Origin of the sequence: Myxococcus guangdongensis (assembly GCF_024198255.1) — a bacterium.
Lineage (GTDB): Bacteria > Myxococcota > Myxococcia > Myxococcales > Myxococcaceae > Myxococcus > Myxococcus guangdongensis.
On the sequence record NZ_JAJVKW010000003.1, the window covers coordinates 917,970 to 973,682 of the forward strand.

Consider the following 55,713-nt stretch of genomic DNA (forward strand, 5'->3'; position numbering starts at 1 on the left):
GTAGCCGTCCGTCTCGTAGACGCCCGAGCCGGAGTTGCCCTCGAAGGTGTCCGTGGTGGCGACGAAGTAGTCCAGCGTGCTGGCGCGCGCCGTGCGCACCTTGCCGCCCGAATCAATCTTGAAGGGGATGCCGCTGCCCGAGCCGATGACGGCCACGCCGGCGCCGACCGCCAGGGCGGTGTTGCCTGCGCGCACGGGCGCGGGGGTGAAGCGCGGCGCGGCGGAGCGGTCCAGTCGGACGATGGCGTAGTCGAGCATGGGGCTGCCGCTGTCGTCCAGCCGCTGCGTGACGATGGACTTGCAGGAGAAGATGTCCGCCGTCGTCACCTTCTGCAGCGTGTCGGGGCCCGTGTTGTAGAAGTTGAAGACGAAGCGCGTGTCCGCGCAGTCCGCCGCGGTCTCGATGCAGTGGCCCGCCGTCAGCACCAGGTCGTCGTCGATGAGCGTGCCGGAGCACCACGCCGCCGCCGGGTCGTTCCGGAAGCGCTGGTTGGTGCACAGGTTCTCGTACTCGCCCAGCGTATAGGCGAAGAAGCCGACGTCGTCCGGGTCGGTGGTGTCGAGCATGTCCGGGGACATCAGCGCCACGGTGGACTGCTCGGCGCGCTGGCGCAGCGTGGCGTTCGAGTGCGCGTACACGTCGAAGCGGTCATCCGTGCCGTACACCACGGGGCTCTCGCCGGAGCCCGTCTCCTCCGGAACCTCCGGCTCACCCGTTTGGGACGCGGGGCCCGGCTGACAGGCGGTGACGGCGACAGAACACAGGAGCGCGCCCAAGAGCTGCCGGGCGGCGCCATTCCGGATGTGGTGCATGAAGAGACGACTCCTGAAGTGGAACGGGCCCGCCCGGAAGGACGGGCGGGGCTCACACTCTACCGGAGACGTCGGTGCCGCGCAGGGCGGGAACGGCTCATTCCGCCTCGGGGTTGCGCAGCCACTCCAGGGCTTCCGGCTTCGTCTCGAACGTGCGGGTGGGGATGGTGAGCATGGCCCGCTTCGTCATCCGCCACGCCTGGAGGCCGGAGGGGGCGTCACTGACGACCCGCGCCGAGCGCTTCATCCCGTGCAGCTGCGCGTACGCGTTGAGCGCCGCCATGGAGGCCACCACGTCGGTGGGCATCACCCGCAGCTGGGACTGGTCCACCAGCGCGGACCACTCCCCCGCGAAGCCGACAATCGCCTTCTTCACCTCCGTGAGGTACTCGGTGAGGTCCGCCGAGGTGACCTGCGGGGGATAGACGACCTCGAGGATTCGGTCCTGCGCGTGAACGGTGATCTGGAATGGCATGGGCGGTGACGGCTCCGAAGGCGCGCCATCCTAGCCTCAGCCGGTGACACTCCGATACCCGACGCTTCACCTGCCCTCGAAGACGGGTGGCCCAAGCCACCCTGTCCAGAAGCGCCGGGAATGTCAGACCCCCCGGCTAGTGACGTCCCTGCCGCCGAACCGGTACTGGCCTGCGTCGTAGGGCGTGGCTGGCGGTTCGAGCCGGCAAGGGGGTTACATGAACAGGAAGCTGTATGTCCTGGGCGCGGTGCTGGGCACCGTGCCGGGGCTGCTGCCGGGAGCCTGTCCGCCGCGGGGGATGCCCGCCGGAGAGGCACGACGGGAAGCCCAGGCGCCGGTGTCGGCGCATGGCAAGGGCAGGACGGAGCGCCGGGCCGTGGTGGCTCCGCCCGAGGCTCCCAAGGCCGTCCGGAGCGAGGACGCACGAGCGATAGGCGCGCGGGAGACGGAGGCACCTCGTCACCCGTGCGAGCTGATGACGGTGGTGAAGGTCCCCTGCGATGAGCGCCTGGAGACCTGCGAGTACACGTACTGGGAGTGCCCGGCGGCGGTGAACCCGCTCCAGGCCTGAAGAAAGTCGAAGAGCGAGGCCCCTCATGATGCGCACCGACCGACAGGCAAGCCCGAGCATCCCCACGGCCTGGGGCGCGGACCCGCTCGTCGGGCAGGTGTTGCAGGGCCGTTACCAACTGGTGGCGCCGCTGGAGGGGCCGGGCACGCAGCGGGTGTACCGGGCCCTCCAGCTCCCGCTGGAGCGGACCGTGGCCGTGCGCGTGCTGGCCGCGCCCTTCGAGGACCTGGAGGCGCCGCGCCGCTTCTTCCAGGAGGCCCGTGCCGCGGCCAGGCTCGCCCATCCCCACACCGTCACCGTGCTGGACGCGGGGCGGCTGGAGGATGGGACGCTGTTCGTGGCCACGGAGTGGCTGGAGGGGCGCACGCTGCAGGACGTGCTCGCCTCGGGGCCGCTGCCGTGGCCGCGGGCGGTGGCGTGGGCCCGGGCGCTGGGGCGCTCCCTGCGTCAGGCGCACCAGCGAGGCGTGGTGCACGGAGACGTGTCCCCGGGCAACGTCGTGCTGGTGGAGGAGGCGGGGGCGCACGTGAAGCTGCGCGGCTTCGGGCGCACGCGCCCCGTGATGTCGGAGTCGGCGCGGCTGTCGGTGCGGGAGCTGACCGAAGGGGACGCGGGGCTCGGCTCGCCCGCGTACATGGCGCCGGAGCGGGCGCGCCACGTGGCCGACGCGCGCGGGGACATCTACTCGCTGGGCGTGGTGCTCTTCCACATGCTGATGGGGCGGGTGCCGTTCGAGTCGGAGGACCTGCTCGAGCTGGTCTTCGCCCATCACAAGGAGCCGCCTCCGCGCTTCTCGGAGCTGCGGCCGGAGCTGGCCGTGCCGGAAGCGGTGGAGGCGGTGGTGCGGCGGTGTCTGGAGAAGCGCCCCGAGCAGCGCTTCGCGTCCATGGAGGCCCTGTTGGAGGCGCTCGGGGACGTGGCGTCACGTCAGGTGGTGCCCGAGGAGGATGCGCCGGTGCGCGCGGCTTCGGACGCGCACCGGACGCGAGGGCCTAGTTGGTGGGGCCGCTGGCGGGCTTCTTGAGGTACTGGTCGAGGAACGCGCGGGTGCGGGAGTAGGCCTCCTCCTCGTTCTTCTTCTTGGTGAAGCCGTGGCCCTCGTCGGGGAAGAGGACGTACTCGACGGGGACCTTGCTCTTGCGCACCGCCTGGACGATTTCGTCCGACTCCGCCTGCAGCACGCGCGGGTCGTTGGCGCCCTGGATGACGAGCAGCGGCTGGCGAATCTTCTCCGCGTGGAACAGGGGGGAGATTTCGCGCAGCATCGCCTCCTGCGTCTCCGGGTTGCCCACCTCCTGGTAGAGCGCCTGGCGCCGTGACTCCCAGTGGGCGGGCATGCTCTTGAGGGTGCGCAGCCAGTTGGACACGCCGAAGATGTCCACGCCCACGTTGAAGACGCCCGGGTGGTACGTCAGCGCGGCCAGCGTCATGTAGCCGCCGTAGCTGCCGCCGATGATGCCCACGCGCTCGCCGTCCACGTACGGGAGGCTGGCCAGGTACTTCTTCGCCTCCACGCAGTCGAGCAGCGGCTCCTTGCCGTGCTTCTGGTCATCCGCCGTGTAGAACGTCTTGCCGTAGCCGGAGCTGCCCCGGTTGTTGATGGCCAGCACCACGTAGCCGTGGTTGACCAGGTACTGAATCATCGGGTTGTAGCCCTTGCGGGACTGGCCACCGGGGCCGCCGTGCACCCAGATGAGCGCGGGCGCCCGCGTCTGGGCGGTGGCCTGATGCGGCTTGAAGAGGACGTTGGGAATCACCATCCCGTCGAAGGACTTGAAGCGCACCACCTCCGCGTCGACCAGGTCCTTGGCGTCGATTTCGGTGGTGAGGTTGTCCGTCAGGCGGGTGGCCTTCTTCGTCGCGAGGTCGAAGACGTAGAGGTTGTTGGGCGAGCGGTCCCCGCGGTGGTGGAAGGCCAGGCGCTTCTCACCGCGGCCGATGGACACGCTGGTGATGTCGCCCTCGGGCAGCCTGGGCAGCTCCAGCTGCTTGCCCGTCTTCGTGTCCTGCACGCGGATGACGGTGCTGGCGTCCGCGTTGATGCCGGTGACGCGCAGCGCGCCGTTGCGGGAGAAGTACGTGTACATCACGTCCCAGTCCGTCTTCTCCACCTCCTCCATCTTCCCGGTGGCGAGCACGTAGCGCACCACGCGGGTGAACTCGGAGCCCTCGTCGGTGAGCAGGTAGAGCGCGGTGGAGGTGGTGTCGAACTCGGCGGGGCTCCAGGTGGCGGTGCCCTGGTGCTGGCTGATGTGCTTGCGCTCCTTCGTGGCGAGGTTCAGCAGGTACACGTCGCTGTCGGCCGTGGTGTGGGTCTTCTCCACGGCGATCCACTGCTCGTCCGCGGACACGGCGCCCACGTCCAGGCCGTCCTCGTTCTGGTACAGCCGCGTGCGCTCGAACGTCTTCGCGTCGTAGCGGTACAGGTCCATGAAGCGCTCGTCGCGCTCGTTGGTGAGGACGTAGAAGCCCGCCTCGTCCTGGCTCCAGCCGAAGAAGACGGCGCGGTGCTTGTCGCCCGGGGTGATGTCCTTCTCCTTCCCGTCCGGGGTGCGCACGTAGAGGTGGTGCTGCTCGTTGCCGCCCTGGTCGCGCGTGAAGAGGATGCGCTCGTCCTTCGGGAAGTAGCTCACCGCGAAGGTGCTGTCCGTGGTGGAGCGGGTGAGCTGGGTGGGCTTGCCGCCCTTCACCGGCGCGGAGAAGACGTTGTAGATGCCCGTCTGGTTCGACGAGTACAGCACCCGCTGCTCGTCGGAGGAGAAGGACGCGCCCCGAATCAGCGTCGTCTTCATGAACTGCTGGATGGTGTAGTGCTTCGAGGGGCGCGTGGACGCGCGCTCGACCTCGGCCTTGCCGGACGCGGCGGCCTTCGGCGCGGCGGGGTTGGCCAGCGCGAGGGTGGGGACGAGGGTCGCGAGGGCCATGGCCCGCGACACGGTGAACCAGGACGGCATGGTGGACTCCAATGGGGGTGTGGAACCCGGAAGCGGCGCCGCCGTCCGGTGTCCCACCTTGTACACGAATGACGTCGGGCGGGATTGCATGCGCTCGCGAGCCCGCCTCGGGGAGCGAGCGGGCGAGGGTCTTTCACGGGAAGAGGAGCCGGGGCCCTCCGGGGTTGTGTTGGACGATGCAAGACCCCCAGAGGACACCGGTCCGACGCGCGCCCGCCCCTGCCAGTCACCGCGAGCGCAATCAACTCGTCCTGCCCGTCCCGGAGCGACCCGTGGAGGAGGCGCTCGTGGAGGCGCGCGTGTGGCTCGACGGCATGCACGCGCGGATGCTGGAGGCCGACGACGACGTGCTGCACCAGGACATGCACTCGCTGCACCTGGGCCTGCTCTCGCTGCGACGGCGTTGGAGCCAGGAGGACTGGAAGGCCTTCTGTCAGGACACCGCGCGCAAGCACCCGCTGCGCTCGTTCCTGCACCAGTGTCCCTTCACCCGACGCGCCTTCGAGCGGCCCCGGGGTTACGCGGGCGACGCGGCGCTCATCGACTACCTGTACCTGGACCGCGCTGCGGACGAGCTCCACGCGGGCCGGGAAATCTATCGGTACATGCACCAGCAGCCCAGCGCGGTGAGCGTGCGCGAGCGCCGGGATTTGCTCGCGCGGCAGCTCGACGCCACGGCCGAGCGGGTGCCGGGCGAGGCGCGAGTCCTCTCCGTGGCGTGTGGCCATCTGCGCGAGGCGGAGGCCTCGGCGGCCGTGCGGGAGCGGCGCGTGCGGGAGCTCATCGCGTTCGACCAGGATGCGCTGAGCCTGGCGGAAATCTCCCACCACCAGCCGCTGGACGTGGTGAAGCCGCACTGCGGCTCGGTGCGCGCGCTGCTCGCTGGCAAGGAGTCCTTCGCGGACCTGGACTTCGTCTACTCCGCGGGCCTGTATGACTACCTGTCCGACTCCGTCGCCACGCGGCTGACGGGGCTGCTCTTCAACATGCTGCGCGCACAGGGGCGGCTCCTGGTGGCCAACTTCGCGCGCTTCCCTCCGGAGACCGGCTACATGGAGGCCTTCATGGACTGGTGGCTCCTGTACCGCGAGGAGGATGAGCTGCGCGGCTTCCTCGGCGAGGTGCCGCTGGACCGGCTCGACTCCGTGCGGCTGTTCCGCGACGGCCAGGACAACGTCATCTACCTGGAGCTCGTGCGGCGCTGACGCTTCAGTGCACCGGTGGGCCCGGGGACTCCTGCTGCGAGGAGGGCCCGGAGCAGGGCAGGGTGACGGTGAAGGTGGAGCCCTCGCCCGGCGTGCTCTCCACGTCGATGGCGCCGCCCAGCGCCTGGACGATTTCGCGGACAATCCACAGGCCCAGCCCGAAGCCGCCGTAGTGGCGCACGGACACCGCGCGCTCGAAGCGGCCGAAGATGCGCGCGCGGTCCTCGTCGGCGATGCCGATGCCGAAGTCGCGCACCCGCAGCAGCGCGAGCCCGTTCTTCTCCTCGCGCAGGGTGATTTCAATCGGCTGGCCCGCGCCGTACTTCATCGCGTTGGAGAGGAGGTTGCCCACCACCTGCTCCAGTCGCATCGCGTCCCAGGAGCCGGTGAGCCGGGGGGCGTGTGCGTCGAGCCGCACCGGGCACTCCGCGCGCACGAGCGCCTCGCGGCTGCGCTCGAGCTGGCCCTGGACGAGCGCCACCAGGTCCACCTCCGAGAGCTTGATGTGCAGCTGCCCCTGGGCGAGCCGGGAGATGTCCAGCAAGTCACTCACCAGTCGCCCCAAGCGCTGCGTCTGCGCGGAGGCGGACTCCAGCTTGGTGGAGAGCTTGCGCGGGGACAGGCCCGCGTCACCGCTGGCGCGCGCCTGGGCCTGGAGGCCCTGGATGTGGAGCTGCAGCGAGGTGAGCGGCGTCTTCAACTCGTGGGCGGCGATGGAGAGGAAGTCGTCGCGGCGGCGCACCGCCTCCTGCTCGGCCTCGAAGTTCTCCGCGTTCTCCAGGGCGGTGCCCGCGAGCACGGTGACGAACTCCGTCAGGTGCTCCTCCACCTCGCCGAACAGGGCGCCCACCTGACGGTGCGTGGCCAGGACGCAGGCCACCGTCTTGCCCCGGACCTGGAGCGGCGCGCACAACAGCGAGCGGACCCCGAGCAGCTCCATGCTCTCGCTCGCCCCGCCCGGAAGTCCCTGGCCCATCACGGTGATGCGGCCCGTCTCCATCGCGCGGGAGAGGGCGGTGCGGCTGGGGCCCTCGGTGTCCTCGTCCTCGGACAGCTCGCGCGGGTCCACGATGGCGCAGTGCTCGGCGCGCAACAGCTCCAGCATGGACTGGCGCACCGCCTCGAACACCGCCTCGCGGGACAGCGCCGACGCGAGCCGTCTCCCCGCCTCCAGCACGCGCGGGAAGCGGTCCACCAGCGAGAGCGCGCGGGTGCCCCCCGGCTCCACGACTTCGGGCGAGAGGCCCTCCTCCATCTCCGCCAGCTCACGCGTGGCCAGCGACAGGTCGGCCTCCGCGCCGGGCCAGCCGAGCGCGCGGCCCAGCTCTCCTCGCGCCTTCAGGCTCCGGGCGTGCTCGTGGCGCATCTTCAAGTCGCGCGCCGACTGGAGGGACTGCTCGAGCCAGCTTCGGGCCTGGCGCTCCTGGCCTCGCAGCGCGGCGACGAGGGCCCGCTCGCGCAGGGCATGAGGGAGGTTGTTGCGGTAGGTGCGCGCGAGGGCATGCGCGTCCTTCGCCGTCTTCTCGGCGCGCTCGAGCAGGGCGCGGCGTCGCGCGGCTGCAAGGGGCGAGGTGGTCTCCGCGAGCTGGCGCAGCGCGGTGGCGAGCAGCGGGGTGATGGGGGCCACGTACTCCTGACGCAGGTGGGCCTCGTCGACGAGCCGCGCGGCCCGCTCCAGCACCGCCACCGCGCCCGCCGCGTCGCCCTGACGCATCCGATGGAGGGCGTCCGCCTGGAGCACGCCCGCGAAGCTCTGCGGGTCCGGCTGGTCCGGGTTGTTCAGCTCGCCTTCGAGAAGCGTGCCCGGCAGCCTCCCGTCGGACGCCTTGGCCCAGGCCTCCAGGCCCAGCCGCACCGAGTAGCGGTCTCCCAGCGCCAGCGCGGCCGCGTGCAGTCGCTGGCTGGTCTCCAGCGACTCGCGCAGCCGGCCCAGGCGGTAGAGGGCCATGGCCACCTGGAACGTGGCGTTGTTCACCTCCCACGGGTCTCCGGTGCGCTCGAGCAGGCGGATGGCCTGGGTGCACTTCTCGATGCAGTCGTCGAAGCGCGAGGAGGCGTAGCAGGCGAGCCCATAGAAGTGCAGCGTCTGGCCCTGGCCCCAGATGTCATTCTGCTCCTGGCGCAGGGACAGCGACTTCTCCGCGTACGCATAGGCCCGCTCGAACCAGGGCAGGGTGGTCAGCGCGGGCGAGTGCTCCGAGTACGCCTGCGCCAGCTCGGGCGTGGGCGGATAGCGCTCTGCGAGGTTCAAGTCCCTGAGGTGCGCCCACAACACCGCCGCGCGGCCCCGTCGGTACCAGTAGCCATACGCGAGCCGGCTGTAGAGCCGCACGGCCTGGAGGTCCTCGGTGCCTCCCTCGATGGGACGACGCGCGAGGAACCACCTCGGCGCCACCGTGTGCGCGGCCTGCGCGAGGATTTCCCACGCGGCGCTCGCGCCGGTGAGCACGCCTCGGGGCGGCACCCAGCGTCCCATCAGCTTCAGGCCCTGCTCCAGCGCGAGCGTCGCCTCGCCGAAGTCGCCGCGCTTGAAGGCGAGCTCGCCCAACTGGCCGAGGATGCGCGCCTGCTCCTGCTTCTCCCTCGCAAGCGACTGCGCGCGCTCCAGTTGCTGACGGGACTCCTCGTAGCGGCCGCGCAGCATGAGGACGTTGCCCAGGCCCGCCGCGACGCGGAAGCGGATGCTCGCGTCCGCGTCCGCCGCGCCGCGCTCGGCGATGCGGTAGTTGAGCTCCGCGGACTCCAGCGCGAACCTCCCGCGCGCCAGCTCCGCCGCGATGAGCGCGTGGGGCAGCGCCTGCGTGTCCTCACCCGCGGCGTCGAAGTGGTAGGCCAGCTCGAACGAGTCCTTCGTCGGCTGGGCCGCCGCCGAGCGCGCCGCCTGTCGGTGCAGCTCCCGCCGTCTCTGCGGCGTCAGCATGTCCAGCAGCACCTCGCGCAGCTTGTCGTGCACGAAGGTGTAGCGCGCGCCCTCCTCCCACAGCATGTGACGGCGACGCGGCTCCTCCAGCGCGGCGCTCAAGTGCTCGCGCGACACGCCCGAAAGGGCCTCCAGGCGTGACAGCTCGAAGGACTTGCCCAGCACCGCGCCCACCGAGAGCAATCGCCGCGAGGCCAGGGGCAACAGGCGCAGCCGCCGCACGAGGAAGCTCGCGGCCTGCCGGGACGAGCGCGCGTGCGCCATCGCCGTCGGCTCCACGCTCCAACCGGAGGCCCCCGGCACCAGCACGCCGTCCTCCACCAGCCCGTGCAGCACCGCGCTCGCCATGAAGGGGTTGCCCTCCGACAGCCGCGTCACCAGCTCCGTGGCCTCGCGCGGCAGCGCGCCCGCCATGGACTCCGTCAGGCGCGTCACCTCCGAAGCCCCCAGCGCGGACAGCCGTAAGTGCGCGTTGGGCGCCAGCCTGCGCAGCACGTGCGTGGGGCCGATGTCCTCACCGCGGAAGGCGACGACGACGAGCACCCGTCCCTGTCCCTGGCGCCTCGCCTGTGACCAACCCTCCAGGGCCCGCAGCGTCAGCTCATCCGCCCACTGGCAGTCGTCGAGCACCACGACGGCGGGCTCGTCCCGCGTGCCCAGCGCGCCGAGCAGCGCGGTGAGTGCCTGGATGCCGCGGCTCTCACCGAGAGACTCGGGCCCCAGTCCCCGCGGGGAGGCGTGCGGCGCGGGGCACAGCAGCGGCTCCAACTGCGGCAGCACCATGCACAGCCCCGCCTCCTGTCCAGCGAGCCGCTCACGCAGCGCCTGGGCCAGCGCGGGCCTCGACGCGAGCGCCTGGGTGATGGCCGAGGCCACGCCCGTGAAGAGCTGGAAGGGCCTCCGCGCGGCCTGGTCCTGCCCCTGTCCCTGCAGCACCCACGCGTGGTGTCGCGGAGCGCGGGCGGAGAGCTCCTCGAGCAGCCGGCTCTTGCCGCCGCCAGACTCGGCCTCCACCACCACCAGTCGCCCCGGGTCCGTCACCGTGTGCTCGAGCTCGCGCTCCAGCGTGGCGACCTCCTCGTGGCGGCCGACGAAGGAGGGCTCGGTGAGGCTGCGTCGGGAGTCCCTCGCGCCGGTGATGAGCTCCGGCTCCGCCTGGCCCCGGGCCAGCGCGTCCTCCAGCTCCAGCAGGTCCGCCAGCGCGGAGGCCGCCGACTGGTAGCGATCCGACGGGTCCGTCTGCAACAGGCGCGAGACGAGCTCCTCCAATGCGCGCGGCGCGTCCACGCCCACCGCGCGCAGCCGGGGCCGCGCGGACAGGTGCTGACGAAGGACCTCGCCCACCGAGTCGCCCGTGAAGAGGGGGACCCCAGCCAGCGACTCGAAGAGGACGACGCCCGTGGAGTACAGGTCCGACGTGGCCTCCACGGGGCGGTGCAGGAGGCCCGCCTGCTCCGGGGACAGGTAGCGCGCGGTGCCCACCGGCAGGTCCCTGAGGGACGCGTCGAGGCGCTCGCTGCGGGCGAGCCCGAAATCAATCAGCGTGGCGCGTGACAGCGGCTCGCCGGAGACGATGAGGTTGGCGGGCTTCACGTCGCGGTGCAGCACGCCGTGGTGGTGGGCCTCGGCCAGCGCGGACAGCAGGCCCCGGCCCAGCGCGAGCGCTTCGGGGACGCTCAGCACGCCGCGCTCCAGGCGCGCCTCCAGGGACTCTCCCGTCAGCCAGGGGGTGACCAGGTACAGCCAGTCCTCCGAGGTGCCGATGTGGCGCACGGCGACGACGAAGGGGCTGTCGAGCCGCGCGAGCGTGGCGGCCTCGTGCTCCATGCGGTGGCGCGTGGCGGGGACGAGCGCCGTGGTGGAGGTCACCTTGATGGCCACGCGCTCCCCGGTGCTCAGGTCCACACCCGCCCACGTGGAGATTCCCCGGCCGACCTTCAACCGCTGGACGAGCTCGAACTGGTGGCCCAGTCGGCGGCCGGGCCGCGGCTCTCCTGGAACGGCGCTGGCGGATGGGATGCCTTCAGCCATTCAGTGCCCTCGCGCTCCACCCCGCGACGCGAAGGCGCCGTGGTTGGCCGCGCGTCCCGTCCCTCCCGGCAACGTTGGGTGTCGGACGGGCGCCGCCAAGGGAGTGGTCGACGCACGTCTCCCGTGCGCCGACTCAGCCTTCAACAGCCGCACCCGCTCCGCTTCCCTCCTGCTTCTCGGGCATGCGGGCAGACTGCTCGGGCACCGAGGGGGCGGGCACGAATGACTCGGGTGTGCCCGCACGTCGTCCGGCGGGCGACGGGGCAGGGGGCCGACCTTCCGGCAGGTGGGTGGCACATGCTACGCCGGTGCGCGAAGTCGCCGTCCCTTCCCTCCCCCTGAGGACCTGCTCCATGACGAAGTTCTCGCAGACGTTGCTGGCCGCGCTCGCGCTGTCCCTGCTGCTCCCCGTCGCCTCCGCGCGCGCTTCCGACTATCCGCCCGACTACCCCATCTGCAGCGTCTATGACTCCGTGACGACGGGGCCCTTCGAGGTCATCCGCCACACGCGCCGGCTCCCCGGGAGGCTCGCCACGCTCACCGTCAGCTACCGGGGGTTCTTGCGCAACCTGTACCCGGACAATCAGATCTCCATCTATGTCAGCCTCAACGGCCGTCAGCAGACGCTGGCCGCGAGCGCGGGCGCGAACAGCGACGCCTATGTCCTCCTGAACGCGGGCCCGCGCGGGTGCACCAAGTGCATGCGGTACATCAACACGCCGCTGTGCAACGCGCACTTCGCGGCGGGCGGCCAGGAGGGTGTCTGGGTGTGCGAGCAGCCCTCGGCGGTGGAGAACGACTTGTTCTTCTATGCCTTCGACTGGAACGGCTACCAGAACGCGTGGGACATCCACGTGGCCGCGACGGCCGGCGGCCAGTGGGACAGCAATCTGGGCAACAACTACTTCGCGCGACTGCCGGCACGGTCGAGCTGCTGGTAGTTTTCCGCCGAGAGCGTTCGCGGGCTGCACCCGAAGCTTGACTCCCCGAGAGCCCCGGCGGAAAAGCCGGGCTCATGAGGCGGCCCCCGCTGTTTCCACCGGGCCGCGGGGAGCCCGGGATTGAAGCTCGCGACGCTCAAGGATGGAACCCGTGACGGGCGGCTCATCGTCGTCAAGCGGGACAACTCGGCCTATGCGCTGGCCACCAACGTGGCGTTGACGCTGCAAGCGGCGCTGGATGACTGGGACACGAAGGAGCCGCAGCTGCGCGCGCTCGCCCAGCAGCTGGAGACGGACAGCGTGCAGAGCCGCCCGCTGGACGTGAAGGCGCTGCATGCGCCGCTGCCGCGCGCGTACGAGTGGATCGACGGCAGCGCGTACATCAACCACGTCATCCTGGTGCGCAAGGCGCGCAACGCCGAGCCGCCGGCCACGCTGAAGACGGACCCGCTGGTGTACCAGGGGGGCTCCGGAGACTTCCTGGCGCCCACCGGGGACATCCCGCTGGCGGACGAGGCGTGGGGCATGGACTTCGAGAGCGAGGTCTGCGTCATCCTCGGTGACACGCCGCAGGGGACGAAGGCGGAGGATGCGGGCAAGCACGTCAAGCTGCTGATGCTGGCCAATGACGTGTCGTTGCGGAACCTCATCCCGGAGGAGCTGGCGAAGGGCTTCGGCTTCTTCCAGAGCAAGCCGGCGACGGCGTTCAGTCCGTTCGCGGTGACGCCGGACGAGCTGGGCTCGGCGTGGCGCGAGGGCAGGGTGCATCTGCGCATGCGCTCGGTGCTCAACGGCGTGCAGGTGGGCGACACGGACGCGGGTCCGGAGATGCACTTCTCCTTCTTCGACCTCATCCAGCACCTGTGCAAGACGCGCAGCTACACGGCGGGCACCATCCTGGGCAGCGGCACCGTGTCCAACGCGGACCGCGCGCGGGGCATCTCGTGCCTGGCCGAGCAGCGGATGATCGAGACGATTGAGGAGGGCAAGCCGAAGACGCCCTTCATGAAGCCCGGGGACACCATCGACATCGAGATGTCGGGTGAGGATGGGCAGAGCGTGTTCGGGCGCATCTCGCAGAAGGTGGTGAAGGTCCCATGAAGGGCCTTCGGTTGCACAACTACTGGCGCAGCTCCGCGTCGTGGCGGGTGCGCCTGACGTTGCACCTCAAGGGCCAGCCCTTCGAGTACGTGGCGGTGCACCTGCTCAAGGATGGTGGGCAGCAGAACTCGGAGGCGTATCGGAGCGTCAATCCGATGCGCACGGTGCCCACGCTGGAGTGGACGGAGACGGATGGGACGGAGCGGCGGTTGTCGCAGTCGCTCGCCATCGTGGAGTTGCTTCAGGAGCGCTTCCCGACGCCGTCGCTGTTCCCGGAGGACAGCTACCTGCGGGCTCGGACGCGGATGCTGGCGGAGTACGTGAACTCCGGCATGCAGCCGCTGCAGAACCTGGCGGTGTTGCAGCGCATCAAGAGTGAGCTGAAGGGCGACGACAAGGCGTGGGGCGCGTACTGGAATGCCCGGGGCCTGGAGGCGCTGGAGACGATGGTGCAGCCCACGGCGGGACGCTTCTGCGTGGGAGACACCGTGTCTCTGGCGGACGTGTGCCTGGTGCCGCAGCTGTATGGCGCGCGCCGGTTCGCGTTGGATTTGTCGCCGTACCCGACGCTGCTGCGCATCGAGGCCGCGTGCGCGGAGCATCCCGCCTTCCAGGCGGCGCACCCGGACCGTCAGCCGGACGCGGCGCCGGCCTGAGGAGTGGTCGAGGAGCGCCCCGTCACGAATGGGGCGCTCCGGTCCTCCGCAGTATCGGCAGGCATGCTTCTGCGCTCGCTACCGGTGGAGCGTGCGGATATCCGCCGGGTTTGTTCTTCTCCGCGGAGTTCGAGATTCAGGCCGTCGGCGCGAAGGTCGTGTCGATGCGCAACGCGCGTGACAGTGTGAGTGTCACGGGCGTCTTCGCGGCGATTTCGAGCAGGCGCGCCTTCTGCTCCTCGGTGACGGCGGGGCCGACCGAGAGCACGCGCTCCACGCGCTCCACGTCGTTCTCGCGCAGCAGCTTGAGCTTCACGGTGAAGGGGTTCAGCTCCCATCCCTTGCGCGCCGCGTACATCTTCAACGTGATGGCGGTGCACGCACCCAGTGAGCCGACGAGCAACTGGTAGGGCGCGGGGCCCTGGTCCGCGCCGCCCAGCGCCTCGGGCTCGTCCGCCTGGAAGTGATGCTTGCCGGTGCGAATCGACTGCGTGTAGCCGGCCTGGCTCTCGACGACGGCCGCCGCGAGCAGCTTGGAGTCATGGGTGGTCATGACGGACATGAATCCAGGGTGCGGCCCGGGTGACAAGTGTCCACCCGTCACGCCGTGTCCGACACGTGTCGAGCCACACGGATGTTTCGAGCCACCCTCCCTCTTCCGAGGGTAGCGTCCTTCTCGGATGTCGCCCCTGGAGTCCCCACACATCGCCTCGCCGGACCGCGCCGCAGTGCTGCGCGAGCTCGCGCTCTTGTTCCTTCGCCTGGGCACCACGGCCTTTGGTGGCCCCGCCGCGCACATCGCCCTGATGGAGGACGAAGTCGTGCGCCGTCGGCGCTGGCTCACGCGCGAGGAGTTCGTGGACCTGCTCGGCGCGGCCAACCTCATCCCTGGCCCCAACTCCACCGAGCTGGCCATCCACATCGGCCACCGTCGCGCGGGCTGGCTCGGCCTGTGGGTCGCGGGCACGTGCTTCATCCTCCCCGCGTTCCTCATCGTCCTCGGCGTCGCCTGGGGCTACGCGCGCTTCGGCTCGCTGCCCGACGTGAGCGCGCTGCTCTACGGCGTCAAGGCCGTCATCATCGCCGTGGTGGCCCAGGCCCTGTGGGGACTCACGCGCACCGTGGTGAAGGGCCCGCTCGCGGCTGTCATCGGAATCGCCGCCGCCACTTTGGCCTTCCTCGGCGTCGACGAGCTGCTGCTGTTGTTGCTGTCGGGGCTCGCCGTGTTCGGCTGGCGCGCGGCGACGCGTCGCGGAGGCGCCTCGGGGCCTTCGGCTGGAATGCTCGTCGCGCCGTGGAGCGCGGTGCTCCCGTTGGGCGCCGCGTCGGCGGCGGTGCCCTTCTCGCAACAGGGCCTGTTCCTCTTCTTCCTGAAGGTGGGCTCGGTGCTCTACGGCAGCGGCTATGTGCTGCTGGCGTTCCTGCGCTCGGACCTGGTGCAGCGGCTGGGCTGGTTGACCGAGGCACAGTTGCTCGACGCGGTGGCGGTGGGCCAGGTGACGCCCGGTCCCGTGTTCACCACGGCCACGTTCATCGGCTACGTGCTCGGCGGGCCCGTGGGCGCCACCGTGGCCACGGTGGGCATCTTCCTGCCCGCCTTCGTCTTCGTCGCGCTCAGCGGCCCGCTGGTGCCTCGGCTGCGCGCGTCCTGGGTCGCGGGGGCCTTCCTGGATGGCGTCAACGTGGCCTCGCTCGCGCTGATGGCCGTGGTGACGTGGCAGCTCGGCCGAGCGGCCCTGGTCGACATGTGGACCGTGGGGCTCGCCGTCGTGTCGGCCGTGCTGCTCATCCGCTTCCGCGTCAACTCCGCCTGGCTGGTGCTGGGCGGAGGCGCGGTGGGGTGGCTCGTCCGAAGTGCTAGCGGGGCGTGAGCTTCGCCTCGCAGCGGGAGACCTCGACACCGGACAGGTCCGAGCGCCGGTCGATGCACGTCAGCCGCAGGTGGTCTCCCTCGCTCGTCGCCTCGCAGTGACGGTTGCCGTCCACCGTCGTCCCACCCGCGTCGGGTCGCGCCACGCCGCCATCGGCGTCCAGGTAGAGGGTGTGTCCCCGGTCATGCAAAGACCAGTCGCCACGCTTCAGGTTCACCTTGGCGCTGGCGCCCCCGTACTCGGGGAAGCCCAGGGGCGCGTGACCCACGGCGGTCAGGTCGCAAGAATCCTCGGGGACCCTCAGGACGAAGGAGCCGTTGCCACCGCAGGTGTTCTCGGTGACGTCGAAGGTGACTTCCTGCGCGTCCTTCTCGCAGTCGGGCGCGGAGTCCGCGATGAGCAGCACACCGGTGATGGCGAGCACGGCGACGGAGGCGAGGTTCCTCAGCAACGGCATCATGATGGAGCTCCTGGGGGTGTGAGGGGCACGGCCGGCGCCCGGGACAGCAGCGTGGCGCGGCCGTACAACACGGCGAGGACGACGAAGGGCAGGGTGAGCAGGTCCGAGACATCCGCCACCGCGCGGAAGCCGCTGAACCCCAACGGCGCGCCGATGGGACGCAGCCACTCACAGAAGCGGTCCGCGAAGGGCTGGGACACCTTGAGCGCGGTGAACAGCCCCGTCGTCACCAGGGCGCCCACGCCCAGCCTCACGCGCAGGCTCCAGCGCGTGACGAGCGCCAGCAGCGCGGAGACATAGAGCGGCAGGAAGAAGCAGATGGCCACATCCGACAGCTTCCCCGTGAGCGTGTTGTGGAAGGTCGGCTTGAGGACGCGGTCATTCACCGCCATCAGCACGACGGCGGCCAGCGGCACGGGCGCGAGGAACTCCGACATCGACGGCAACGGCTTCATCCCCCACGCGCGCCCGCTCACCGCAGCGCCTCCGAGCCCATCAGGGCCTTGAGTAGGATGGCGTCGGTCAACATCTCCACCGGCGCCCGGTCATCGGTGAGCGGCTGCGCCGAGGCCACCGGCTGCAGCTCCCCCACCACGCGCGTCGCCAGGTGCTGCAGCGACAGGGGCAGCGAGGACGTCCGCGCGCTCAGCCGCTCCCCCATGCCCTCCGGCCCCGCGAACAGCAGCGTGTTGCTGTGGTTGCGCGCATCCGCCGCGAGCACCTGCGGGAACACCGTGGCCAGCGTCCCACCCACCGCGCGCACCACCGCGCGCTCGTCGCGGAAGCGGCCCACGTTGAAGCACGCCACGCCGCCCGGCTCCAGGTGCGCCGCCACCTCTTGCGCGAACTCGCGCGTCGTCAGGTGGAAGGGCACGTAGGGGAAGCGGAACGCGTCCACGATGATGGCGTCGTAGCGCCGCGTGTCCCGGCGCAGGAACGTGCGCGCGTCCGCGATGTGCACCTCCACCTCCGTCCCCAGGCCGAAGTGCTGGCGCGCCAGCTTCACCACCATCGCGTCCAGCTCCACGCCCACGACGTACGCCCCCGGGTACGTCTCCCGCAGCCCCCGCGCGCTCGTGCCCGCGCCCAGCCCCAACACCAGCACGCGCGGCGTCCGAGGCTCCGCGCGCGCCATCGCCGGCGTCAGCAGGTAGTGCGCGAACACCTCGTCGCGCACCGGCTGGCCCGGCACCCACGTGCTCTGCACCGCGAAGCCCTCGTCGAAGACCAGGCTGCGCGTGCCGCTTGGGGACTCCAGCACCTGGAGGAAGGCGTGCGGCGACTCGGCCACCTCGAGCGCCTGCGGATGCCTGGGCAGCGCATGCGTCCCCAGCACCAGCGCCGCCGCGGGCACCCCCACCGCCAGCGCGCGCCATCGCCACCCCAGCCCCCACGTCGCCGTCAGCCCGAGCATCCCCGCGAAGCACGCCATGGCCCGCGCCGTGCCCAGCCACGGCAGCACCACGAAGGCCGCCAGCAGCGTCCCGACGATGCTCCCCAGCGTGGACGCGGACGACAGCCTCCCCGCGTGCGCCCCCGCCGACGCCACGCCCCCCAACCCCACGCGCACCAGGAACGGCCCCACCGCGCCCAGGGCGAGCAGCGGCGGAATCGCCACCAGCACCACCAGCGCCACCCGCCCCATGGCCTCCAGCGGCCTGCCCGTCATCACCGCCGTCGTGGCCCCCGGCAGGAGCACCCTCGCGAGGAAGGGCAGCGCGGTGAGCATCAGCGCCGCCACCCCGAGCGCCACCCGCAGGGGCTCCAGCCTCGCGGCCCGGTCCGCCACCCTGCCGCCCAGGTGAGCCCCCAGCGCCAGCCCGCCCAGCACCAGGGAGATGAGCGCCGCCCACACCGGGGTGCTGCTCCCGAAGTAGGGCGCCACCAGTCGCGAGGCCGCCATCTCCGATGCCATCACCGTGGCGCCAGAGAGGAAGGACAACCAGGTCAGCGAGGAGGGCTTCATGGGCGGGGGCGCCAACAGCAAGCCCCGTTCCATATTCAACAGCCCGTAAGTCCGGGCCTCACGGGCAGACACACCGCGAGGCCCGCGACACCCCCGTCAGCGAGCCGTGGCCCGGCTGACAGGATTGTCGTGCTCAGCCCTTGAAGGGCAGGGCGGCCACCTTCACCGTCTCGGGGCCCTGAGCCAGGGTCAGCTCGGTGCCGGGCTCCAACGAGTCGCGGTGCACGTACCCCAGGGCCACCCGCTGTCCACCCTGGGCCGGCGAGCGCACCACGCTGGTGAGCCAGCCCACCTTCTTCTCACCCCGGCGCAGCTCGGTGCCCGGCGCGGCCTCCACGTCGCCCAGCAGCAGGCCCGCCAGCTTGCGGTTCATGTGCCCGCGGAAGGTGGCCCGGGCGATGACCTCCTGCCCGATGTAGCACCCCTTGTTGTAGGAGATGGCGGACGGGCCCAGGTTCGCCTCCAGGGGGATGGTGGTGTCCACCATGTCCTGCCCGTAGCGGGGCACCCCGGCCTCCACCCTCAACAGCTCCAGCGTCTCGAACCCCAGGGGCTTCAGGCCCAGGTCCGCGCCCGCCTGGCTCAAGGCCCGCCACACCGCCTCCAGGCCCCCGCGCGGCACCCACACATCCACCCCGTGCGGCTCCACCTGGGTGTTGCCCACCAGGAGGACCTCCTGCCCGGCCAGCGTCCCCGGACGGGTGGCGTGGTGGGGCAGGGGGGCGAACGCTCCGCCCAGCAGGGTGGCGAGCAACTGGCCCGTCCGAGGCCCGAGCAGCCGCAAGAGCCCGTGGTCGGCCGTGGCCTCGTGCAGCTCGGCGTCCTCGGAGATGAGGTATTTCTCCAGGAACTCCCGGACCTTGGCGCCGGTGCCGGGCTCCACGTCCACGAGCAGGTCCGCCTCCCGTTTGAGGATGCGGGCGTCCGCCACCATGGCTCCCTTCACGTTCACCAGGGCGGCGTAGGCTGCGGTTCCGACGGGGAGGTTGTTCACCTCCTGTGTCACCATTCCATGTAGGAAGGTGACCCGGTCCTCCCCGGTGATTCGGAGGACCTCACGATAGGAGGCATCGTGCAGGGCCACGGCCTCACGGGCGGCCTGGTAGGCGTCCAGGGCGTTCCCGTAATCGGCCACGACCTCACGGCCGCCGACCTCGATGAAGCGGCCCCGCGCTTCTTCGTGAAGAAAATGCAGCGACAGCGGTTCCATGTCCGTCGCTATATAGAGGCGAAGGAGCGAATGCCACGATGGATGTGAAGCACCTGTCGTCCTTCCAGGACTTCTCCCCGGAGAAGCTCCGGAAGCACAACGTCTTTCAATCCGAGCGCTTCTTCCTGGATGTCTACTGCCTGGCGCCCGGGCAGGCCCAGAAGCCGCACCACCATGTGACTTCCGACAAGGTCTATGTCGTCCTCGAGGGCACCTGCCGCTTCCGCGTCGGTGCCGAGGAAGAGGTCCACACCGTGGGCGCGGCCGTGTTCGCCCCCGCGGGCGCCGAGCATGGGGTCACCAACGAAGGCCCCGCTCCCGCCCGACTGCTCGTCCTGATGACCCCGCCCCCGGAGCATGCATGAGTTCGAAGTCCTCCTCCCCCAAGGCCCCCGCCACCCCCGCGCCCTCCAAGGCCGCCGTGGCGCTGCTGGTGCTGGGCGTGGCCGCGAGTGCCCTGTCCATCTTCCAGTGGAGCCAGTTGCTCACGCTGCGCGCCGGTGGTTCCACCGTGTGCGGCGTGTCCGACACCGTGAACTGCGAGACGGTGTGGAACTCGCCTTTCGCCACCCGGTTGCATGAGCTGTTCGGTATCCCCGTGGCCGGCCTGGGGCTGGTGTGGGGGCTGACGGTGGTGGCGCTGTCGGCGCTGTTCCTGGCGCGCGAGCGCTCGGGCAAGCCCGTGGCCCCGGCGTCGCAGGGGCTGAAGCTGACGGCGCTGGCGGGCGTGGCGTCGGTGTTCGTCTTCGCCTTCGCGAGCTACCAGACGGGCGTGGTGTGCCCGACGTGTCTGGGCACGTACGCGCTGGTGGCGCTCATCGCGGGCGTGGCCTTCAAGGGGCTGCCGAGCGTGTCGGGCGAGTGGGGCTCTGGCCTCGCGTGGACGGCGGTCGCCACGGTGGCGGTGTTCGTGGCGGTGGCGCTGCCGGGCCGCTCGCTGTCGACGCCCGCGCCCAAGGCGGGCGCGCTCCTGCCGCCCGCGCCGGTGACGTCGTCGACGGCGGGGCCTTCCGGTGACGCGGGCGCGGTGAGCACGCCGGCGTCCCTGGAGGCGTACCTGAAGGGCCTGCCGATGGACCAGCAGCAGTTCATCTCCAACGCGCTGGCGATGTACCGCCGGGACACGCCGAAGCCCGCCGCGGCGCCGGCGCGGCGCCTGTATGGGCCGGCGACCGCGCCGGTGAAGATTGTCGAGTGGACGGACAGCAAGTGCCCCCACTGCAAGTCGTTGGTGGAGGAGCTGGCGGTGCTCAAGAAGCGCGTGCCGGAGGGTGCGCTGTCCTTGGAGGCGCGGCAGTTCCCGCTGGATGGCGCGTGCAACCCGGCGATGCAGCGGCGCGGGCCGGACGCGCCCACGGTGCGGTGCGTGGCGGCGAAGGCGCAGATCTGCCTGGAGGGCGCGTCGGACTTCTGGGAGCTGCGCGAGAAGCTCTTCGCGGCGCAGGCGATGTTGGACACGGAGCGGGTGATGGAGATCGCGACCTCCGGTTCGATGTCCCGCTCGCAGCTGGAGTCGTGCCTCGCGAGCGCGGACACGGCGGCGAAGCTGCAGGAGGACACGTCGTACGCGCTGCGCTACCACTTCACCGGCACGCCGCTGGTGGTGGTGAACGGTCGCCAGGCGCTGCCGTCGGCGCCGTTCCTGTACGCGCTGGTGATGGCGGAGGGCAACCCGAGCGCGCCCGCGTTCGACGTGCTGCCGCCGCCGCGCGCCATGCCGATGGACGACCACGCGGGCCACAACCACTGAGTCCTGGACGCCATGGGCAAGCGTGACAAGAAGGATGAGCCCGTGGCCGCGCCGGCTCCGTTCCACAATCCCTTCGCCGCGCTGGCGGCGAAGCGGGAGGAGCTGCCGGTGGGGACGGTGGCGCCCGTGGCCGCGCCCAAGAGCAAGCCCGAGCCGAAGGGCCCGGCGCGCGCGGTGGTGCGCATGGAGCGCAAGGGCCGCGGTGGGAAGGAAGTCACCGTGGTGGAGCACCTGGAGCTGCCCGCGCCCCAGCGCGAGGTGTGGCTCAAGGCGCTGAAGAACTCGCTGGGCTGCGGCGGCGTGGTGGAGGACGACACGCTGGTGCTCCAGGGCGACCAGCGCGAGCGGCTCCCCGCGCTGCTCGAGGCGCGCGGCGTGCGCAAGGTGACGGTGGGCTGACGGCGTGGGGGCCTGCTCTTCGTGAGCGGCTCCCCTTCGCGGCTCGGTGTGGACGTCGTCACTTGCCCACGAAAAAGCCCGGGCGCCTTGGAGGGCGACCCGGGCTCGTGAGGAGCGGCTTGCTCCGGTGACAACTACAGCGCGGCGATGATGGCGTCGGTGAACTCGCGCGTGGTGGCCGTGCCGCCCAAATCACCGGTGCGGACCTTGGCGTCGGTGTAGACCTTGTGGATGGCGGTCTCCATGCGGCGGGCCTCGTCGCGCATGTCCAGGTAGTCCAGCATCATCACGGCGGACATCATCAGCGCCGTGGGGTTCGCGATGCCCTTGCCCGCGATGTCCGGGGCCGTGCCGTGCACCGCCTCGAAGACCGCCGTGCGCTCGCCGATGTTCGCGCCGGGCACCACGCCCAGGCCGCCCACCAGGCCCGCGCACAAATCGCTCACGATGTCGCCGTACAGGTTCTCCAGCACCAGCACGTCGAAGCGCGTCGGGTCCTTCACCAGCTGCATGCAGAGGTTGTCGATGATGACTTCCTCGTACTGGATCTCCGGGAACTCACGGCCCACCTTGCGGCAGCAGTCCAGGAACAGGCCGTCCGACAGCTTCATGATGTTGGCCTTGTGGACCGCCGTCACCTTCTTGCGGCCGTGCTTGCGCGCGTACTCGAACGCGAACTTCGCGATGCGCGTGGAGGCCTTCTCGGTGATGATCTTCAGCGCCTCGACGACGCCCGGGACGATGATGTGCTCGATGCCGGAGTAGAGGCTCTCCGTGTTCTCGCGCACCACCACCAGGTCCACGTTCTCGTAGCGCGTCTTCACGTTCGGCACGCTCTTGACGGGCCGCAGCGACGAGTACAGGTCCAGGCGCTTGCGCAGGCCGACGTTCGCGGAGGGAAGTCCGCCGCCCACCACCGTGCCCGTGGGGCCCTTGAGCGCGACGCCGCTGCGCAGCACCGCCTCCACCGACTCGTGGGGCAGGTTGGTGCCGTACTTGGCCACCACCTCCGTGCCCGCGTCCTTGTGCTCGAACTCGAGGGGAACCTTGAGCGCCTCGAGGACGCGAATGGTGGCCGCCATCACCTCGGGGCCGATGCCGTCGCCATTGAGGACCGTAACAGTGCGCGTGTTCGCCATGGGTGCGGATTCACAGCACAAATCCCCCGCTCCCGGAAGAACGAAAACTGCCAGCCGGACAGGCCGGGGCATGGGGGCCATGAGCACGCCGAACCCTTCGGGGCCACCCGGCCTGAGAGCGAGGGCGGCAGGCTCAGTGCTCGGACGCCGCGTCCGGGCGACGGGGGGCCTTGCGGGTCGGTCGGTGCCTGCGGCGGATGGCGTAGGGCCGGTAGAAGGACTCCCACAGCGCGGCGCGTCGTCCCCGGGGCCGGGTGCGCAGCTCGCCCAGGGGCGCCCGGATGAAGAACGAGGAGATGAACAGGTAGGAGGCGCCGATGGTGATGAGCGCCAGCACCGTCATGACCAGGAACCCGGGTATCCACGCCACATGGGCCCGGGCGACGAACTCGCCGAAGTCCTCGGGCGGCTTCGGGTGGCTGTAGACCTTGAAGAACCAGGTCATGAGCAGGACCAGCAGGATGGGGCCGTAGGTCCGGTTGAGCCGGGTGGAGATGGCCGACATCAGCGACAGCTGGATCTGCGGCCGGGACATCTCCACCGCCAGCTCGCGCAGGGCGTCCGGGTCCACCGGCTCGCGGCGCAGCATGGGGGCCCACCAGCCGTCCTCCAGCAGGCGCACCCGCCGGTTCCACAGGTCGTAGTAGCGGTAGCGGCGCGCCTCGACGAGCAGGAAGGACACCACCATCCAGATGCCGACGAGGAAGGTGACGTGGGAGCTCTGCGGCGTGGCGAAGCCGAGCGAGATGACGGCGGCCGTCGTGGTCAGCGCCCAGTTGGTGGTGGTGTCCAGGCGCGTGCGCCAGGTGTCGGAGCGGCTCAGCTCGCCCCGGAAGAGCTGCGCCATGGCCTGCTGCGACAGCCATGGCGACTCCAGGAGGTCGTTCTTGATGGGCTCGTTGAGGGGCATCCGTTCCTGGAAGGTGGGCTGACGCGCGAGCGGGTGCAACGGCTCGCCCGGACGCCAGGGGGCGATCTCCACGGCCCGCGTGGACGGCCCGTCGTGGAGCAGGCGGCCGAGCGGGTCGTCACGGCTCCTGGGGCAGGCATGCGGGCCGTCGCCCGGGTGGCCATGGCGGGCGGCCATGCACACCTTGGCTTCTCAACGTGGCCCGTCTCGACCCCATCGAAGCCTTGTCCGAGCTGCTCCAGGGAGAGCAGGAGCGTGTGACGCGCCTGTGGGCGAAGCGTCTGCGCGCGGAAGTGTACGAGGTGGAGATTCCGGGCCGTGACTTGCGCGCTCCCCTGCGGCGACTGGTGGGGGAGATGGCGCGGCTGCTCAAGGACCGGGGCGAGGACGCGGTGCGGCTGTGGCCGGAGGTGGCGCGCTCGCACGGCGCGGACCGGTACACGCAGAACTTCGAGTCCGAGGACCTCACCCGCGAGTTCAAGTCGCTGGAGGAGGTGCTGCTGCACGTCTACGCACGCCACCATGGCGGCCTGATTGAGCCCGAGGTCGCGGGGCTCATCGCGGAGCTGGTGTGGGAGGGGGACGCGGCGGCGCAGGCGTCGTACGCGCGCATCCTGAAGACGGAGGAGGTGCGCTTCAGGGAAGCGGCGGTGATGGAGTCGGTGCTCAACCACGTGGACGTGGGCATCCTCCTGGCGGAGGTGGACGGCACGGTGTCCTTCGCCACGCCTCCGGTGAGCCGGCTGATGGGGGTGCCGATGCGCGCGGTGGTGGGCGGGCGCGCGGTGAACACGCTGGCGCCGGTGCTGACCCAGGTGAACGCGCGGCACGCTTCGGGAGAGCCCTTCAAGGTCGCGGACATGCCCTTCGTGCGCGCGCTGAAGGAGCAGGGCCCGGTGCGCGGGGTGATGATGGTGGTGGAGCGCCCCGGCGGCGGCGAGGTGACGCTGGAGATGAGCGCCTCGCCCGTGTGGGAGGAGGAGGGGGAGCTCGCGGGCGCCATCCAGACCTTCACGGACCGCACGGAGTCCGCGAACAAGACCAAGGCGCTGGAGAGCGCATACGGGGAGCTGCGCCGGTTGCAGGGGCGGCTGTTGCAGCGCACCCGTCAGCAGGCGCTGGGGCAGCTGGCGGGTGGCGCGGCGCACGCACTCAACAACTTCCTGAACGTGCTGCGCCTGCGAATCACGCTGTTGCAGCGCGAGTACAAGCCCGAGCACCTGGACGCGCTCGACAAGACGGTGCAGCAGATTGGCGAGCTGGTGGCCAGGCTGCAGGAGTTCAACGTCCAGCGCACCGAGGAGCGGCCCGTCGACGTGAAGGTGGACCAGACGGTGCGCGAGTCGCTGGAGCTGGCGCGCGGTGAGCTGGAGCAGCGCGAGCACCCGGTGTACGTGGAGTTGGACCTGCACGACCCGGGGGCGGTGCGCGCGGACGCGGCCTTCTTCCGCGAGCTGGTGGTGAACCTGCTCTTGGCGGCGCGGGACCGGATGGAGGAGGGCGGGCACCTGAAGGTGACGACGCGCGAGGAGAGCCCCGCGTGGCTCTCGCTGCGCATCCAGGACCAGGGCCCGTCGTATGCGTCGGAGGAGCTGTCGCACCTGTTCGACCCGCTGCGCAGGGACCCGGGCGCGCCGCAGCTGTCCCTGTACCTGGCGGTGGCGCGCGCGCAGGTGCAGCGCTGGGGCGGCGAGCTGACGGCGGAGAACGTGTCCTCGGGGAGCGGGGCGACGTTCGTGGTGCGGTTGCCCCGGGTGCGCGTGCAGTCGCCGAGCGAGCCCACGCCGCCTCCGGAGAGCGTGACGCGGCCCCCGGTGTCGACGCCCCGGCGCTTCCAGCAGACGCGGCGCGTGCTGGTGGTGGACGATGACTTGGACAACGCGCGGATGATGGCCGAGGTCCTGGGCGAAGAGGGCTACGAGGTGCAGGTGGCCCATGACCCGACGGTGGCGTTGGGCATGTGGGACCGGCGCCGCTACGACGCGGCCCTCCTGGACGCGGTGATGCCGGAGATGAGCGGCTGGGAGCTGGCGCGAGAGCTGCGCGAGAAGTCACCCCAGGCGCTGCTCGCCATCGTCACGGGCATGGATGTGCGCGGACAGAACCGCGCGAATCTGGCTTTGGTGGACGCGGTGTTCCGCAAGCCCATCGACGTGGGCGCGCTGGATGACTTCCTCGCGCAGACGGACAATGGGGAGGATGAGGGCGCATCGTCGGACGAGGAGTCTCCCGCCAGTCCAGAGTCGGACTCCCAGCACTAGCGCCCCGACGTGACTGTTCCGCGGTGGAGCACCGACAGGGGCCGCCGTCGGCCCTCCACCGCGGCCATCACCTCGAGCCGTCATGCGCCAATCAAGGAGAGGCATGGTGCCCGCAGGCCCCTGGACCCACCATCCAACATCAGGGCATGTGAGTGTCTCCTGGCGGGTTGTTTGTCCATTCCTTCGGTGGGTGTTCCCTGCCGTCGCGGAGTGTTTGTCTGATGTTGGGTTCGCGGGCGTGGTGCGGGGTGGTTCGTGAATCAGGCCCGGGCGTCTAGAGTCGCGGGCGTGAGCTTCTTGCTGGAAGTGGAGCGCATCCGCCGCAAGGTGGAGGCGGGCGAGGTCCTGAGTGACGCGGAGCTGGAGGTGCTGCGCGCGCGGGTGAGGGACGAGGACGGGCCGACGCCGCGCCTGGCGGTGGCGCATGCCCTCATCAACGCGGGCGCGGAGCGCGAGGCCCTGCCGCTCTTGGAGTCCCTGCGCCGGGACTTCCCCCAGCACGTCCCGGTGCAACTGGGGCTCGCTCGGGCGCTGCTGGGGCTCGAGCGTCACGGTGACGCGGAGGCGCTGCTCCACCAGGTGCGCGCGCGGGAGCCTGACGACCCGGAGGTCCTCAAGGTGCTGGCCGTGCTGGCCCTGCGCCGAGGGGAGATGGACAAGGCCCAGGCCTACGTCCAAGACGCGCTGACGAGAGATCCGTTCGACGCGGAGGCGCGGCTGTTGAAGGAGGAACTGGAGGCCGCGGACCTGCCTCCACCCCCGGTGCCCCAGGAGCAGGTGCTCCGGCCGGAGTTCGCCGCCGCGCTGGCGGGAGCGCTCACCCGGGCGCGCGTGGCGTTTCGTCGGCAGGGCAAGGACCTGCTGGTGAAGCTGGCCTCGGGCGGAGTGGGGCGCGTGGACCTGGGCTCGCTGTACGCGGCCTATCAGGAGGCGCCGGGTACGCAGGGGCTGGCGGCCTATGTCGAGGCGCTGGCGACGCGGCTGGGTGGACTGGATTCGGGGCTCGGGGCCTCGGATGCGGCGTCACTGGAGGCGAGGCTTCGGCCCGTGCTGCGTCCGGCGGACTTCGCGGCGAAGGCGGTGGGGGCGCTGCACCGTGAAGGGCCCGCGGGGCTCCTGGTCTTCTACGTGCTGGAGGACGCGGACTTCGTGCGCTACCTGCCGGAGTCCGCGCTGAAGGACTCGGGCCTGACGGTGGAGGCCGTGGACGCGGCGGCGTGGAGGAACCTGGAGCCCGCACCCGTGAAGCCCGTCATCATCGACCGGGGTGAGGTGTTGCTGGCGGAGGGCTTCTCGGGACTGTGGGCGGTAGCCGGTGGGGATGGGCTCGACGGCGCGCGGATGCTCACGGCGGGGCAGCGACGGATGCTCACCGAGCAGACCGGAGAAGGCGCGCTGTACGTGTCCCTGGTGCGGCGCGAGATGACGCTCGTCGCGAAGGCTTCGGACGCCTCTGCCCGAGGCGTGCTCGCGGAGCTCTCACCGACCTCCGAGGGAATCGCGGGGCTGTTCCTGCTGACCGAGGATGGGCTCTTCGCTGCTCCTGGACTCGAGGAGGGGCGCTCATGAGTGCGCCCTCCCCGGAGTGGGTCTCCGCCCTGCGGACCATGCGGCGGCTGTTCGAGCATGAGCCCACGGACAGGAAGAGCCTCGAGCCCTGGGAGGACGAGGCCATCGCCTTGATGCGGCGACTGCGCTCCATCCAGGCGTCCTTCGACCTGGAGGAGATTGTCTGGCACTACCTCATCGACGCGGACATCCGGGTGAAGGACGCTGACTACCGTCAGGCTCAACGCGAGGTGTTCGAGAGCTGGCTGCTGGACGCCGAGCGCGCCCTGGAGGCTCACCCCGCCGAGCCCGAGGCCGGCAGTCGCTCCACGAACAACACCTCGCGATAGCCCACCGTGACGAGCAGCGCGCGCAGGGCCCGCTCGGCGGAGTCACGCGCCCGCTGCTGCAGCCGCGTGTCCGCGCGCACCTCCCGCTCGAACGCGAGCCGCGCCCTCTCCAGCAACTGCGCCGTCTGCTCGCTGTCCAGGTTGGAGTCGATGACCTCCGTCTCCCCGGGCCGCAGCGCCACGCGCACGTCGATGGGCGGCATCACCACGTACACCTTCGTCCCCGCCACGTGCAGGTTCGACGGACCGAAGCGCTGGAAGTCGAACCCCAGGTACGCATCCGCGAACACGATGGCGCGGCCATGCGGGTTCTGGATGGCGTGCCGCGCCCAGTTCATCACGTCCTTCCACAAGGCATCCGTCACCTGCGGCTCGGGCGTGAAGGTGACCTTCTTGTAGAGCGCCACCTCCAGCGTCTCCAGCCGCGCCACGTCGCGCATCTGGCTCACCACGGACGCGGTGTCCGGAGGCGCGGGGATGCGGGGCCTGAGCAGCCAGCCGGCCCCCAGGGCTCCGGCCGCGATGCCCAGCAGGACGGCGAGGATTCGCGTGAGGTGCGTCATGGCCCCCGAGTTTATCCCCTTCCGCACCGCCCGCGTCTGGGGCACCGTGGGCCCAGGTGGAGTCGGCACGCTGCTGGAAGGAGCACGTGTGGAGTTGTCGGTCCAGGAAGTGGAGGCGCTGGGCGCGCGGGGGTATTTCACGCGCCTGGCTTTCCTCGGGGATGAAGCAGCCCTCGCGGCGCGGGCAGAAGCGCTGGCGAGGGCGGAGTCTGGAGTCCTTCATGCCGCGGGCATCCGGAGAGGCGCGGACCGGACGCTCGACACCCGCGTGAGGGGAGACCTCATCGGCTGGGTGACGCCTGAGCCCGACACGGCGCTCGGCGCCCTCTGGCGACAGTTCGAACAGCTCGGTCAGGCGCTCTCGGCGGGCGCGTACCTGGGCCTGGGACGCTTCGACCTCCAGCTCGCCTGCTATCCCGGCGGCGGAGCGCACTACTCACGCCACTTCGACGCCTTCCCCGGCAAGTCCAATCGCAGGGCCACCGCCATCTGGTACGCCAACCCGGACTGGCGCGACGAGCACGGAGGCCTGCTCCGCCTGCACCCCGAGGGAGAATCTCCCGTGGACGTGCCGCCGAGGCTCGACACCCTGGTGGTCTTCCTGAGCGAGCGCATCGAGCACGAGGTGATGCCCACCCACGCCCACCGACTGGCGCTCACCGCCTGGTTCTACGGCCGCGACGCGGGCTGACTCACAACGGCGGCGCGAGCAGCACGACGGAGTAGCCCACCGCCGTGCGTGTGCCTGGGTTCTCGTACGAGTGCTTCTGGTCTCCCCGGAACACGACCACGTCCCCGGGCTTGAGCAGGAAGCGCTCGCCGCTGGCCACCAGCACCAGCTCGCCCGACTCACAGGCCAGGTACTCGCGGGTGCCCGGCGTGTGGGGCACGCCCGTGATTCGCACGCCCGAGGGCAGCTCCACCCGGTCGAACTCCATGCCCGGCAGCGGGTCCGGGAGCAGCTTGCGCAGCTGCCCCGCGCCCCGCACGCGCGTCGTCAGGCTGTCGCGCGGGTAGTGCCGAGCGCTGGCCCGAGGCTTCGCCACCAGCTCCTCCAGGGACACCTGGAGCGCGGAGGCCACGCGGTGCAGCACGGACAAGGTGGGGTTGGACGTCCCCGACTCCAGATTCGCCCACGTGGCCCGAGGCACTCCCGCGAGCTTCGACAGCTGGGCCTGCGTGGCGCCTCGCGTCTCGCGCAGCGTCCGGATGTTGCGCGCGAGCCGGCTCGGCAGGTCCTCTTCTTCCAGGGGCATGGGATGGCAATCTGCCAAAGGATTGGCGTGGACGCCATTTCATCAACGTCCCCCGGATATCCATCCCGGCAAGGAGGACATCCGAATGGATTTAATGGGAAAGGCAGTCCTGGTGACGGGCGCGAGCCAGGGGCTGGGCAAGGCCCTCATGGGCCACTTCGCGCGTCGGGGCGCGCGGGTGGTCGGAGTGGCCCGGCACGCGCAACCGTTGGAGGCCGTGGCGGAGGCCCTGCGCGCCGAGGGACTGGAGGCGCACGGGCTCGCCTACGACGTGGGCGACAAGGAGTCCATCTACCGGCTCGTCGGCGTGGCCGCGTCGCTGGTGGGCCCCGTGGACGTGCTGGTGCACAACGCGAGCACGCTGGGGCCCACGCCGCTGCCGCTGCTGCTCGACACCGCGTGCGAGGACCTGCAGCGCGTGCTCGAGGTCAACCTGGTGGGGCCCTTCCGGCTCTCCAAGGCGGTGGTGGGCAACATGGTGGTGCGCGGGGGCGGGCTGGTGGTGAACATCACCTCCGACGCGGCGGTGGCGTCCTATCCGCGCTGGGGCGCCTACAGCGTGTCCAAGAGCGCGCTGGAGCACCTGGGCCGCATCTGGGCCGCGGAGCTGGAGGGCACGGGGGTGCACTTCCTCAGCGTGGACCCCGGCGAGATGGACACGCGCATGCACGCCGACGCGATACCGGACGCCGACCGCTCCACGCTGGCCCGACCCGAGGACGTGGCCGCGCGCATCGTGGCGTGGGTGGAGCGCCCGCTTCCGCCCAGCGGCTCGCGCCTGGAGGCCTCGCGCCTGGAGGCCGCATGAAGCCCGCGCGTTGGCCTGGAGAACATCCGGAGGAAGGGCGGCTCTTGCACGTGGAGCCCCGCGCCCGCCGCTTCCAGGACGCCCACCTGAGGGAGTTGCCCTCGCTCCTGCGCGAGAAGGACCTGCTGGTGGTGAACGACGCGGCCACGTTCCCCGCCTCGCTGCAGGGGCGCACGGCGGCCGCGGAGCGCATCGAGCTGCGCCTGCTGTCGCACGAACCGGACGGGACGTGGCTCGCCGTGCTCTTCGGCGCGGGGGACTGGCGCAAGCGCACCGAGGACCGCCCCTCACCGCCCGTGCTCGAAGCGGGTGCTCGCCTCACCGTCGTCGGCCTGTCCGCGCGGGTGGTGGAGGTGCTGCCTCCCTCGCCGCGTCTGTTGCGCGTGGCCTTCGATGACGACGGCGCCGACCTCTGGTCCGCGCTCTACCAGGGCGGCCGCCCCGTGCAGTACGCGCACACCCTGGCGCCGCTGTCCCTGTGGCATGTGCAGACGGGCTATGGCGCCAGGCCCTGGGCCGTGGAGGCACCTTCGGCGGGACTGCCCCTCACCTGGAACCTGCTGCTCGCCCTGCGCCGTCGCGGTGTGAGGCTCGCGTCGCTCACCCACGCGGCGGGCCTGTCCTCGACGGGAGACGCGGTGTTGGACGCGGCGCTGCCCCGGCCCGAGCGCTCGGACATCCCCGCTGTCACGGTGGCCCAGGTGCAGGCCACACGCGCGGAGGGAGGACGTGTCGTCGCGGTGGGCACCACGGTGGTTCGCGCGCTGGAGGGCAGGGCGGCGATGAACGGCGGACGGCTGGTGGCGGGAGAGTCGGTGACGGACCTCCTCCTGGGGCCGGGCTTCGTGCCGCGCGTGGTGGACGGCCTGCTCACCGGCATGCACGAGCCGGGCACCAGCCACCACGCGCTGCTCCAGGCCTTCGCCCCGCTGTCCCTGCTCGGAGACGCGGCCGCGCACGCGGAGGCGAAGGGCTACCTGGGGCACGAGTTCGGGGACTCGTGCCTCCTCTTGGACACGTGAGGGCTGGGGCTCACTGGAGCTGCGAGGGCTCCAGCTCCACCTTCACCCAGCCGGGCTTGCGCAAGTCGAAGTTGCGGTAGGCGTCCAGCGCGCTGGCCATGGGCTCCACGTGCGAGAGGATGGCCGTGGGGTCCACCTCTCCGGTGCGCACCAGCTCCAGCAGCCGGGGGATGTACTTGCGGTGGTTGCAGTTGCCCATCTTGAGCGTGAGGTTCTTGTTCATCGCCGCGCCGATGGGGAACGTGCGCACCTGCTGCGGGTAGACGCCGATGATGGACAGCGTGCCCGCCTTGGCCAGGCCCGCCACCGCCCACTGGAGCACCTGCGCGGGCGCGTCGCCAGGCACCCAGTTGTCGCCGTCCGGGTTCGTCTTGGGCGCGGCCTCCTTCACCTCGCGCTTGAGCTCCGCCTTCTGGGCCTGGGCCTCCTTCGCGGCAGGCCCTGCGTGCGCGTGCACCGCGTCCACGCCCACCGCGTCGATGGCCCGGTCCACGCCGATGCCGTTCGTCAGGCGCAGCAGCGTCGCCACCGGCTCCTCTTCATCGAAGTGGATGACCTCCGCGCCCTGCGCGCGCGCCAGCTCCAGCCGGTCCTCGTGGCAGTCGATGGCGAAGATGCGGCCGGCGCCGAACAGCTTCGCGCTGACGATGGCGAACAACCCCACCGGGCCGCAGCCGAACACCGCCACGGTGTCCCCGGGTTTGATTTCCGCCAGCTCCGCGCCGAAGTAGCCCGTCGGGAAGATGTCCGAGACGAGGATGGCCTGCTCGTCGCTGACGCCGTCCGGAATCCTCACCAGCCCCGCGTTGGCGAAGGGCACGCGCACCTTCTCCGCCTGCATGCCGTGGAAGGGGCCCGTCGGCGCGGGGCCTCCGAAGAAGGCCGTGCCCGCGGCGGCGCCGTTGGGGTTCGCGTCGTTGCACTGCGAATGGTAGCCCGCGCGGCAGTACACGCAGTTGCCGCAGGCGATGGTGGACGGGATGACCACGCGATCACCCACGTTGAAGTTGCGCACGTCCTCGCCGAGCGCCTCGATGTAGCCCACGCCCTCGTGGCCCAGGATGGTGCCCGGCTTCATCCCCGGCATCGTCCCGCGAATCATGTGCAGGTCCGTGCCACAGATGGCGCTCGCCGACAGCTTGACGATGGCGTCCGTGGGCTTCTCCAACTGGGGCTCCTCCACGTCGTCGAGCCGGATGTCCCCAATCCCATGGAATACGATGGCCTTCATCGGACTGCTCCTCCCCTGCCAGGGGCCCGTGTCTGGAAAGACGAAAGGGCCCGCCCGCGGACGGCCCCACACGCCATTCAGCGTGGGCATCCGTCCGGGTGGGGGCAAAGCGCGGACAGCCTCCTCTTCCGGCCAGCGGCCGGGGGGCCGTGCGTCAGCGCCCCGCGGTGTGGTGCACGTGGAAGGTGAGCTTGCGGCCGAAGACGCGGCGGAAGGGCAGCACCTCGCGCTCCGCGTTCCACAGCTCCAGGTCCACCGGCTGGCGCGCGTGCAGATGAATCGCCACGCCGTCGCGCCCGTTGGTGGCGCGGAAGTCCTTGATGGGCTGGTGGTGGCTGTGGTCCAGCGCGTTGGCCACGCGCAGCAGGGTGGCGAGCTTGCGCACGGTGCGGGCCTCGGTGGGCGTCAGCCCCACCATGCCCGAGTGGGCCAGCTCCGGAGGGCTCCTGCGGTGGTAGCGCGCCACGCGGGCCACCAGCTCCCGCTCGCGGTCCGACAGGCCTGGGATGTCCGCGTGCCGGATGAGGTAGTACGTGTGCTTGTGGTGCCGCTCGTAGTTCACCGCGTGGCCGATGTCGTGGAGCAGCGCGGCCGTCTCCAGATACGGGCGCACCGACAGCGGCAGCTGGTGCAGGGCGGCCAAATCATCGAAGAGCCGCAGCGCCAGCCGCGTCACCTGCTTGGCGTGCTTCTCGTCGAAGAAGAAGCGCTGGCCCATGGCGGTGGCCGCGTCGGACAGGCTGTGGTCGTCGTCCGGCTGATGCGCCTCCTGGCGGTAGAGCAGGTCCACCAGGATGCCGTCGCGCAGGCCTCGGTTGACGACGCTGACGGACTCGATGCCCAGGTACTTCGCCACGCCCTCGAGGATGACGGCGCCGGAGACGATGATGTCCGCGCGCTTGGGGTCGAAGCGCTTCCTGCGCCGCTCCACCGGCATCTGCGCCAGCATCTCCACCGTCTGCGTGAGCTGGCGCACGGTGGCGTTGCCGCTGTTCTCCGCCGCAGCGAAGGACACCACCGCGTTGATGGTGCCCGACGAGCCGAGCGCCACCCGGGGCAGGTGCGGCAGCTTGGGCGGCAGCGTCTTGCCCAGCACCTCCGACACGAAGCCGCGCATCAGGCGCAGCTGCTTCGTCGTCACCGAGCGCGACGCGTCGAACACCTCCGTGAGCCGCACCGAGCCGAGCCCCAGGCTCCACAGGTTGTCGGGCCGCTCGCCCACGGCGGTGGCCACCTCGGTGCTGCCCCCGCCGATGTCGATGAGCAGCGAGCGCGTGCCTGGGGGCTTGCGGTGCAGCACGCCCAGGCAGATGAGGCGCGCCTCCTCCTTGCCGCTGACGACCTCCAGGTTGAGGCCCGACTCCTCGCGCACGCGGCGGACGATGTCCGGGGCGTTGCGCGCCTCGCGCAGGGCGCTGGTGGCCACCGCGCGGACCTGCGCCTTGTGGCGACGGCACAGGGCCGAGTACCGGCGCAGCGTGGAGAGCAGCCGCTGGGCGGTGGCCTCGGGCATGGTGCCCGTGGCGAAGACGCCCTCACCGGGGCGGATGGGGTCGCGTTCCTGGTGCAGCGTCTCGAGCGCCCCGTCGGCATCCGGCCGGGCGAGCTCCAAGCGGACGGCGTTCGTCCCCACGTCGATGGCGGCGAGTACGGGCTGGAGGGGGTGGCGTCTTGGCATGGTCGGGCTGAGGGCAGTGTAGAGCCCCCGGACGCCTCGCGCAGCACGTCATCGACGGGAGCGGCCACTCGGCGGAGCGCTCCCCTCTGGCAGTGTGACGTCCAGGTGACGCGGGGTCCTCAGCGCTTGCGGCGCCGGCCGATGAAGCTGGCGAAGCGCTCCGCGAAGCGCGCCACCGCCAGGCCCACGACATCCAACAGCCACCGCTGCAACCCCGAGCGGCCGCATTGGTCGAGCAGCACGCTCCGCGAGAGCGCCAGGTGCTTCTCCAGCCACAGCGCCGCCTGCGCCGCCACGCCGGGCTCCTCGGCCTCCACCAGCGTCTCCAGGTTCACCAGCGAGAGCGGGTCCAGGTTGAAGCTGCCCACGAGCAGCGTCCGGCCATCCACCACCGCCGCCTTGGCGTGCAGCGTGGACGCGGTCCACTCGTGGATGCTCACGCCCGCGCGCAGGAAGGTGCCGTACAGCCGCATGGTGGCGGCCCTGGCGAAGAGGACGTCGCTGCGGCCCGCGAGCAGCAGCGACACCCGCACGCCCCGGCGCGCCGCCCGCGTCAGCGCCCGCACGAAGGCCGCGTCGGGCAGGAAGTACGCGTGGGCGAGCAGCACCTCGTGCTTGGCGCCGTCGATGGCGGAGAGGTAGCGCTTGCGCAGCCGGTGGCCTCCCGCGAAGCCGGACAGGAACAGGCGCACCGCGCCGGACGTCAGCGCCGCCGCGCCCGCGGTGAGCTTCTCGCCCAGCTGCCGGCAGATGTCGCCTCGCAGCTCCACGGCCAGGTCCGCCCAACCGGGCACGTCACCCCGGGCCGCGTACGCATCCCCGATGTTGATGCCACCCAGGAACGCCACCGTGTCGTCGACGAGCAGAATCTTGCGGTGGTTGCGCCACGAGCGCCCCAGGCACAGCGACGTGAGCGGGTTGTACACCCGCACCTTCGCGCCCGCGGCCCGCAGCGTCTCGGTGAGATACGCGCTGTTGCCGATGCTGCCCCAGCCGTCCACCACCACCTTCACCGACACGCCCCGCTTCGCCGCGGCGACGAGCGCGTCCACGAAGAGCGCGCCCACGCCCTCGCGCTCGAAGGTGTAGACCTCCAGGTGGATGCGGTGCCGGGCGAAGGAGATGGCCTCCAGCATCCGGGGGTACGCCTCGGTGCCGCCGTCCAGCAGCGTGCACCGCTCATCCTCCCGCTCCGGGACGAGCGCTCCGGGGACGAGGGCGGGCACGGGCGACGGGAGGACGGCGGCTTCGGGACGCATCACCGGCCCACCCTACAACTCTCCCGGACGAAGGGGGACGGGCCCCGGGTGGAGGCGGGCGGGGGGACTTCACCCGTCGTGCTTGCGTGCGCCCTTGCCCTTGCCCTTGTGACGGCACTCATCGCCATCCCAGTACTGGCTCGGGTGGCATTGCTTGCTGTTGTGTTTGGACTTCTTCGACTTGGACGGACGGTGCCACACCACGTGAGACATCGACGGTGCGCGTCCACTTCTGTACCCTTCGCCCGTGCCTGCCGCGGAAAGAAGCGTGCGTCATCGCAAGATTGGCGCGTATCGAGTGCTCGGAGAGCTGGGCCGAGGTGGGATGGCCGTCGTGTATCGCGGCCTCCACGAGATGATTCAGCGCGAGGTGGCCATCAAGGAATTGCTGCCCGAGGGCAAGCGAGACCGCGAGACCTTGTCGCGCTTCCGGCGGGAGTCGCTCGCGCTGGCCGCCTTCCGTCACCAGAACATCGTCACGCTCTACGACCTCGTGGAGAAGAACGACAGCATGTTCATGGTGATGGAGCTGGTGGACGGCCCCACCCTGCACACGCTCATCAAGGAAGGGCCGCTGCCCCCGGACGTCACGGGTGTCATCGCCGCGCGCATCGCCAGCGCGCTGGACCACGCGCACTTCCGGCACATCATCCACCGTGACCTGAAGCCCGCCAACGTCATGCTCACCAAGTCCGGTGACGTGAAGCTGATGGACTTCGGCATCGCCAAGGACGTGGGCCTGGAGGCCCTCACCCAGGCGGGCATGGCCGTGGGCACGCCGTCGTACATGTCCCCGGAGCAGGTGACGGGCGCGCCCCTGGATGGCCGCACCGACATCTTCTCGCTGGGCGTGCTGCTCTACGAAGCCCTCTCCGGCGCCCGGCCCTTCCACGGCAAGACGGCGGGAGAGGTCTTCGCGAAGATTCGCGACGGCAAGTACACGCCACTCAACAAGGTGGCCCCCAACGTGCCCACGCCCCTGGTGCGCATCATCCAGCGCGCCATGGAGGTGAAGCCCGAGGACCGCTTCCCGGACGCCGCCGCCATGCGCCGCGAGCTGGACGTGTTCCTCGCCGAGGAGGTCCAGGTGTCGCACGCGGGGCTGCTCGTCGCCTTCCTGCGCCACCGCCAGAAGCTCACCGAGACGGAGGCCCAGCAGCTCTTGCGGCCCCAGGAGCTGGACGCGGCGGCGGAGGTCTTCGATACCTCGCGCTCACGCTCCGGTGGCAAGCTCAAGTGGGCGCTGGCGGCGCTGGTGCTGGCGTCCGCCGCGGGCACCGGGCTCTACTTCACCCAGGCGCAGTGGGCGCCGCTCGTTCAGCAGCTCACGCGCTGACGAGGACAGGAGGCAGTCATGGGACGCATCGTTACCTTCGTGCTGGGCTTTGGAGTCCTCGCCGCCGCCGCGTGGTACGTCATGCAGCGGCCGGCCAGGACGGACCCCGAGGCCGCCGCCGCGCGGCGCCTGGAGAACGTGCACAAGGCGGCTGATCGCCTGGAGACGGACCTCAACAAGAAGGCCGACGCCATCTTCGACAAGGTGGAGTAGGCCCAGGCGTCCGGAGGGACGGCGCTCCTGGCGTCCGTCCACCCCGCACGGGGCGCTTACGCCTGCTTCTTCTCGTGCGTGACGGTGACGATGGTTCCGATGCCACCGCGCACGAACCAGTCACCCACCACCGTCAGCTTGCGCGGCTGGATGGCCTTGATGATGTCCTCGGCGATGGTGTTGGTGACCTTCTCGTGGAAGGCGCCCTCGTTGCGGTACGCCCACATGTAGAGCTTGAGGCTCTTGAGCTCGATGCAGCTCTGGTCCGGGACGTACGTAATCTTGAACCGGGCGAAGTCCGGCTGCCCCGTGAGCGGGCAGAGGCAGGTGAACTCCGGGACGTCGAACGCGATTTCGTAGTCGCGCTCGGGCGCCGGGTTGGGGAAGGTCTGTAGGTCCTTGGTCGGCTGCGAAGGCATGGCGCTGTCGTCTAGCACACCATCGCTACGTGTCATCCACGACGTGGCGTGGAGCCTTTCGGGAGGCCCGCCAGGGGTTCTGTCGAGCCCTCAACGCGGCACCCGTCCACCAGCAGGGAAAGCGGGGGGGCCCTCGGTTGCGCCTTCGCCGCGGGGTTCATAATCCCGGGAAGGCCCCCGCCACCTTCCCGAGCACATGACGCTTCCCCCCGACGTCGAAGAAGCCTTCTCGTGTCTCCCCCAGGCCCTGGTGCGCGTCGGTCCCGACCTGTGCGTCCAGTGGTGTGAGGCGAGCTTCGCCCGCAAGACGGGCATGGCGCTGCGTCCGGGCCACAGCCTCCTGTCCGCGCTGGAGCAGGGCCGGAGCCTGGAGGCGATAGAGCTGGCGGTCCGCGAGGGCCGCGCCCACACCGGCCACGTCATCACCCGCGAGCTGCATCAGGTGCGCGTGCAGGTGAAGCCGGGGCGCGAGGAGGAGGTGCCCGGCGCCTGGCTGGTGGTGGAGCCCTCCGGCGTGGATGACGACGGGGCCTTCTCGCTGGCGGTGCGCGAGATTGCCCGCGCCGTGGGCGAGTCGCTGGAGGTGGACAGCGTCTGCGCGGCGGCGGTGGTGGCGCTGGTGCGGTGCGCCCAGGTGCGCCGCGCGGAGGTGTACCTCTGCGAGGAGGACGGCACGGAGCTGCGCCGCTCGGCGGTGTCGGACCTGGCCGGGTCCGAGACCCATGAAGACTTGTTCGATCCGACGGAGGACCCGTTCCACCAGGCGCTGGCCCTGAGGCAGGCGCAGCTGGGCATCCAGCGCGGGTATGGGGACTCGCTGGGCTCCATCTTCGCGGCGGTGCCGCTGTGCGCGCCCCGGCGCACGGTGGGGTTGCTGCTGCTCTACAAGGAGCAGGGCACGTCCTTCTCCGCGCGGGAGCTGGAGCTGTGGACGGCGGCGGCCAACCAGCTCGCTGTGGCGGTGGAGAACGCGCGGCTCCTGAGGGAGGCGAAGGCGGCGCTCCAGGTGCGCGAGGAGTTCATGTCCATCGCGAGCCACGAGCTGAAGACGCCGCTCACGCCGCTGAAGCTGGGCCTGTACACGATGGAGCGCCGGCTCACGCTGGGGCAGCCGCTGGAGCTGTCCACGGTGCTGAAGTCCAAGCGCCAGGTCGAGCGGCTGGTGGGGCTGGTGGACGACCTCCTGGACGCGTCGAGGCTGGACGCGGGGCGGCTGGCCCTGGACCTGGCCCCGCTGGAGCTGGGGCAGCTGGTGGCGGAGGTGGTGGACCACTTCCGCGCGGCCTTCGAGCGGCCCTTCTCGGTGGAGGTGCCTCGCGAGCGGGTGTGGGTGCGCGGCGACAGGGACAGGCTGGAGCAGGTGTTGGTGAACCTGCTGGAGAACGCGCACAAGTACAGCCCGCCCGGGGAGCCGATTGTGGTGCGGGTGGAGAAGCTGGCGAGCGAGTCGCGCATCCACGTGCAGGACCACGGCATCGGGATTCCGGGCGCGGACCAGTCGCAGGTGTTCCAGCGCTTCTACCGGGCGCGCAACGTGTCGCACCGCAACTTCGGGGGCCTGGGGCTGGGGTTGTTCATCAGCCACTCCATCGCGAGGCTGCACGGGGGCGCGCTGACGCTGGCGAGCGCCGAGGGCCATGGGAGCACCTTCACCGTGAGCCTGCCGCGCATGCCGGCGCACGAGGTGAAGCGGCTGCCCCGGCGGGTGCTGCTCTTGGACGAGGACTCGGCCCAGGAGGCGATGGCCGAGCGCGTGCTGTGCGCGGAGGGCTTCGAGGTGCTCACGGCGAGGGACGGGGCGGAGGCGCTCCGGCGGGCCACGCACCTGCCGGTGGACCTCATCGTGCTGTCCACGTCCGCGACGCATGGACAGGCGGGGGTGTTCCTGGAGACGTTCGCCACGCTGCCGCGCGCGCGCCCGGTGCCGATCCTGCTGGCCGGGGACGCACGGCCCTGGTGGGCCCAGGAGGAGACGTCGCTGTGCACGCGTCCGTACGTCGCCGATGAGCTGGTGGCGCGCGTGCGCAACGTGCTGACGCAGGAGCGGCGCAGGACGGCGACGGCGACGAACGTCGTCGAAGAGGTGGCCCAGGTGGGGCTGCTGCCCCGGGCCTGAGCCTCCGTGGGGGGGCCGTGGGTCGCGCCGTTTGCGCGCGTGCGTTGGAGCCCTCCCTCGCGCCTCGGTGCTCGGCGAGGCCTCAGCTCGCGGGCGCGAGCACGCCGAAGTCCACCGGCGTGAGCCCCAGGCGCGACAGGGCCTCCTTCGCCTTCGGGTCCACGAAGGTGGCCAGCTCCACCTCGCGCTGCGCGGCGTAGCTGCTCTTCACCTTCTCGGGGCGGTAGCCCGGGTGGCACATCAGCTCGATGATGCCCTCGGAGGGCAGCGCCACCAGCTCCGCCTCCAGCCGCTCCAGCGTCCAGTACGGGTCGTCGCTCGTGTCCCCCACGAAGTGCGTGTTCGTGGGCACGCCGAGCTTCTTCAGCGCGTGGCGCATGATGGAGTCGAGCGCGCGCACGGGCACCTTCGCGTCCTTGGCGGCCTTCGCCACGCCCTCCAGCACGTTCGCGTGCAGGTGCAGATGCCGGTGCACGTCGATGTGCTTCGGGGCGCGGCCCGTGAGCTGGGTGAAGCGCTCCAGCTGGGCGCGCGTCTCCGCCTCCACCACGTCCGCGGTCAGCCCGGCGGCGCGCCCCTCGGTGAACTGTCCCTGGGCCCCCAGCGACTCGCGGGGGAACTCGCTCCACAGCGGCTGGCCCCGGGCCAGGTCCAGGTGCAGCCCGAGTGACAGGCCCCCCGACTCCTGGGCCGCGGCCTCGGAGTAGGGCGTGTTCACCATGAGGGAGGCCGAGGAGACGACCCCCTCCCGCATGGCCTTGAGAATCCCTCGGGTGATGGCGGGGTCGTGCCCCAAATCGTCGGCGTTGATGACGAGCGTGCGTGTGCTCACGGAAGAAGTCTCCTGTGCGTCAGGGGCGCGGTCGGCCCTGGAAGAAGCGCCAGGCCTCGAGCGAGGCGTCCAAGTCGCGCGTGGGGTTGCCCGAGCTCACGGGACTGCCGGGCCACGTGTGGTTGCCACCCTGCACGGTGCACAGCGACGCGGTGGCGCTCTCCGGAGTACAGCCGGTGAACGCCACGCAGGTGCTGTTGCCCCGCTGATACGTCTGCTCCTCCGGCCCACCGCAGCCGTTGCGCTCCGCCCAGCCTCGCACCGAGTCCCGCGCGGAGGGGTAGGGACGACCGAAGGGGATGTTGCTGCCCCCCTCGTAGAGGATGACGGTGTCCTCCGTGCCGTGGATGTGCAGCACCGGCACGGGGCGGGACGGCGAGCACCCGCTCGAGGGCGCCATGCCGGACACGGGGGCGACGGCGGCGAAGCGCCCCGCGCGCTCACAGGCCAGCCGGTACGAGAAGAAGCCCCCGTTGGAGAAGCCCGTGGCGAACGTGCGCCGAGGGTCCACGCACACGTGCGTGTCCAGGTCCGCCATCATCGCGTCCACGAAGCCCACGTCGTCCACCTGGGATATCTGGGACGAGCCGCAGCACGCGCCCGCATTCCATCCCCGGGTGTTGTCCTGGAGGGGCGGAGGCGGGCCGCCGTTGAGCTCCTGGGCGCTGAGGCCTCGCGGGTACACGACGAGGAAGCCCTCGGTGTCGGCGAGCGTGGACAGGCCCGTCTGCCGCTCCAGCTGCTCGGGGTTGGAGCCATAGCCGTGGAAGGCCACCACGGTGGGCGTGGGGCGGGTGGCGTCGTAGCCGGGGGGCACATGCACCCGGTAGGCGCGCTCCCGTCCGTCGTGGGTCACTGTCCAGTCGTGGGTACCCGGGCCCGCGGACAGTCCCTGGCAGGACGCGCGGTCCGGCACCTGGGGCTCCGCCATGGGCGTGCCCGCGTCCGGCTCCGGCGGCGCCTGGGGCTCCGGCCGGGTGTCGGGTGACGAGGAACAGCCCAGAGCCGTCAGGAAGAGCAGTGCCAGGAAGGGGCCGCGGTGCATGGGGGAGAAGCTAATTCCCCGCCTGGCACTCCGCCGCGAGCCGCGTCGCGCGGTCGGGGAATCGTTCCTCCAGCGTACGCTTCACCTCGGCCACGGCCACCGCGTTGCCGCCATGAGCGTGGAGCTGACAACGCGCGGCCAGGGCCCGGGGGTCCTCCGGCGCCAGCTTGTCCGCCTCCCGATAGGCGCGCTCGGCTCCCGCGCTGTCGCCCTGTCGGAAGAGGACGGCCCCCAGGTAGTAGTGCGCCACGGCCAGCCGGCCGTCCTTGCGCAGCGCGCGCCGGAGCAGCGCCGCGGCCTCGTCCACGCGCTCTTGACGGAAGCGCACGAAGCCCAGCTCCGCCAGGCTGGCCGCGTCGTCCCGCTCGCGGGTCCAGGCCGACAGCACCGAGGCCGCCTCGTCCAGCCGTCCGCTCTGCGACAACATCCGGCCGAAGCGGGGCGCCACCTTCGGCGAGCCCGGCTTGAGCACATACGCCTTCGCCAGCGCCGCCACCGCGCCCGGCAGGTCGCCCTGGCGCTCGCGCAGGTCCGCCAGCATCAGCGAGGGGCGCAAATCCTTGGGCGCCAGCGCCAGCGCCTCGTCCAGCGCGCGCTCGGCCCGCTTGCCTCGGTTGAGCTCCGTCGCCGCCCGCGCCGCGAGCAGGTGCGCCTCCAGCTCCTTCGGGAAGCGCGCGGTGAAGGACTCCGCCAGCTCGGCCACCTCGGGGAAGGCGCCCGCGTCGACGAGCAGCGTGCCCGCCTGGGCCAGCTCCTCCGCCGAGGCGCGCACGTCGGCGCCCAGCCCGGAGAGCAGCGCCTTCTTCTCGGCCGCCGTGTCCGCGGCCGTCGCCTTCGCCAGCCGCTCCTGGGGCGCCGCCGCCGCGCGCTTCAGGTACCACACCCCTCCGCCCCCGAGCGCCGCCAGCCCGAGCACCCCGGCCAGGATGGCCGCCACACGAGAGCCGCGACGGCGCGCCGGGCCGCCCTCGCCGATGCCGGAGGGAGCGCCGCGCGTGGGCGGCGTCGAGTCCGTCGGAGAGGGGACGCGCGTCGGCTTCACGACATTCGGAGCGATGGGCTCGGCGCTCGCCGTGCCCGCGGGCACGGGGAAGGGCTCGTCATGGACCGTGGCGCCCACGTCGGGCAGCACGGGCCAGCCGGTGGGCACCGTCATCGCGGCGTGGGGGGCCACGTTGGGCTCGTAGCGGCGAGGGCCCGGCGGCGTGCCTCCGTGGGACGGGTCCGCCATGCGCGCGCGTCGGAGGGCCTGGCGCTTGGGGTCCTTCTCCGGCGGGAAGAGGGTGTCGACGTAGGCGGCGACGTCCTCCGCGGTGGCGACCTCGGCGGGGCCGCCGATGGCCTCGATGGCGTCGATGAAGGACTCGAGGCTGTCGAAGCGTGAGGCGGGGTCCCGCTGGAGCGCGGTGAGGCACACCAGCTCCAGCGCGCCGGGGACGGACGGGTCGAAGCCGGTGGGCGGGCGGACGCGGCCCTCGGCGATGCGGCCCAGGACTTCCTCGGCCGTCATGCCGGTGAAGGGTCTGCGGCCACACAATTGCTCGTACAACATGACGCCCGCGGCGAAGAGGTCCGCGCGGTGGTCCACGGGCTTGCCGGCGATCATCTCCGGCGACATGTAGAAGAACTTGCCCTTGAGTACGCCGGGCTCGGTGCCCGCGCCGAGCGCGTCCGCCTTGGCGATGCCGAAGTCGATGACCTTCACCGCGCCGTTGACGCCGACGTGGATGTTGTCCGGTGTGAAGTCGCGGTGGACGATGCGCAGGGGGCGGCCCGCCTCGTCCACCGCCCGGTGCGCGGCGTCCAGGCCGCGGCAGGCCTCCACGAGCACGCGCAGGGTGATGCCCAGGGGGACGCGCTGGCCGCGCTCGGCGGCCTCCTGGCGCAGCTCCGCGAAGGAGCGCCCCTCGAGCAGCTCCATCGCGATGAAGGGCTCGGTGCCCTCCATGCCCAGCTCGAGGATGGCGACGACGTTGGGGTGGCGCACCTGCGCGGTGATGCGCGCCTCGTTGAGGAACATCTGCACCACGCGCCGGTCCGAGGCGAGGTGGGGCATCAGCCGCTTCACCGCGACGGCGGGCCCGCGCTGGCCGTCATCCTCGAAGCGCCGGCCCAGGTAGACCTCCGCCATGCCGCCCGTCGCGATGCGCGCGGACAGACGGTAGCGACCGACCCAATAGGTGTTCGGACCCGACTCCAAGATGGCGCCAGTCTACGTGGAGAGCCTGTCTCCGTGCCCCCTCAGAAGTTCGAGGGGGCATGCCCGCTCGGTCTCGTCCCGGGCCCGCTCGCCCGGCGCTCCTGTCCTGGTGGCGGACACGGCCCGCGTGGGAGCACGGGGTTTCCACGTGGCGAGGGCCTCGCGGGATACCCTCGAACGTGACGTTCGTACGCGTTGGTACGGTGCCCGTCGGAGGCATGGGCGCGGGCCTCGAGGGCGCCCGGACGCCGATCTGCCGACACATGCCCGCCCGCGAGGCCCTCTCCCCGGTGTGCGGAAACGTTCGTTCTCCCGAGGGAGGCTGGCCCGCAGGGCCTGGGTCGGGCTCGCCGCCGGAGTGTCGATGGGCGGCGAGGTGCTTCGCGGGGAGGTGCTCACCTCATCGGGGGGCGAAGCTCGAACAGGGTGGGGAGGTCAACGTGGCGCCGCGAGCCTCCCTCCTCTGTGAGGCGCGACTCGAGCGAGGTGGGCGCCGCGACGCTCGCCAGGGATGTTCCCTCCTCGTCAGGGCGAGGCCCGAACGAGGTGGGCGCCGCGACGCTCGCCAGGGATGTTCCCTCCTCGTCAGGGCGAGGCCCGAATGAGGCGGGCGCCGCGACGCTCACCAAGGAGACTTCCTCCTCCTTGAGGCGAGGCCCGAACGAGGTGGGCGCTGCGGCGCTCGCCAGGGAGACTTCCTCCTCGTCAGGAAGAGGTCCGAACAGGATGAGGTGGAGCCTCATCTCGGTAGGGTCTCACCTCACCTCATCGAGGCTCGAACCGTGTGCCCCGATGTGTTCGTGCGACGCGCCTTCACCTCGGCACCCACATCGAGGTGTGCGCCAGGGTGTGCCGTACGCCGTGCCCTTGCTCGGTGAGGGCCGCCGCGTCCGACGTCGCGGGTGGTGCGGTGGGCCTTCGCGGAGTGTGGGCGCCCCATCTGCTCGCTCGCGCGATGAGGGAGTGGGAGTGCTAACGTCCGGGCCCGCTGCCGCGCTTCGTTCTTCGTTCGGAGGGATGTTGGGAACCGTCCTCAAGGGTGGTTACGTCGTCGAGTTGGAGCCCGCGGTGGTGGAGCGCGTGGACCTGCGCATCGAGGGCGAGCGCATCGTCGCGCGAGGGCCGGACCTGACCCCTGAGCCAGACGACGAGGTGGTGGCCCTCTCCGGCAAGCTCGTCTTCCCGGGCCTGGTGAGCGCGCACCACCGGCTGCACGCCGTGCTCGGACGGGGCATGCCGCGCAAGGCGATGGAGACGTACCAGGACAGCCTGGAGAAGGTGCTCTGGCCCTACGAGGACGCGCTGGACCTGGACGCCGTCCAGGTGGCCGCCTGCGCGGGGGGCCTGGAGGCGCTCCAGTGCGGCACCACCACCGTGGTCAACCTGCACTCCTCCCCGAGCGCGGTGGCCGGTTCGCTGGTGCGTCTGGCGCGCGGACTCCACGAGGTGGGCGTCCGCGGCGTGCTGGCCTACGCCGTGTCGGACCGCTCCGGCGCCGTGGGCCGCGAGGAGGGCCTGGAGGAGACGGTGGCCTTCGCCCAGAAGGCACAGGGTCGCTTCCGCGGACAGGTGGGCGCCGGTCCCTGCTTCACGCTGGGACCCGACGCGCTCCAAGGGTTGACCGAGGCCGTGAAGACCGCCAACACCGGCCTGCACATCCCCCTGGCCGAGGACCCGCTCGACGAGCGCCTGTCCAACGAGCGACACGGTGACTCGCCGGTGCCCAGGCTCCTGGCCGCGGGCCTGTTGTCACCGCGCAGCCAGCTGGCACACGTGGGTCACCTGGCGTGGGCGGACCTGGCGCAGGTGATTGCGACGGGCGCGTGGATGGTGCACACGCCGCGCGCCAACCAGGGCCTGGAGGTGGGCTACGCGCCGGCGCTGAAGTTCGGCGCGCGCGCCACGCTGGGCGTGGATGGCGTGTCCGCGGACCTCTTCGCCGAGGCCCAGGCGGCGTACCTGCGCTCGCGCGAGGCGGGGCAGGTCATCGACGTGCTGCGCTACCTCGCCAATGGCCACCGGCTGGCGTCCGCGCACTTCGGCGTGCCCATGGGCTCCATGCGCGAGGGCGCGCTCGCGGACCTGCTGGTGCTCGACTACCTGCCCGCCACGCCGCTGACGGCGGAGAACCTGGCGTGGCACGTGGTGTTCGGCCTGGGCAGCCGGCACGTGGAGGCGGTGATGGTGGACGGGGTGTGGCGCATGTGGGCGCGCCGGCCCTTGTCGGTGAACCCCTCGGTGGTCGCGGAGCAGGCGCGCGAGGCCGCGTCGGCGGTGTGGGCGCGGATGGGTGAGACGACGTAGGTCCTCGGGCCCGCTTGCGTGCGGAGGGACGGGTCCGCTCTTATCCGCCGCATGCTCGCTCCCGTACTGCTCGCAGGCCTGCTCACTGCCGCCATCCCCAACGTGGGGGACACCGCCCCGGACTTCACGGTGAAGGACACCGACGGCAAGGTCTACATCCTGTCGGAGATGGTGAAGCAGGGCCCCGTCATCGTCGCCTTCTTCCCCAAGGCCTTCACGGGCGGGTGCACCAAGCAGCTCAAGGCCTTCACCGCCCGGCACGCCGAAATCGAGAAGCTGCAGGGGCGCGTGCTGGCCTTCAGCACGGATGACGCGGAGACGCTCAAGCGCTTCAAGACGGAGCTCGCGGCGCCGTTCCCCTTCATCCCCGACCCGCAGGGCAAGGTCGTCGAGTCCTACGACGTGAAGATGCCGCTGGTGACGGTGTCCAAGCGCTACACCTTCGTCGTGGGCGAGGGCCGCAAGGTGCTCAAGGTGGACTCGGGCGGCGATGCCATCGACCCGTCGGGCGCCATCACCTCCTGCTCGCAGGCCCAGCCCGCCGCGCCGCCCGCCGCGAAGGAGCCCGCCGCCACCACCCCGGCGCCCGAGGCGAAGCCCAAGCCGTAGCGCGAAGCGCCCGCGCCGCGCTCAGCGTCCGGAGCGCGGCGGCAGGTCGCGGTTGTCGAACATCTGCGCGGGCGAGTCGTCCACGAAGGTGTCCTCGAACCGCCCTTGCGTGTACTCGCGGATGACCTTGCGCCAGAAGGACGTGGCCGCGTGGTTGGCGGGCAGCTGGGATACCTCCCACAGGCCGCGGAAGCGCTCGAACACGGCCACGGCGGCGCGCCGGCCCAGGCCGTAGCCCCGCTCGCCGCGCAGGATGAAGAACTCGCTCATCCGGAAGTCGCGCCCCGGCGTCATGTACGGGAAGGGCGCCTGGGCCACGAAGGCGAAGCCCACCGTGCGGTCCTCCCAGCGCAAGAGCAGCGGGTGCACCTCCGACGACGGGGACAGCCACGTCGGCAGGTAGTTGGGCGCCCAGTGTCCCTGCTCGTCCAGGCGGTATCCGACCCCGAACTCGCTCAAGTCGTGCAGATAGAGCGGGTACAGGTTGCGCAGCAGCGGATGCTCGGCTGGGGTCGCGCGGCGTAGCTCCAAGGACGCCTCCGGAAGAGGCGCAGCATGTCCCATCCCCCGCGTGACGACCACCCTCGCCACGCGGCTCTTCAGTGGGGTGACGCTGACCCCCGACTCGGGGCCAGCGTCAGTGCGTGACTTCGGACGCGCTGATGGGCGCATCTCCGCGCGAGTGGTGCCGGGCGTGCTGGGCGAAGAGGAAGCGGCGCACGGCCGCGCGGGTGAGCAGGCCCCGGGTGGCGATGCCCGTGGGCGCCGAGACGGGCAGCGCGTCCACGTCCTCCTGGTCCATCAGCCGCAGCGCGTGCGCCAGGTCCGCCTCCGGCGAGAGCACCGGCAGCTTGCGCGACAAGTCGCTCGCCACCAGCAGCGGGTAGACGGACTCGTCGCTCCACACCTCGCGGAGCTGCTCCACCTGGACGATGCCGTACACCTCGCCCGCCGTGTCGAGCACCGGCAGCGCGCCCGTCTCGGACCTGAGCAGCAGGTCCGCCAGGGGACGCACCGGCAGCCCCGCGGGCACGGGGGCCACGTGCTCCATCAGCGCCTGCACGGGGGTGCTCTCCAGCAGGTCCGCGTCGCTCACGACCTTCGCCTGCTTGCGCTCGATGAGGTAGTGGCACAGCGCGGAGGCGATGGTGCACGTCACCATCAGCGGGAGGATGATGTCGTGGTTCCCGCTCAGCTCGTACATCATCATCATCCCGGTGAGCGGGCCGCGGTTGAGCGCCGCCACCGCGCCGCCCATGCCCACCAGCGCATACGCCCCGCTGGGGCCGGTGCTGGCCGGGAAGAAGTAGTGCACCAGCGTGCCGAAGGCCCCGCCCGCCATGGCGCCGATGACGGCCGCCGGGAAGAAGGTGCCGCCCGAGCCGCCCGAGCCGATGGTGACCGCGGTGGCCACGAGCTTGAGCAGGCACGCCGTCACGAGGAAGAAGAAGGGCAGCTTCCCCACCGCCGCCAGGTTGATGTAGTCGTGCCCGCTGCCCCACACCGTGGGGCTGACGAACGCGAGCACGCCCGCGCACAGGCCGCCCAGGCCCGCGCGGAACGGCAGCGACTTCTTGCCCAGCCACGGCGACAGCTGCCCCGGCATCCGCCCGTGGAAGAAGTGCTCCACCCCGTGGAGCAGCCGCACGAAGGTGAAGGCCAGCAGGCCGCAGCCGATGCCCAGCGCCGCGTACGCCAGCACCTCCGAGCCGCTCACCAGCTCGTACGGCACCTGCCGCAGCATGGGCGCCTCGCCCAGCACGCCCTGGCTGACCAGGGTGCCCGCCACGCTGGCCAGGATGATGGGGGAGAAGACGCGCAGCTCGAACTCGCGGAGGATGATTTCCATCGCGAACACCGCGCCGGCGATGGGCGCGTTGAACGACGCGGAGATGCCCGCGCCCGCGCCGCACGCCAGGAGGATGGACAGCTCCCGCCGGCTGAAGCCCAGCACGCGCCCCACGCTCGAGGCGAACGCCGCGCCGCCATACACGATGGGACCCTCGCGTCCGGCCGAGCCACCCGAGCCGATGGTGATGGCGGACGCCACCAGCTTCAAGAGGCCCCGGTCCGCCGGCACCACGTTGGCCCCGCTCTTCACCGCGCGCACCACCTCCGGCACGCCGTGGCCATGCGTCTCCGGCCTGTCCCGCAGGAGCCGTCCCACCGCCATGCCGCCCAGCGTGGGCGCCAGCAGCATCAGCCACCAGGGCAGGTGCGGAATCGCGTCCGCCAGCGAGTGCGAGTGGCCGAAGACGCTGTTGAGCGCGGCCAGCGCCACCAGCGGGTAGTAGAGCGACAGCGCGCCCAGCGTCAGCAGGGCGAGCAGCCGCAGCCGCCGCTTCACCTCGTCGCGCGGGCCTCCCGGCTCGATGACGCGCGCGAGCAGCAGCCCGCCCAGCGCCAGCGGCGCGCCGATGATGGCGTACTCCGGATGCCACCGCGCGGAGGTGAAGGCCTCCCACAGCGTCACCAGCTGGCTGCGGCGCAGCGTGTGCGCCAGCTCGGCCGCGCCGAACGTGAGGCCCGTCACCAGGCCGATGAGGTTGGCGAAGATGCCAGCGGCCAGGCCGCTGTAGAGGCCCACCACCGCGCCCGCCACTGGCAGCACCGAGGGGCCAGGCAGGCGCAGGCGGTTGGAGGCCTGCAAGGTCGCGTGAATCAGACGGCTCAGGTGCTCTCGCGCCCGCGCCCACAACGCGCGTTGGGAGGACGTCCCAGGCGGAGGTTCATCGGCATTCATTGGTCCTCCCACTAACCCATCCCGAACGCGGAAGCTTCAATGTTCGTGATGGGCCTGTCGGAACCCGGGCACAGGTCCAGGCAGGGGAGGCGCAGGCCGCTCAGGGCGCGTGACTGCGAGTGGGCAGCAGCGAGCGCAGGAGCAAGGTGACGCCTCCGAGGGCCAGCCAGGGGACCACATGCCCGGCGAGGAGGTGAGGTGTCGTCCCGTCGGCGCAGTGCAGGTGGAGCACCAGCAGGCTGACGCCTCCAGCCGACAGTCCGGCCACGAGCGCGCGCACCGGGTGGTACGCGGAGCGACACAGCAGCACCAGCGTGAGGGCCAGCGGCACGGCCGTCACGGCCAGCTCGGTGCCCGCGCAGCCGAGGATGCCAGCGAGGAGCGGCGCGGTCCGCACCCCGGAGCCCGACAGCACCACGGTGGCGCCCACCGCGAGCATCACGGCGATGACGCCGCCCCAGGGCACCGTCCTGCGACGAGGTGCCAGGGCGACATAGGCGCCGGAGGACAGCAGCGCGGTGAGCAGCAGCCCCACGCCCAACACCACGGGCACGTCGGCCCGGTTCGCCACCCAGGCGCCGTGGGCCAGGCCGGCCACCGCCGTCATCGCGATGGCGCCGTGCACGCCGAGGAGCAGCAGCAGCTCATGCCACCAGGGCCGGGCCCGGGGCCGCCGCGCCAGCGTGTCGTACGCGAAGCGGTGGGCCGCAGCCTCACTCGCGAGCGTCTCGTGCAAGGTGCCGGGGGCCGAGTCCCTCAGCGGCCTCTCTCCAGCGGTCTCCCTCGAAGGCAGCTCGTGCGACGCGTGGTGGTCCACGTCCCTCGCCAGGGTCTCCCGAGGCGGCTCGGTCGAGGGTCGCTCGAGCGAGGCGCGGAGTGCCGCGTCTTTCGATGCGCCCTCCGGGGGCGTCCGCCTTGCGAGCAGCTCGGGCGAAGCGCGGGGCGAGGACTCGCGCGACGAGCCCCCTCTGGTCGTGGACTGCGCCAGCACCTCGCCAGGCGCCGCGAGCAGGTCGAAGCCCCCCGTCATCGCCCGGCAGTCCTCACAGGTCGCCACGTGGGACTCCAGCTCCGGGGGCAGCGGCTCACCCAGGCTGTCCAGCACCCGAGAACACTCCGGCTTCATTCCATCGTCTCCGTGCGCAGGGCGGTGAGCAGCTCGCGCAGCCGCGCATAGCCCCGGTGGGCCCGCACCTTCACCGCGCTCTCGGTGAGGCCCAGGGTGTCGGCGATTTCGGCGAAGCCCATCCCCTCGAAGCGGTGCAGCAGGATGGGGATGCGCTGTCCCTCGGGGAGCTGGTCCAGCGCGTGCCGTACGGCCCGCTCCAGGCCCACGTCGCGCGGCCCGGGGCCCGTGTCGTCGGCGACCACGGGCAGCTCGCCCTCGGGCGTCAGCTCCTCGGGCCTGCGTCCCCGGCGCTGGAAGTCCCGCGCGGCGTTGGTGGCGATGGCGTACAGCCACGGCTTGAAGCGCGAGCCCGGCTGGAAGCGCCCTCGCGAGCGCACCAGGGACATGAAGGTGTGCTGCACCAGGTCCTCGGCCGTGGCCTCGCTGCCCGTCAGGCGGGTGAGGTAGCCACGCACCGGCCCCGCGTGGCGCTGGAAGAGCGCGTCGAACGCCGGGGGGTGTCCCTCACAGAACCGCGCCATCAGCACCTCGTCGGAGTCGGCGGCGACGGAGGCGCGCACCGGGGCCTCTCCGGTACGCACAGGCGCTGAGGCGGGTTTCATCGGCGGGGGCGGAGCCACGGACGCGGGCACTCTACCCTGTCACGGTGGACCCGCACGGAGGGCGCCGCTCACGACTTGAGCAGCGGCCCGGGTGTGGGTGCGGAGGAGGGCAGGTGGTCCGCGGCGGCGGCCAGCGCCTCGCGCACCTTGCCCTCGGCGGCCGTCTTCGCGGCGATGAGCTGCGCCTCCGCGGCGGACTTCGCGGCGACCAGCTGCGCCTCCGCGGCGGACTTCGCGGCGACCAGCTGCGCGCGAGCCCCTCCCACGCCGAAGAAGCTCGTGGGCGCGGCCAGCTGGGCGCGCTCCTCGGCCGTGTACTTGAGGTACGAGTACTTCGTCGCCTCCGATGGCAGCCGCAGGCCCTCCACCACCTTGAACCAGGAGAGCACCTTCAGCGTGTAGTAGCTGATGTCCACCTCCCACCAGAACCAACCCTGGTTGGCCGTGTTCTGGTGGTAGTGGTGGTTGTTGTGCCAGCCCTCGCCCAGGGTGACGAGCGCGAGCAGCCAGTTGTTCCGGCTGGTGTCCGTCGTCTTGTACCGGCGCTTGCCGAAGATGTGGCTCAGGGAGTTGATGGTGAACGTCCCGTGCCACAAGAGCGTGGTGCTCACGAAGTAGCCCCACACCAGCATGGAGAACCCGCCGATGAAGTAGAGCGCCACGGCCAGCGCGACCGACGGCACCAGGTGGAAGCGGTTGAGCCACACCAGCTCCGGGAAGCGCGTGAAGTCCTTGATGCCCTCCATGCGCGTCTTGCCGTACTTGTCGCAGAGAATCCAGCCCACGTGGCTGAACCAGAAGCCCTTCTGCACGGGCGAGTGGATGTCCTCCGCCTGGTCCGAGTACCGGTGGTGGTGGCGGTGGTTGGCCGCCCACCAGAGGACACCCTTCTGCGTGGACGTGCTGCCCACCAGCGCCAGGATGAACTGGAAGACGCGCCCCGTCTTGAAGGCCCGGTGGGAGAAGTAGCGGTGGTAGCCCGCGGTGATTCCCCACATGCGGACGATGTACAGCGCCACACACACCGCGATGTCCACCGGCTTCGCCCCCACGACGAAGGCGAACAGGCACATGACGTGGACGGCGAAGAACGGGATGGACGACAGCCAGTTCAGTCGCTCGTCGTCCGCGGGAGCCGCAGCAGGAGAGGATGTCTGCAAGGGTGCCTCGTGAGCGGAAGGAAGGCGCGGACCCGAAGGTGCGCAGCCTCATCCCGCATCAACACCCCCTCCTGTCATGCCTCTGTCAGGAGGCGACGGATTGCTTCAGCTCCGTCAGCCACTCCTCGAAGGCGGGCTGGCCGTGCAGCGCCGTCAGGTCCGAGTCGGACGCCGCATATCCTGCGTCCCGGAAGCCCAGCTCGCTGGCGCGCCGCAGCATGCGCATCGCCTCCGTGACGTTGCGCGCCCGGGCATGGGCGCACGCGGCGTCGTACGCGATGCTCGCGCTCGGCGCGTGATCGAGCGCCGCCTCGCCCACCGCCGCGGCCTCCGAGTACGCGCCCCGGATGAACAGCACGCGCTCCGCGCAGGAGTACGCCGCCGCGGGCTCCACGCCCGGCAGCTTGAGGGCCTCCGGCGCGCGCCCCAGGCGGATCAACGTCCCGGCGTACTCGTGCATCACCGTCCGGTCCGACGACGTCTGCCACGCCTGCTTCCACCAGTCCAAGGCGCGGGCGTCATCGCCCACCAGGGAGAAGGACGCCGCCACCGCGTGCGGCTCCACTTGAAGCCCCTGCACCTGGGAGAAGTGGTCCAGCGCCTGCCGCCCCTGGCCCTCCTTCAGCGCCACCCAGCCGAGCAGGTGGTGGGCATGGCTCGCCAGCTCCGCCGTCAGCGCGTCGCCCCCCTCCAGCACCTGCGCCCCCAGCCGCCGCGCGTCGTCCATCCGCCCCGAGTCCAGGGCGAACTTCCCCTCGCGCAACTTCTGCGCGAGCGGGTTCTCCATCGCGCCGCTGCTCAGCGTGGCCGAGGCGCTGGAGCCCAGCGCCTCGGTCAGCATCCGGAACGCCTGGTAGCCGTACATGGCGAAGAAGATGCCGGCGAACAGCCAGCCGGTGCTCAGGCTGTAGCCCACCACCGCCACGCACACGAGCAGGGCCAGCCCCTGGGACACCACCATGCCCCGGCGCGGACCGAAGATGCGCATGGACAGGGTGTTCACCAGCCGCCCGCCGTCCAGCGGCAGCACGGGCAGCATGTTGAAGATGGCCCAGATGAAGTTGGCCCCCGCGAAGGTGCGCAGGAAGAAGTCCAGCGCGGGCGAGCCCCCGCTCAGGAACAGGTAGCCCACCAGGGACACCACGCCGAGCATCAGCCCGAACAGCGGGCCCGCCACGGTGATGACCACGTCCCGCTTCCAAGGAAGGGGACCGGGGGTGTCGGTGGGGAGGGTGTGGCCGCCCAACCAGACGAGCGCGATGCTCGGCCGATAGCCGAAGAGGCGGCTGGCCAGGGCGTGCCCCAGCTCGTGGACCAGCACGGACACGAAGACGATGAGCATCCAGGAGAGGACGAACACCCCCATCGCGCTGGCCTGCCCCAGCGCGGGAGCCCCCGCGACCTGGGCGAAGGGCCAGCCGTTCTGGGCCGCTCGCATCGACGTGTACGCGATGATGGCGGAGACCAGCAGGTGGCTGGGGTGGACCTCGACGGGAATGCTCCCGAGACGAAAGCGGAACATGGGGATGGACCTTAACCGTTGAAGGGCGGTTGCGCAGTCCGGAGCGCACATCCCGCGACCGGTTCTTTCGATTCCGCTAGGTTCCCCAGGCCCCATGCTGCGACTCGGCCCCTTCACGCTCGCGAATCCCTACGTCCTCGCCCCCATGGCCGGCGTGTCCGAGATGCCCTACCGGGTGCTCGCCTTCCGCATGGGCGCCGCCCTGTGCCCCACCGAGCTCGTCAGCTCCCAGGGCCTGATGCGGGCCAATCAGCGGACCTTGATGTACCTGCGCTACGACGCCCAGGTGGAGAAGCCCTACTCGCTCCAGCTCTATGGAGGAGACCCCGAGGCCATGGGGCTGGCCGCCAGCGTCGGCAAGTCCCACGGCGCCCAGCTGCTCGACATCAACATGGGCTGCCCCGTGAAGAAGGTGACGAAGAACGGCGCGGGCAGCGCGCTGCTCGGCGACCCGCCCCGCGCCGCCGCCATCGTCCGCGCCATGCGCGAGGCCTCGGGTCTGCCCGTCACCTGCAAGATTCGCTCGGGCTGGGACGCCCGCTCCCGCAACTACCTCCAGATGGCGGAGGCCCTCCAGGAGGCGGGCTGCGCGGGGCTGGCCATCCACCCTCGCACCCGCGAGCAGGGCTACTCGGGCAGCGCCGACTGGAGCGTCATCACCGACGTGAAGCGCCACTTCCCCCAATTGCCCCTGTTCGGCAACGGCGACGTGAAGAGCCCCGAGGACGCGCGCCGGATGCTGGAGACCACCGGGTGCGACTTCGTGATGATTGGCCGCGCGGCCCTGGGCAACCCGTGGATTTTTCGCGAGCTGACCGGCGGCGAGCCGCCCACCCCCGAGGAGCGCTGCGCGCTGGTGCTGGAGCACTTCCACGCGCACCTGGCCTTCATGGGGGACCCGCTCGGCGCGGTGCGCTCGTTCCGCCGGCACCTGGGCTGGTACGCCCATGGCCTGGTGGGCGCGGCGGCCTTCCGGGCCCGGGCGAACGTCCTGGATGCGCCGGAGGCCGTCGCCGACGCGGTGCGCGCCTTCTTCGCCACCGCGGAGCGCGCCTCCCACGCGGGCGCGGCCTCCGAGGAGGAGCAGGACGTCGACTACCGGGCCGCGCTCGGTTGATGGCGCGGCACAGGCCCGGAACTTCTTACAGCGGGGCCACCAGCCTCTTCCCGGTGGCCACCTGCCGGAAGTAGTCGCACGCGGGCGTGGGCTTGCGCTCCAGCGTGTCGAAGTCCACGTGGTACAGGCCGAAGCGCGGGCCCCAGCCCTCCAGCCACTCGAAGTTGTCGAGCAGGCTCCAATAGAGGTAGCCCTGCACGTCCACGCCCTCGGCGCGGGCGGCGAGCACCTGGGCCAGGTGGGTGTGCAGGTAGTGGGGCCTGCGCGTCCCGCTCCGGTCGTCGATGCCGTTCTCCGTAATCCACACCGGCTTGCCGTAGCGCTTCACGTCGCGCAGCGTCTGGAGGAAGCCCTCGGGCCAGTCCTCCCAGCCGATGTCCGTCAGGCCCCGCCCCTGGGTGTCGCGGTACTTGAACTCGATGAACGGCGGCCGGGGCACGAAGCGCAGGTGCGCGCGGCTGTAGTAGTTCACCCCCACGAACTCCACCGAGTCGCGCGCCTCCGGGATGTCCACGCGGGCGGTGGCCACCCCCGGCATGTTCACCCGCAGCTTCCCGGTGGACAGCGCTTCATGGAAGGCGTGGTTGTAGGCCTGGGCCCCCAGCCGCACCAGCGCGCGGTCCAGCGGGTTCCACCAGCGGTCCGGCGCGAAGGCCAGCATGTTCTGGGAGATGCCCATCGGCACCCGGCCCAGCCGCTCGCCCAGCTCCCGCCGGGCCACCGCGTGCGCGCGCACCAGGTTCTCCATCGCCTTCATGGTGAGCGCCCCGTCGGCGATTCCCGGGGGGATGGCGCCCTGCAGGTAGCCGCCCAGCAGGAGCACCATGGGCTCGTTGAAGGTGATGACCCGCGCGTCCAGGCCCTCGAGCAGCGCCGCGCACCGGCGGGAATACCGGCGGAAGACCTCCACGCTCTCGGGCGAGTGCCACGGCGTCTCTCGGTGGAACCAGGTGGGGTGGGTGAAGTGGTGCAGCGTCACCACCGGCGTGAGGCCGCAGGCCTTCATCTTCAGGAGCCG

At 71.2% G+C, this 55,713-nt stretch carries 50 protein-coding genes (2 of these 50 running past the window's edge); 22 read left to right on the plus strand and 28 right to left on the minus strand.

The features are described from left to right. Both LXT21_RS13150 and LXT21_RS13155 read right to left on the minus strand, forming a co-directional pair. On the minus strand, positions 1–813 hold the 5' end (the start) of the coding sequence (locus LXT21_RS13150; protein WP_254038462.1) for a serine protease. 846 nt of this gene lie to the left of the window's left edge; only the first 813 of its 1,659 coding nucleotides appear in the window; it begins with the start codon at positions 811–813; the stop codon falls past the left edge of the window. Positions 814–910: 97 nt separating this feature from the next. Continuing rightward, positions 911–1,288: a SpoIIAA family protein gene (locus LXT21_RS13155; RefSeq protein WP_254038463.1), complete on the minus strand. Its 378-nt coding sequence runs from the start codon at positions 1,286–1,288 to the stop codon at positions 911–913. Positions 1,289–1,505: 217 nt separating this feature from the next. Here LXT21_RS13155 and LXT21_RS13160 point away from each other — a divergent pair, with 217 nt between their 5' ends. Beyond that, a complete protein-coding gene (locus tag LXT21_RS13160; protein ID WP_254038464.1) occupies positions 1,506–1,859 on the plus strand; it encodes a hypothetical protein in 354 nt (117 codons plus the stop codon). Between the two features lie 25 nt (positions 1,860–1,884). Then, positions 1,885–2,883: a serine/threonine-protein kinase gene (locus LXT21_RS13165; protein ID WP_267145405.1), complete on the plus strand. Its 999-nt coding sequence runs from the start codon at positions 1,885–1,887 to the stop codon at positions 2,881–2,883. On the opposite strand, the gene LXT21_RS13170 is transcribed toward LXT21_RS13165, so the two are convergent. Then, entirely contained in the window at positions 2,852–4,813 is a 1,962-nt protein-coding gene (locus LXT21_RS13170; RefSeq protein WP_254038465.1) for a S9 family peptidase, read from the minus strand. The two genes, LXT21_RS13165 and LXT21_RS13170, sit on opposite strands and share 32 nt — an antisense overlap. Positions 4,814–5,085: 272 nt before the next feature. Here LXT21_RS13170 and LXT21_RS13175 point away from each other — a divergent pair, with 272 nt between their 5' ends. Further along, positions 5,086–6,018: a class I SAM-dependent methyltransferase gene (locus LXT21_RS13175; protein WP_254038466.1), complete on the plus strand. Its 933-nt coding sequence runs from the start codon at positions 5,086–5,088 to the stop codon at positions 6,016–6,018. Between the two features lie 4 nt (positions 6,019–6,022). Here LXT21_RS13175 and LXT21_RS13180 read toward each other — a convergent pair whose 3' ends face one another. Continuing rightward, positions 6,023–10,969, minus strand: coding sequence for a protein kinase domain-containing protein (locus tag LXT21_RS13180; protein WP_254038467.1), 4,947 nt, complete (start codon positions 10,967–10,969; stop codon positions 6,023–6,025). Between the two features lie 353 nt (positions 10,970–11,322). On the opposite strand from LXT21_RS13180, the gene LXT21_RS13185 reads away from it, so the two are divergent. The 3 genes from LXT21_RS13185 to maiA all read left to right on the plus strand — a co-directional run bounded on the left by LXT21_RS13185 (position 11,323) and on the right by maiA (position 13,667). Further along, complete coding sequence (locus LXT21_RS13185) at positions 11,323–11,910, plus strand: hypothetical protein (protein WP_254038468.1); 588 nt, start codon at positions 11,323–11,325, stop codon at positions 11,908–11,910. Positions 11,911–12,030: 120 nt separating this feature from the next. After that, entirely contained in the window at positions 12,031–13,011 is a 981-nt protein-coding gene (locus LXT21_RS13190) for a fumarylacetoacetate hydrolase family protein (protein ID WP_254038469.1), read from the plus strand. Next, a complete protein-coding gene (maiA, locus tag LXT21_RS13195; protein WP_254038470.1) occupies positions 13,008–13,667 on the plus strand; it encodes a maleylacetoacetate isomerase in 660 nt (219 codons plus the stop codon). The genes LXT21_RS13190 and maiA overlap by 4 nt, the downstream gene beginning before the upstream one ends. Positions 13,668–13,803: 136 nt before the next feature. Here the strand turns inward: maiA and LXT21_RS13200 are convergent, their stop codons facing one another. Beyond that, positions 13,804–14,220, minus strand: coding sequence for an OsmC family protein (locus tag LXT21_RS13200; RefSeq protein WP_254038471.1), 417 nt, complete (start codon positions 14,218–14,220; stop codon positions 13,804–13,806). 127 nt (positions 14,221–14,347) lie between these two features. On the opposite strand from LXT21_RS13200, the gene chrA reads away from it, so the two are divergent. Further along, on the plus strand, positions 14,348–15,538 hold the full coding sequence (gene chrA, locus LXT21_RS13205) for a chromate efflux transporter (RefSeq protein ID WP_254038472.1): 1,191 nt from the start codon (positions 14,348–14,350) through the stop codon (positions 15,536–15,538). Here the strand turns inward: chrA and LXT21_RS13210 are convergent. The 4 genes from LXT21_RS13210 to ygfZ all read right to left on the minus strand — a co-directional run bounded on the left by LXT21_RS13210 (position 15,525) and on the right by ygfZ (position 19,174). Then, the gene (locus LXT21_RS13210) at positions 15,525–15,998 is read right to left on the minus strand and encodes a hypothetical protein (protein ID WP_254038473.1); all 474 of its coding nucleotides are present in this window, start codon (positions 15,996–15,998) and stop codon (positions 15,525–15,527) included. The two genes, chrA and LXT21_RS13210, sit on opposite strands and share 14 nt — an antisense overlap. Continuing rightward, a complete protein-coding gene (locus LXT21_RS13215; protein ID WP_254038474.1) occupies positions 15,995–16,474 on the minus strand; it encodes a hypothetical protein in 480 nt (159 codons plus the stop codon). Before LXT21_RS13215 ends, LXT21_RS13210 begins: the two co-directional genes overlap by 4 nt. After that, entirely contained in the window at positions 16,471–17,964 is a 1,494-nt protein-coding gene (locus LXT21_RS13220; RefSeq protein WP_254038475.1) for a fused MFS/spermidine synthase, read from the minus strand. Before LXT21_RS13220 ends, LXT21_RS13215 begins: the two co-directional genes overlap by 4 nt. Before the next feature lie 133 nt (positions 17,965–18,097). After that, positions 18,098–19,174: a CAF17-like 4Fe-4S cluster assembly/insertion protein YgfZ gene (gene ygfZ, locus LXT21_RS13225; protein ID WP_254038476.1), complete on the minus strand. Its 1,077-nt coding sequence runs from the start codon at positions 19,172–19,174 to the stop codon at positions 18,098–18,100. Positions 19,175–19,212: 38 nt separating this feature from the next. Between ygfZ and LXT21_RS13230 the strand changes: the two genes are divergently transcribed. From LXT21_RS13230 to LXT21_RS13240, 3 genes are read left to right on the plus strand one after another with little or no spacing between them, the layout of a single operon-like run. Further along, the gene (locus LXT21_RS13230; protein WP_223747165.1) at positions 19,213–19,539 is read left to right on the plus strand and encodes a cupin domain-containing protein; all 327 of its coding nucleotides are present in this window, start codon (positions 19,213–19,215) and stop codon (positions 19,537–19,539) included. Then, on the plus strand, positions 19,536–20,924 hold the full coding sequence (locus LXT21_RS13235; RefSeq protein WP_254038477.1) for a vitamin K epoxide reductase/DsbA family protein: 1,389 nt from the start codon (positions 19,536–19,538) through the stop codon (positions 20,922–20,924). Before LXT21_RS13230 ends, LXT21_RS13235 begins: the two co-directional genes overlap by 4 nt. A 12-nt stretch (positions 20,925–20,936) precedes the next feature. Next, positions 20,937–21,323: a translation initiation factor gene (locus LXT21_RS13240; RefSeq protein WP_254038478.1), complete on the plus strand. Its 387-nt coding sequence runs from the start codon at positions 20,937–20,939 to the stop codon at positions 21,321–21,323. Positions 21,324–21,457: 134 nt separating this feature from the next. Here the strand turns inward: LXT21_RS13240 and LXT21_RS13245 are convergent, their stop codons facing one another. Both LXT21_RS13245 and LXT21_RS13250 read right to left on the minus strand, forming a co-directional pair. Further along, positions 21,458–22,462, minus strand: a complete 1,005-nt coding sequence (locus tag LXT21_RS13245) for an isocitrate dehydrogenase (NAD(+)) (protein WP_254038479.1) — start codon at positions 22,460–22,462, stop codon at positions 21,458–21,460. 133 nt (positions 22,463–22,595) lie between these two features. Further along, the gene (locus tag LXT21_RS13250; RefSeq protein ID WP_254038547.1) at positions 22,596–23,372 is read right to left on the minus strand and encodes a DUF2270 domain-containing protein; all 777 of its coding nucleotides are present in this window, start codon (positions 23,370–23,372) and stop codon (positions 22,596–22,598) included. A gap of 197 nt (positions 23,373–23,569) precedes the next feature. On the opposite strand from LXT21_RS13250, the gene LXT21_RS13255 reads away from it, so the two are divergent. From LXT21_RS13255 to LXT21_RS13265, 3 genes are all read left to right on the plus strand, one after another. Continuing rightward, entirely contained in the window at positions 23,570–25,633 is a 2,064-nt protein-coding gene (locus LXT21_RS13255) for a response regulator (RefSeq protein WP_254038480.1), read from the plus strand. Between the two features lie 288 nt (positions 25,634–25,921). Next, the gene (locus LXT21_RS13260) at positions 25,922–27,202 is read left to right on the plus strand and encodes a tetratricopeptide repeat protein (RefSeq protein ID WP_254038481.1); all 1,281 of its coding nucleotides are present in this window, start codon (positions 25,922–25,924) and stop codon (positions 27,200–27,202) included. Beyond that, positions 27,199–27,531, plus strand: coding sequence for a hypothetical protein (locus tag LXT21_RS13265; RefSeq protein WP_254038482.1), 333 nt, complete (start codon positions 27,199–27,201; stop codon positions 27,529–27,531). The genes LXT21_RS13260 and LXT21_RS13265 overlap by 4 nt, the downstream gene beginning before the upstream one ends. On the opposite strand, the gene LXT21_RS13270 is transcribed toward LXT21_RS13265, so the two are convergent. After that, entirely contained in the window at positions 27,477–28,094 is a 618-nt protein-coding gene (locus LXT21_RS13270) for a DUF4230 domain-containing protein (RefSeq protein WP_254038483.1), read from the minus strand. The two genes, LXT21_RS13265 and LXT21_RS13270, sit on opposite strands and share 55 nt — an antisense overlap. Between LXT21_RS13270 and LXT21_RS13275 the strand changes: the two genes are divergently transcribed. Then, entirely contained in the window at positions 28,093–28,785 is a 693-nt protein-coding gene (locus LXT21_RS13275; RefSeq protein WP_254038484.1) for a 2OG-Fe(II) oxygenase, read from the plus strand. The genes LXT21_RS13270 and LXT21_RS13275 overlap by 2 nt on opposite strands. A 1-nt stretch (position 28,786) precedes the next feature. Here the strand turns inward: LXT21_RS13275 and LXT21_RS13280 are convergent, their stop codons facing one another. Beyond that, positions 28,787–29,344 (minus strand): helix-turn-helix domain-containing protein, encoded by a 558-nt coding sequence (locus LXT21_RS13280; RefSeq protein ID WP_046718499.1) that lies wholly within the window; start codon positions 29,342–29,344, stop codon positions 28,787–28,789. Between the two features lie 100 nt (positions 29,345–29,444). Here LXT21_RS13280 and LXT21_RS13285 point away from each other — a divergent pair, with 100 nt between their 5' ends. Both LXT21_RS13285 and LXT21_RS13290 read left to right on the plus strand, forming a co-directional pair. Beyond that, entirely contained in the window at positions 29,445–30,158 is a 714-nt protein-coding gene (locus LXT21_RS13285) for an SDR family NAD(P)-dependent oxidoreductase (protein ID WP_323394391.1), read from the plus strand. Then, positions 30,155–31,180, plus strand: a complete 1,026-nt coding sequence (locus tag LXT21_RS13290) for an S-adenosylmethionine:tRNA ribosyltransferase-isomerase (RefSeq protein ID WP_254038486.1) — start codon at positions 30,155–30,157, stop codon at positions 31,178–31,180. Before LXT21_RS13285 ends, LXT21_RS13290 begins: the two co-directional genes overlap by 4 nt. A gap of 10 nt (positions 31,181–31,190) precedes the next feature. Here LXT21_RS13290 and LXT21_RS13295 read toward each other — a convergent pair whose 3' ends face one another. From LXT21_RS13295 to LXT21_RS13310, 4 genes are all read right to left on the minus strand, one after another. Beyond that, the gene (locus tag LXT21_RS13295) at positions 31,191–32,411 is read right to left on the minus strand and encodes a zinc-dependent alcohol dehydrogenase (protein ID WP_254038487.1); all 1,221 of its coding nucleotides are present in this window, start codon (positions 32,409–32,411) and stop codon (positions 31,191–31,193) included. A 154-nt stretch (positions 32,412–32,565) separates the two neighbouring features. Beyond that, positions 32,566–34,089 carry a Ppx/GppA phosphatase family protein gene (locus tag LXT21_RS13300; protein WP_254038488.1) on the minus strand — a complete coding sequence of 508 codons (1,524 nt, stop codon included), beginning with the start codon at positions 34,087–34,089 and terminating at the stop codon, positions 32,566–32,568. A 119-nt stretch (positions 34,090–34,208) separates the two neighbouring features. Further along, complete coding sequence (locus LXT21_RS13305; RefSeq protein WP_254038489.1) at positions 34,209–35,348, minus strand: phospholipase D-like domain-containing protein; 1,140 nt, start codon at positions 35,346–35,348, stop codon at positions 34,209–34,211. A gap of 69 nt (positions 35,349–35,417) precedes the next feature. Continuing rightward, the gene (locus LXT21_RS13310; protein WP_254038490.1) at positions 35,418–35,561 is read right to left on the minus strand and encodes a hypothetical protein; all 144 of its coding nucleotides are present in this window, start codon (positions 35,559–35,561) and stop codon (positions 35,418–35,420) included. Positions 35,562–35,673: 112 nt separating this feature from the next. Here LXT21_RS13310 and LXT21_RS13315 point away from each other — a divergent pair, with 112 nt between their 5' ends. Then, the gene (locus tag LXT21_RS13315) at positions 35,674–36,684 is read left to right on the plus strand and encodes a serine/threonine-protein kinase (RefSeq protein ID WP_254038548.1); all 1,011 of its coding nucleotides are present in this window, start codon (positions 35,674–35,676) and stop codon (positions 36,682–36,684) included. 18 nt (positions 36,685–36,702) lie between these two features. Next, complete coding sequence (locus LXT21_RS13320) at positions 36,703–36,897, plus strand: hypothetical protein (RefSeq protein ID WP_254038491.1); 195 nt, start codon at positions 36,703–36,705, stop codon at positions 36,895–36,897. Positions 36,898–36,953: 56 nt separating this feature from the next. Here the strand turns inward: LXT21_RS13320 and queF are convergent, their stop codons facing one another. Beyond that, positions 36,954–37,316, minus strand: coding sequence for a preQ(1) synthase (queF, locus tag LXT21_RS13325; protein ID WP_254038492.1), 363 nt, complete (start codon positions 37,314–37,316; stop codon positions 36,954–36,956). A gap of 196 nt (positions 37,317–37,512) precedes the next feature. Between queF and LXT21_RS13330 the strand changes: the two genes are divergently transcribed. Next, positions 37,513–39,432, plus strand: a complete 1,920-nt coding sequence (locus LXT21_RS13330) for an ATP-binding response regulator (protein ID WP_254038493.1) — start codon at positions 37,513–37,515, stop codon at positions 39,430–39,432. 82 nt (positions 39,433–39,514) lie between these two features. Here LXT21_RS13330 and LXT21_RS13335 read toward each other — a convergent pair whose 3' ends face one another. From LXT21_RS13335 to LXT21_RS13345, 3 genes are read right to left on the minus strand one after another with little or no spacing between them, the layout of a single operon-like run. Beyond that, complete coding sequence (locus LXT21_RS13335; RefSeq protein ID WP_254038494.1) at positions 39,515–40,264, minus strand: carbohydrate deacetylase; 750 nt, start codon at positions 40,262–40,264, stop codon at positions 39,515–39,517. 19 nt (positions 40,265–40,283) lie between these two features. Next, positions 40,284–41,309, minus strand: coding sequence for an extracellular catalytic domain type 1 short-chain-length polyhydroxyalkanoate depolymerase (locus LXT21_RS13340; protein WP_254038495.1), 1,026 nt, complete (start codon positions 41,307–41,309; stop codon positions 40,284–40,286). Between the two features lie 10 nt (positions 41,310–41,319). Further along, positions 41,320–43,509, minus strand: a complete 2,190-nt coding sequence (locus LXT21_RS13345; protein ID WP_256571496.1) for a protein kinase domain-containing protein — start codon at positions 43,507–43,509, stop codon at positions 41,320–41,322. 1,020 nt (positions 43,510–44,529) lie between these two features. Here LXT21_RS13345 and LXT21_RS13350 point away from each other — a divergent pair. Together LXT21_RS13350 and LXT21_RS13355 are read left to right on the plus strand one after the other, a co-directional pair. Continuing rightward, a complete protein-coding gene (locus LXT21_RS13350) occupies positions 44,530–45,813 on the plus strand; it encodes an amidohydrolase family protein (protein ID WP_254038550.1) in 1,284 nt (427 codons plus the stop codon). A 51-nt stretch (positions 45,814–45,864) separates the two neighbouring features. Next, positions 45,865–46,422 carry a peroxiredoxin gene (locus tag LXT21_RS13355; RefSeq protein ID WP_254038496.1) on the plus strand — a complete coding sequence of 186 codons (558 nt, stop codon included), beginning with the start codon at positions 45,865–45,867 and terminating at the stop codon, positions 46,420–46,422. A 21-nt stretch (positions 46,423–46,443) separates the two neighbouring features. Here the strand turns inward: LXT21_RS13355 and LXT21_RS13360 are convergent, their stop codons facing one another. The 6 genes from LXT21_RS13360 to LXT21_RS13385 form a co-directional block, all read right to left on the minus strand. Continuing rightward, the gene (locus tag LXT21_RS13360; protein WP_254038497.1) at positions 46,444–46,953 is read right to left on the minus strand and encodes a GNAT family N-acetyltransferase; all 510 of its coding nucleotides are present in this window, start codon (positions 46,951–46,953) and stop codon (positions 46,444–46,446) included. Positions 46,954–47,059: 106 nt separating this feature from the next. Next, complete coding sequence (locus LXT21_RS13365; protein WP_254038498.1) at positions 47,060–49,165, minus strand: chloride channel protein; 2,106 nt, start codon at positions 49,163–49,165, stop codon at positions 47,060–47,062. A 100-nt stretch (positions 49,166–49,265) separates the two neighbouring features. Further along, positions 49,266–50,291 (minus strand): hypothetical protein, encoded by a 1,026-nt coding sequence (locus LXT21_RS13370; RefSeq protein ID WP_254038499.1) that lies wholly within the window; start codon positions 50,289–50,291, stop codon positions 49,266–49,268. Then, positions 50,288–50,854, minus strand: a complete 567-nt coding sequence (locus tag LXT21_RS13375) for an RNA polymerase sigma factor (RefSeq protein ID WP_254038500.1) — start codon at positions 50,852–50,854, stop codon at positions 50,288–50,290. The genes LXT21_RS13370 and LXT21_RS13375 overlap by 4 nt, the downstream gene beginning before the upstream one ends. 110 nt (positions 50,855–50,964) lie before the next feature. Next, on the minus strand, positions 50,965–52,056 hold the full coding sequence (locus LXT21_RS13380) for an acyl-CoA desaturase (RefSeq protein ID WP_254038501.1): 1,092 nt from the start codon (positions 52,054–52,056) through the stop codon (positions 50,965–50,967). A gap of 85 nt (positions 52,057–52,141) precedes the next feature. Continuing rightward, the gene (locus tag LXT21_RS13385; protein WP_254038502.1) at positions 52,142–53,578 is read right to left on the minus strand and encodes a site-2 protease family protein; all 1,437 of its coding nucleotides are present in this window, start codon (positions 53,576–53,578) and stop codon (positions 52,142–52,144) included. A gap of 94 nt (positions 53,579–53,672) precedes the next feature. On the opposite strand from LXT21_RS13385, the gene dusB reads away from it, so the two are divergent. Continuing rightward, a complete protein-coding gene (dusB, locus tag LXT21_RS13390) occupies positions 53,673–54,695 on the plus strand; it encodes a tRNA dihydrouridine synthase DusB (protein ID WP_254038503.1) in 1,023 nt (340 codons plus the stop codon). A 25-nt stretch (positions 54,696–54,720) separates the two neighbouring features. On the opposite strand, the gene LXT21_RS13395 is transcribed toward dusB, so the two are convergent. Beyond that, positions 54,721–55,713, minus strand: the 3' portion of a protein-coding gene (locus LXT21_RS13395) for a glycoside hydrolase family 1 protein (RefSeq protein ID WP_254038504.1). It continues 294 nt past the right edge of the window; 993 of the gene's 1,287 nt are visible here — the last part of the coding sequence; its start codon lies beyond the right edge, outside the window; the stop codon is at positions 54,721–54,723.

Coding starts and splice junctions, on each gene's coding strand:
- LXT21_RS13155 (WP_254038463.1), bottom strand. CDS start 1,288: ATGCCATTCCAGATCACCGTTCACGCGCAGGACCGAATCCTCGAGGTC.
- LXT21_RS13160 (WP_254038464.1), top strand. CDS start 1,506: ATGAACAGGAAGCTGTATGTCCTGGGCGCGGTGCTGGGCACCGTGCCG.
- LXT21_RS13165 (WP_267145405.1), top strand. CDS start 1,885: ATGATGCGCACCGACCGACAGGCAAGCCCGAGCATCCCCACGGCCTGG.
- LXT21_RS13170 (WP_254038465.1), bottom strand. CDS start 4,813: ATGCCGTCCTGGTTCACCGTGTCGCGGGCCATGGCCCTCGCGACCCTC.
- LXT21_RS13180 (WP_254038467.1), bottom strand. CDS start 10,969: ATGGCTGAAGGCATCCCATCCGCCAGCGCCGTTCCAGGAGAGCCGCGG.
- LXT21_RS13185 (WP_254038468.1), top strand. CDS start 11,323: ATGACGAAGTTCTCGCAGACGTTGCTGGCCGCGCTCGCGCTGTCCCTG.
- maiA (WP_254038470.1), top strand. CDS start 13,008: ATGAAGGGCCTTCGGTTGCACAACTACTGGCGCAGCTCCGCGTCGTGG.
- LXT21_RS13200 (WP_254038471.1), bottom strand. CDS start 14,220: ATGACCACCCATGACTCCAAGCTGCTCGCGGCGGCCGTCGTCGAGAGC.
- chrA (WP_254038472.1), top strand. CDS start 14,348: ATGTCGCCCCTGGAGTCCCCACACATCGCCTCGCCGGACCGCGCCGCA.
- LXT21_RS13210 (WP_254038473.1), bottom strand. CDS start 15,998: ATGATGCCGTTGCTGAGGAACCTCGCCTCCGTCGCCGTGCTCGCCATC.
- LXT21_RS13220 (WP_254038475.1), bottom strand. CDS start 17,964: ATGAAGCCCTCCTCGCTGACCTGGTTGTCCTTCCTCTCTGGCGCCACG.
- ygfZ (WP_254038476.1), bottom strand. CDS start 19,174: ATGGAACCGCTGTCGCTGCATTTTCTTCACGAAGAAGCGCGGGGCCGC.
- LXT21_RS13230 (WP_223747165.1), top strand. CDS start 19,213: ATGGATGTGAAGCACCTGTCGTCCTTCCAGGACTTCTCCCCGGAGAAG.
- LXT21_RS13235 (WP_254038477.1), top strand. CDS start 19,536: ATGAGTTCGAAGTCCTCCTCCCCCAAGGCCCCCGCCACCCCCGCGCCC.
- LXT21_RS13240 (WP_254038478.1), top strand. CDS start 20,937: ATGGGCAAGCGTGACAAGAAGGATGAGCCCGTGGCCGCGCCGGCTCCG.
- LXT21_RS13245 (WP_254038479.1), bottom strand. CDS start 22,462: ATGGCGAACACGCGCACTGTTACGGTCCTCAATGGCGACGGCATCGGC.
- LXT21_RS13250 (WP_254038547.1), bottom strand. CDS start 23,372: ATGCCCCTCAACGAGCCCATCAAGAACGACCTCCTGGAGTCGCCATGG.
- LXT21_RS13265 (WP_254038482.1), top strand. CDS start 27,199: ATGAGTGCGCCCTCCCCGGAGTGGGTCTCCGCCCTGCGGACCATGCGG.
- LXT21_RS13275 (WP_254038484.1), top strand. CDS start 28,093: ATGGCCCCCGAGTTTATCCCCTTCCGCACCGCCCGCGTCTGGGGCACC.
- LXT21_RS13270 (WP_254038483.1), bottom strand. CDS start 28,094: ATGACGCACCTCACGCGAATCCTCGCCGTCCTGCTGGGCATCGCGGCC.
- LXT21_RS13285 (WP_323394391.1), top strand. CDS start 29,445: ATGGGAAAGGCAGTCCTGGTGACGGGCGCGAGCCAGGGGCTGGGCAAG.
- LXT21_RS13290 (WP_254038486.1), top strand. CDS start 30,155: ATGAAGCCCGCGCGTTGGCCTGGAGAACATCCGGAGGAAGGGCGGCTC.
- LXT21_RS13295 (WP_254038487.1), bottom strand. CDS start 32,411: ATGAAGGCCATCGTATTCCATGGGATTGGGGACATCCGGCTCGACGAC.
- LXT21_RS13300 (WP_254038488.1), bottom strand. CDS start 34,089: ATGCCAAGACGCCACCCCCTCCAGCCCGTACTCGCCGCCATCGACGTG.
- LXT21_RS13305 (WP_254038489.1), bottom strand. CDS start 35,348: ATGCGTCCCGAAGCCGCCGTCCTCCCGTCGCCCGTGCCCGCCCTCGTC.
- LXT21_RS13310 (WP_254038490.1), bottom strand. CDS start 35,561: ATGTCTCACGTGGTGTGGCACCGTCCGTCCAAGTCGAAGAAGTCCAAA.
- LXT21_RS13315 (WP_254038548.1), top strand. CDS start 35,674: ATGGCCGTCGTGTATCGCGGCCTCCACGAGATGATTCAGCGCGAGGTG.
- LXT21_RS13320 (WP_254038491.1), top strand. CDS start 36,703: ATGGGACGCATCGTTACCTTCGTGCTGGGCTTTGGAGTCCTCGCCGCC.
- queF (WP_254038492.1), bottom strand. CDS start 37,316: ATGCCTTCGCAGCCGACCAAGGACCTACAGACCTTCCCCAACCCGGCG.
- LXT21_RS13330 (WP_254038493.1), top strand. CDS start 37,513: ATGACGCTTCCCCCCGACGTCGAAGAAGCCTTCTCGTGTCTCCCCCAG.
- LXT21_RS13340 (WP_254038495.1), bottom strand. CDS start 41,309: ATGCACCGCGGCCCCTTCCTGGCACTGCTCTTCCTGACGGCTCTGGGC.
- LXT21_RS13355 (WP_254038496.1), top strand. CDS start 45,865: ATGCTCGCTCCCGTACTGCTCGCAGGCCTGCTCACTGCCGCCATCCCC.
- LXT21_RS13365 (WP_254038498.1), bottom strand. CDS start 49,165: ATGAATGCCGATGAACCTCCGCCTGGGACGTCCTCCCAACGCGCGTTG.
- LXT21_RS13370 (WP_254038499.1), bottom strand. CDS start 50,291: ATGAAGCCGGAGTGTTCTCGGGTGCTGGACAGCCTGGGTGAGCCGCTG.
- LXT21_RS13385 (WP_254038502.1), bottom strand. CDS start 53,578: ATGTTCCGCTTTCGTCTCGGGAGCATTCCCGTCGAGGTCCACCCCAGC.
- dusB (WP_254038503.1), top strand. CDS start 53,673: ATGCTGCGACTCGGCCCCTTCACGCTCGCGAATCCCTACGTCCTCGCC.